Origin of the sequence: Iamia sp. (genome assembly GCF_035575815.1) — a bacterium.
In the GTDB taxonomy this organism is placed as follows: domain Bacteria; phylum Actinomycetota; class Acidimicrobiia; order Acidimicrobiales; family Iamiaceae; genus Iamia.
Genome location: NZ_DATLXO010000062.1, coordinates 1 through 44,054 on the forward strand (window position 1 = coordinate 1; position 44,054 = coordinate 44,054).

A 44,054-nucleotide genomic window follows, 5' to 3' on the forward strand; every position below is an offset into this window, starting at 1 on the left:
CAGATCTCCTCGACGGAGATCACCCACCGTCACGGCTCGGCGCCGGTGCGGCGCGACCCCCGAGGTGTGCCGCGGCCGGTCCACCCCTTCGCAGCGCATCGATGAACGCGGTCGAACCCTGGAGGCCCCGCGTTCGCTCGATCGTTCGAGATCAGGACGCCGGCGGGGCGCGTGATCCGTCGGGGGTCGCGGTTTCGGGCCGGCCGGTGGTGCGACAGTGGGCGCCTCGTCGTCGGCGGCCGGGTGGGCCGCCCTCGGAGGTGGGCCCGGGGTCGGCCGCGGCGTCGTCGGGGGCGGGGCTGGGTGTGCGGTTGAAGTGGACGGCGGAGCGGTCGAGGCGTTCGCCGGTGGGGCACCGGTAGGCGCCCACGGTCGGCATGTCGGTGGCCTTGGGGGGTCGGGCCCGGGTGGCGCCGTTGAGGTGGTTGCCGTACCGGTCGGTGAAGGTGACCCCGTTCGGGTGATCGGCGTGGCCGACGATGCCCAACAGGCCCTGGTGGTGCATCCGGTGATGGGCCGAGCAGAGGCAGATGAGGTTGGCGGTGATGGTCTCACCGTCGTCTTCCCAATGCACGATGTGGTGGATTTGCAACCAGTAGGTCTGGTCACAGCCCGGCACCCGGCACCCCCGGTCGCGATGCTCGATGAGCCGGCGGATCCGGCGGGGCACGATGCGATGAGCACGGCCCACGTTCACCGGGACCCCATCTTTGTGCCAGATGATCTGGGCGTCGCCGTCGCAGGACAGGTACCGGCGCAGCTCATCAGGCAGCACCCCACCCAGGTGCAGCGACCCCATCCACCGCCCGTGGCCCCTCTGGCCGTCGGGGGTCTCGAGGTGCAACAGGATCCGGGACCGGGCGGCCATCTCCGCGCCGCCGGCGCCGCCGGCGAGGATCGAGTGGGCCACCCCGACCGCGGCATCCGCCCACGACGGGGGCCGCACGTCGAGATCCTTCATCGACCGGCCCTCCGCCGTCGCCCGGGCCTTCGCCGCGGCGCGGGCCTCGGAGTGCAGCCGCTCCCGGGCGGCGGTCAGCGCTCCTTCGATGGCCATGCCCTCATCGGCAGGGAGGCGCATCCGGGCCCACCACAGCCCCGAGTCCTCGGTCCCGAAGGCGACCTCGCGGTCGACCTCTGGTTCGGGGTCCGGCAGGACCGGCTCGTCAGGGGTCGGCTCCGGGGCGTCGGCGGGTCGGGCTTCGGTGTCAAAACCGTAGGACCGGGTTGCGGTGGTGATCTGGGCCACCGTGGCGAACTGGGCCATCTCGGCCACCGACGCCTCGAACTCCGCCGGCGTGTAGCGGGCCACCGTCGCGGCCTGATCGAACGACAACCGCCCCCCGGTGAACATGGCCATCGTCACCGGCAACACCGGCGCCCGCCGGGCCAGAGCCACCACCCGCCGCGCCACCGAACGGGAGACCCCGGCCCGCCACATCAACCACTGCACCGGGGTGTGGACCCGGTGCCCCCGCCACAGACCCCCGGCCAGGGCCCGGACCACCAGATCCACCAGGCGGGCATCAGCCGCGTTGCGCACCCCGGCCACCCCGGCGAGCTCGTCGTCGAAGGCGCGCCGGACCGCGTCGGTCTCCTGGGCCGCTTCGAGTGACAGGTCCGTCGCCATGGGAACAACTGTACCCGGAGGGTACGACAGTCAGGATTGGCCGACGGCCGTCCCGCCGGAAGCGTCGGACCCGGGTCGACCCGACGGCCCCGGCCCGGGCCGGTACCTCTCCGCAGGGCAGCTCGTCGCCCGACTCGGAGTCGAACGCGCGGGTCGAGGCGGCGAGCATCCAACGGGGGCCAAGCGTGCCCCTCCAGCACCCTCGCGCCCTCGACACCAGCGAACGGCTGCCGATGAACGCGTCGTCGCCGGTGACGACCGGCGCCGCCAGGTCCGCGCCGGCGCGGCGCGCACCGAGGCCATGCGCAACATGGAGAAGCGGTGCAACGGGCCGAGCTGCGATCGTTCGTCGTGGCCATGTGGAGCGGCTCCAGCACCCCGCCCAGCCGACGCCGCCGGAGAGGTGGACGTTGCGTCCCACCTGGGCGCACGACCCGACCGTCGCCCAGGTGTCGACGAGCGTGCCCCGTCGGTGGCGTTGTCGCGCCGCGTCGATTCACCACGCCCCCAGCGGGACCGGGTCCGACCGTAGGGTGCGGGGGTGGACGCCCACCGCCTGCTCGTCGGGCTCGACGCCCAGCAGCGTCGGGCCGTCGTCGACCCCGGCGCGCCGCTGTGCATCCTCGCCGGCGCCGGATCGGGCAAGACCCGGGTGCTCACCCGCCGGATCGCCCACCGCTCGGTCGAGGGTCGCGCCGACCCGCGCCACGTCCTGGCCCTCACCTTCACCCGCAAGGCGGCGGCCGAGATGGGGGTGCGCCTCGCCGCCCTCGGGCTCCGCGACCGGCCGACGGTGGGCACCTTCCACGCCATGGCCTGGGCGCAGCTGCGGACCCTGTGGAGCGACCGGGGCCGGACCATGCCCGGCCTGCTCGACCGCAAGGGGCGGGTGCTGGCCGCCCTGCCGGGCCGGGGGTCGCTGGCGCCCGTCGCGCTGGCCACCGAGATCGAGTGGGCCCGGGCCCGGCGCATCGCCCCCGATCACTACGCCGCCGCCGCCCACCAGGAGGACAGGCGCATCGGGGCACCGTTCGACCAGGTGGCCCGGCTCTACGCCGCCTATGAGACCGAGAAGCGACGCCGAGGGGTGGTCGACTTCGACGACATCCTGGCGAGCTGCGCCGATGCCCTCGACCACGACCACGCCTTCGCCGCCGCCCAGCGGTGGCGGTTCCGGCACCTGTTCGTCGACGAGTTCCAGGACGTCAACCCGCTGCAGCACCGGTTGCTGATGGGGTGGCTGGGCGAGGGTGAGGACCTCTGCGTGGTGGGCGACCCGAACCAGGCCATCTACCGCTGGAACGGCGCCGATGCGACCTACCTGACCCGCTTCGCCGAGCACCACCCGGGGGCCCAGGTCGTTGCGCTCACCGGCAACTACCGCTCAACACCGCAGATCCTGCACCTCGCCAGCACCGCCCTCGGGGCTCGGGCGCGGGTGCGCCTCGTCGCCCACCGTCCCGCCGGTGAGGTCCCGTCGATCACCGCCTATGCCAGCGATGTCGAGGAAGCTCGCGGCATCGCTGGCGGGGCACGCCTCCTGCACGCCCCCGGCACCCGGTGGGACCGCCAGGCGGTGCTGGTGCGCACCAACGGCCAGATGCCGCTCATCGAAGAGGCGTTCGTCCACGCTCGGATCCCGTTCCGACTCCGAGGGGCCGACCCGCTCCTGGGGCGCCCGATGGTGCGCGACGCGCTCCGCGTGCTCACGAGCGATCGCGGCCGGCATCTGCGCATCGCCCTCGAGGACCTGGAGGCGATGGTCGACGAGGCCACCGCGGATCCCGGCGGCGTGGAACGGGCCGACGCCCTCGCCGCCGTGCTCCGCCTCGGCCGGGAGCTGAGCGCCCTCGAACCCACCGCCACCGCCGGTGACCTGCGTCCGTGGCTCGCCACCGCAGTCGGCGCCGATGGCCCGGGGCGCGACGGCGACGCCATCGACGTGGTGACCTTCCACGCCGCCAAGGGCCTCGAGTGGCCGGTGGTGCACATCGCCGGCCTCGAGGACGGCTTCGTGCCCGTCAGCCACGCCCGCACCCCCGAGGCCGAGTCCGAGGAGCGACGGCTGCTCCACGTCGCCCTCACGCGGGCGGAGGACGTCGTCCGGCTGTCCTGGGCCGAGCAGCGAACCCTGCGCGACCGGGAGGTCGTGCGCCGCCCGTCGCCCTACCTGGCCGCTCTCTCCGACGCCCTCGGCGGTCTCGCCCGCGCCGCGCGCCCCGCCGACCCCCGTCCCGGGCTCGAGGCGGCCCGACGGGCACTGGCTCCCGCCGAGGGCGAGGATCACCCCCTCGCGCTCCTCCGAGCCCTGCAGGACTGGCGCGCCGAGGCGGCTCGTCAGGTCGGCATGCCCCCCGCGGTGGTGCTGAGCGATCGCATCCTCGCCGACGTGGCGCGCCAGGAACCGACCGACGGCGCCGGCCTGGCCACGGTGCTCGGCGTGGGTCCGCTCACCCTCGACGCCCACGGCGACGCTCTGCTGCGCATCGTTCGCCAGCACCGCGATCCGGCGACGCACGCTTCGCGCCCATGAGGGGCTGCGAGTCGACGCCCCCGTCGGCCCGTCCGCAGGAGGAGCCGCTGTGCGCTTCGAGCTGACCCAGTCCATCGCCGCCCCCCTCGACGAGGTGGCGGCCGCCTACGCCAGCGCCGAGCTCTACGAGACCTTCGACGGCACGTCGAAGCTCGGCCCACCCGACGTCCTCGAGCGGGTCGAGCACGGCGGGGTGGTGACGCTGCGCATCCGGTACCGCTTCATCGCCGAGCTCTCCCCTGCCGTCACCGCCGTGGTCAGCCCCGACAAGCTTTCCTGGGTCGAGGAGTCGGTGCACGACGTCGGCGCCCGCTCGGTGGCGGTGCGCCTGCACCCGGACCACTACGCCGATCGCCTGCGCTGCACCGGCGCCTACCACTACGAGGCCGACGGCGACGCAACGATCCGGCGCATCGACGGTGAGCTGAAGGTGAAGGCGCTGCTCGTGGCGGGCGCGGTGGAGAAGGCGATCGTGTCGGGGCTGAGGGAGCACCTCGAGGCCGAGGTGGCCCACGTCGAGGCGTTCCTGAGCACGTAGCCCGGGCGCCGGTCACGACTCGTCCGCGACCCGGCGGTTGAAGCCAGCGGCCAGCTCGCGGAACTTGGTCACGTCGATCGAGACGAAGAGCCCCTCGGCCTCGGCGGTGACGTGGCCGTCGGCGAGGATGCGACCGCTGGTGAAGACCTTCCGGCCCTCCCTGCGGTCGAAGCGACCCTCGATGACGAGCGGCGCGTGCAACGGGGTGGGCTTGCGGTAGTTGACCGTCAGCCTGGCCGTCATGCCCGGCGCCCCGGAGAAGGTCTGCGCCGAGCCCAGCACCTCGTCGAAGGCGGCGGCCACGAAACCGCCGTGCACGCACCCCGGCGGCCCCTCGTACACCGAACCGAAGGTGACCCGGCCGGTGACCACGTCGGCGCCCAGCTCGATGGCGATCGGTGGGGCCAGCGGGTTGGCCAGGCCGATCAGCGGGCTGTGGTCGAAGAAGGGCTCGATGTCGCCGCCCGACATGGCCGCCTCGGCCATGCCTTCGTAGATCGAGCGGGGCCGGTCGTGGCGGAAGCGCGCCCCGATGGCCTCGAGCTCCGACGCCACGCGGTCGAGGTCCTCGGGCGGCACCTCGGTGCCGACCATGTCCTCGATGAGGGCCCGGTTGGCTGCCGCAATGCGCCGCAGCGCGGTGCGCCGGGGCGAAACCCCGTCGTCGGTCTGGGCCAGGACCCGGGCCGACGGCCCCGACATGTCGAGCGGGCGGGAGGTGGGGTCCACGGGAGGCTCCTCGGCTCGGGGGCTCATCGGCGCCCGTGCTGATTGGTTCGCTCGCGGCTCGCTCACAGGCGGGCGACCTCGACGTCGATCAGCACGGGGGCGTGATCACTCGGCTGACTGCCCTTGCGGGCCTGGCGGTCGATGAGCGCGAAGCACACCGCGTGGGCCAGCGGCTCGGTCGCGAGCAGCAGGTCGATGCGCATGCCCTGGCGCTTGTGGAACCGACCGGCGCGGTAGTCCCACCACGAGAACAGGCCGTCCTCGGCATGGCGGCGCCGGAAGGTGTCGACCAGTCCCCAATCGAGCAACGCCTGCAACGCCTGGCGTTCCGGAACGCTGGTGTGGGTCGCGGCGACGAACTGGGTGGCGTCCCACACATCCGCGTCGGAGGGGGCGATGTTGTAGTCGCCGGCGACGACGAGTGGCTCCGTCGGGTCGTACCGGTGCTCGAGCTCGAGCCTCAGGCGCTCGAGCCACGCCAGCTTGTAGCGGTAGTGGTCGTGGTCGACGGCGCGACCGTTGGGCACGTACGCGCTCGCCACGCGCACGCCGCCGCACGTCGCCCACATCAGCCGGGCCTCGGGGTCAGGGGCGCCGTCGTCGCCGAAGCCGGCCACGACGTCGGTGAGACCAACCCGGCTGAGGATGGCGACGCCGTTCCATCGCCCCTCGCCGTGGTGGGCCGACTCATAGCCGAGGGTCTGGAAGGCCAGCGCGGGGAACGCGCTGTCGGCCAACTTCGTCTCCTGCAGGCACACCACGTCGGGCTGGGCGTAGCCGAGCCACTCCTCGACCCGGGTCAGCCGGGCCTTGAGCGAGTTCACGTTCCAGGTGGCGATGCGCACTGAGACGACGATAGGGCTGCCGAGCCGTGCCGATCGACCGGTGGCGGCGGAGCCGCAGGTGGAGATCGACCCACTCCGATCCCCGGCACCCTCGGGGCGGGCGTCAGCCCCGCTTCTTGGCCGGGGCCTTCTTCGCCGCAGCCTTCTTCGCGGTGGCCTTCTTCGCGGTGGCCTTCTTCGCCGGAGACTTCTTCGCGGCGGACTTCTGGGCCGGAGTCTTCTTCGCGGCGGACTTCTTGGCTGCGGACTTCTTCGCGGCGGACTTCTGGGCCGGGGCCTTCGACGCCGCGGACTTCTTCGCCGGAGCCTTCTTCGCCGGAGCCTTCGACGCCGCGGACTTCTTCGCCGGAGCCTTCTTGGCCGGAGCCTTCTTCGCGGCGGACTTCTTCGCCGGAGCCTTCTTGGCCGGAGCCTTCTTCGCGGCGGACTTCTTGGTTGCGGACTTCTTGGCGGTTGCCATCTGGAGTGCCTCCTGGGTGGTGATCGGTTCACTGACGGAGTCACCCGTCACCTGGTGACCTGGCAGGGCCAGGTCGATGCTCCGTCGCGGTGCGTCGAACGACGCCACGACGAAGATCCGTGACTCCCCGACCGTCAGCACCTCTCGGGCGCTTCGGGGCGGGGGGTCGGCCATCGCGCGCAGCGGCACGTAGCACTGCGCGTCACCGACGACCACATAGGCACCGTGGGAGGAGAAGCGGTCGACCACTGCGGTGACCTCGCTCCCGACGGCGTGGGTCGAGATGAACTCGACGAAGGGACCTGACTCGTTGATGGCGTCGGCCGCTTTCGCCGGTGACCGACGTCGACGGCCGCGACCGCCGCCCTCCTCGCCACCATCGGACGGCGCGTCGGGCGCCGCTGCCCGTCGACCGCGACCCGTGGAGGCGGCGCGGTCGGTCGTGTCTGCCGTCTTGGCCTTGGCCGCCGGCACCTTGGTCGACGGGGGCTCGTTCGCCTTCGGGGTGCCGCCTCGGCGGCGTGAGCGCGCCGGCTTGTCGGCCCCGACCACGTTTCCTCGCCGGGCCGCGACCTCGGCCTCGACCGCGGCGGCCTCCTTGGCCTTGTCGGTCTTCGAGAGCTTCGCCTTGGGGTCGCGGGCGCCGCGCTGGGAGCGTCGGCTCGCGGGCCCACGCACCGGCACCCGGCCGACGAACACCCATCCGACACCATCGACCGGCTTGCCGCCGATCAGCCGACCCTCGTCGAAGAGCCAGTCGTACTCGCCGTGGAACTCCTGGAACGAGTCGTTGGACAGGATCGTGGCCTCCGCCTTGTGGGCGATGGCCAACACGAAGGCGTCACCCCGTCCGATGGCCCCGGCGGGCGGGGCGACGAGGTCGCCGTCGAGCACGGCCTGCTCGTACGCGTCCTTCTCCGAGGCGGCGATGCGGTGGCCGAAGGTCGCGTCGACGATGGCGGTGATGCGCGTGCGGGGGTACTCGTCGAGGAACGCTCGCACCGCCTCGTCGAGCTGGGCGAGGCTCGGCAGGGTGCGGCCCTCGGTGGCGAGGTTGGATCCGTCGACGATGACGTGATCTTTGATGGCGTTGGCGGCGGACATGTCGGGTCAGAGTCAACTACGCCCGTCAAGGGGTGGCGCGGATGCAGCCCTCGGAACCCGCGCCTCGATAGTTGGGTCAGGCGTTGGGGGACGAGCCGTTGGTAGGTTGCGGCGCCATGGCCACTGCCCTCGACGACCCCACCGCCGAGGTCACCGACCTCCTCCAGCACCTCATCCGCAACGAGTGCGTGAACGACGGGTCGGTGGCGTCGGGGAACGAGGCGCGGTCGGTCGCGACGCTGCGCGCCCACCTCGAGGGCACCGGCCTCGACCTCGAGGTCTACGAGCCCCAGCCCGGGCGCGAGAGCCTCGTCGGTCGCATCGAGGGTCGTGACCCACGCGCCCCGACGCTCACCCTGCTCGGACACCTCGACGTCGTGCCCGCCAACGGCAACCGTTGGCGGCGGGACCCCTTCGGCGGCGAGCTGGTCGACGGAGAGGTGTGGGGGCGAGGAGCGATCGACATGCTCAACCTCACGGCATCGATGGCCGTCGCGATGCGGCGCCTGGCCGCCCGCGGGTGGCGCCCCGACGGCACACTCGTCTTCGCCGCCGTCGCCGACGAGGAGGCATCGGGCACCTGGGGCGCGCATCACCTCGCCGACCACGAGCTCGATTCGGTGCGCACCGACTACGTGCTCACGGAATCCGGGGGCATCCCCATGAAGAGCCCGACCGGCACCAAGATCCCGGTCATGGTCGGCGAGAAGGGTTGCTACTGGTGCCGCATCACCGTGCGGGGCACCGCCGGGCACGGGTCCCAGCCCTACAAGTCCGACAACGCGCTGGTGAAGGCCGCCGAGGTCGTGCGGCGCATCGCCGAGCACCGGCCCGAGGCGCAGATCGGTGAGGTGTGGAAGCGCTACCTCGCCTCGATGGGGCTGCCCGACGAGGTCATCGCACCGCTGCTCGACGCCGATCGCATCGACGACCGCATCGCCGAGCTGCCCCTCGGGATGGCCCGTCTCTTCCACGCGTGCACCCACACCACGCTGAGCCCGAACATCGCCCACGGCGGTTCGAAGATCAACACCATCCCCGACGAGGTCCGTCTCGAGGTCGACGTCCGCACCCTGCCCGGCCAGGACGCGGCGGCCATCGAGGCGATCATCGCCGAGGCCGTCGGCGACCTGCGCGACGACGTGACCGTCGAGCCCGCGGTGTTCGACCCCGCGACCGAATCGCCCGTCGACACGCCGCTGTGGGACTCGTTGACCCGCGTCTCGTCGCGCTTCTATGAGGGCAGCCAGACGGTGCCGATGCTCATCGCCGGCGCCACCGACGCCCGGTTCTTCCGGCGCCTCGGCGCCACCGCCTACGGCTTCGGCCTATTCAGTCGGAACCTGCGCTACGAGGACTTCGGCCGCATGTTCCACGGTGACGACGAGCGGGTGGACACCGAATCGCTGCGGCTGTCGACCGAGATGTGGGAGGCCGTGGCCATCGACCTCCTCGGCGGATCGTGAGCGGGCTCGACGGGCCCGACGCCCCCCGACCGGTGGAAGGCATCACCGCCGCCCTGTTCGACTTCGGCGGCGTGATCCTCTCCAGCCCCTTCGAGGCCTTCGCCCACTACGAGGAGGCCCACGGCCTGCCGGACGGCTTCCTTCGTCGGGTGAACGCCACCGACCCCGACGACAACGCCTGGGCCCGCCTCGAGCGCAACGAGCTCGACCTCGACGAGTTCTGCGACCGGTTCGAGGCTGAGGCCCGGGCCCTCGGCGGCGAGGTCGACGCCCGGGAGGTGCTCGGGCTCCTGCGCGGTGAGCTGCGCCCGGCGATGGTCACCGCTCTCCGGCGCTGCGGTGAGCGACTGAAGACGGCCCTGCTGACCAACAACGTCGTCACCATGCGCGCCACCCCCATGGCCGGTGGCCCTCCTGACGGCTCGGACGGCTCGAACCTGATCGGCGGCGAAGATGGCGATGGCGATTCGCACCGCGCCGTGCTGGACCTCTTCGACGTGATCATCGAGTCGTCGGTCGTGGGCGTCCGCAAGCCCGACCCTGCGTTCTACGAACGGGCGTGCGCCGCGCTGTCGATCGAGGCGTCGGAGGCTGTCTTCCTCGACGACCTCGGGGTCAACCTCAAGCCGGCCCGCGCCATCGGCATGACCACGATCAAGGTCGGCGACCCCGCCGTCGCCATCGCCGAGCTCGAGGCCGTCGTCGGCTTCCCCCTGTCCTGACCCGCCGCGCCGCCCCCCACCCCGCCCCCATCGAACTGGTCGCGAGATCCGTCGCTCGAGGCACGGGAACCGCGACCAGTTCGAGGCCTCGTCGGTTCTGGCCGCGAGATCCGTCGCTCCCGCGACGGGAATCGCGACCGCTACGCCGCTCGGGTCAGACGCGCCTTCGACCGGGCGCGACGGACCGCGTCGACGACCTCTCGTGGGCGATGCCAGACGGCGAACTCCGACACGCGCTCGACCACGAACCCTGCGCTGTCCAAGCGAGCCTGGCGGGCGCAATCGTCAGCCTCGTCGCTCAGGGCCGAGTGGTAGCGATCGCTGTCGACCTCGATCACGAGCGGAAGGTCCGCGGCGACGAAGTCCACCCGTCCGCACCACCTCTCGTCGTCGCCCAGGTCGACCTGGCGACGCATGGGCGGGAAGCCGGCCTGCGTCACGATGGCATCGAAGCGAGCCTCGAGGTTGCTCGCCGGAGGGACGTAGTCATCCGGGAGGCGGTCGAGCAGCTCCCGCAGCGCCGCTGTCCCGGGCCGACCTCGGTGCATGAGGGGGTCGAGCTCGCGACGCACCGAAGGCGCCGACAGGAGACGACGGTTCCAGCACCAATCGAACAGGCGCTTGAGCTTCTCGGGATGGACGAGCGGCGCGAGCTGCAACAGCACCACTGCGGGTCGCACGACCGGCACCCCATCGAGGACCGTCGCGAAGGGGTCAGGTAGATGACGTGGGTGGTGCACGACGTAGGGGCGCGCCCAGCTGCTCCGCGAGCGCGTCACGATGAGCTCGAGGGGATCGAGCGTGAAGCCCGGCAGCCCCCAGAGGGCAGCGGCGGCGTGATGGGACACGAAGGCGGCGGGACCCGCGTCCAGGGCCGCCGCCAGTGCGCGCTGGGCATCGGTGGCCGGCGTCCCGGCGTGGCGCGCCACCCGGGGAGACCACGCCAGCCAGTCGCCTCGCCGCAGGCGGTGCCGACGCGCGTTCTCCGTGAGGCCGAAGCCGACCGCCTGGCGCCAGGCGATGAGACCGAGCTGGTCCTCGGCGAGCTTCGTGAGTCGATGATCGAGATCGTTCATCGACCCATTCCACTCACCCCCTGTGACAATGAGCGCCGGGCGCCCGAACCGGTCGCGGTTCCCGTCGCCCCCGCGACGGATTCCGCGACCAGAACCGACGAGACCTCGAACCGGTCGCGGTTCCCGTCGCCTCCGCGACGGACCTCGCGACCAGTTCGATGGGGGTGAGGGTCAGGTCGGGGGCTCGGGTGGGGGGACGGGAACGATGTCGAACACCCGGGCCGCGTTCTCGCGGAGGAACTGGGGCCAGACGTGGTCGCGGAAGGGCGCCCGGGGCAGCTCGCCGAAGATGCGATCGAGGGTGAGCCCGGCCGCGTAGTAGCCGGCGTAGATGATCTTCTCGGCGCCCCGGCTGTTGGCGAAGCGGATGATCTCCTCGGGGTAGTACTTCGGCGCGAAGGCGCTGGTCGAGTAGTGGAGGCCGGGGTACTTGAGCAGCAGCTTGACCATGAGCTCGGTCCACGGATCGGCGCCGTGGCGCACCACGATCTGCAGCTCGGGCCAGAACCAGCACACCTCGTCGAGCAGGATCGGCAGCTGCGGTGCCATCGGGATGCGCGCCCCGGCACCCCGGCGTAGACGATGATCGGCCGTCCGATCTCGATGCACTTGGCGTAGATCGGGTACATCCGCTTGTCGTCGAGCGGCACCTGCGGGTTGCATCCTGTGCCCCACACGTGGATCGCCTTGAGCGAAGCCCCCCACTCGTCCACCGCGGCGTCGATCGTGCGCAGGGCCCCGATGCCCTCGTTGGGGTCGACGTTGAGCATGCCGGCGAAGTGCTGCGGGAACTCGCGCACGGCGCGGCGCGAGTGCTCGTTCTCGTGCACCCCGGCGACGAAGGTGGAGATGCGGTGCTTGGCCATCTCCCCCAGCACGACCCGGACCGTATCGCCGACCTCGTCATCCCCGAGGTCGGGACGCCCTTGAACATGTACTCAGCCGGCATCTCCATCGCCTGAGTGCCCTCGTCGTTGGCCAGACGGCGGATGTTCTCGTACTTGGCCGCCTGCTTCTCGCGCGTGTCGGGCATGGCCAGGAACGTGTCGATGACGCCCCCGGACTGCGCCTCGTGGAAGGCGGGCGCAGCGGGGTCGGCGGAGGCGGCGGCGGAGGGGTCGGTCACGGCGGCGACCTTACCGGGAGCTGGAACGCGTTCTAGTTCCGGGTGCCGGGGTCCGGACCGCTGTCCCCGCGCACCGGGGCCCGAGGGTCGGTGACCCGCAGGCCGAGGCCGAGGGCGACGAGCAGCGCGTCGAGGTCCTCCACGCTGCGGTTGGCCCCGGCGTGGGCGAACCAGAGGAACGGCACCCACGGGGTCCACCGGAGCCGGCGATCGCCGGTCAGGACCATCAGGGCGCCCCGGCGGGCCCCGCCGGGGCCGGAGCGGTCGACCTCGATGGCGGTCACCTCGGCCCAGTCGACCCGCTCGGTGGCTCGCAGCCAGTGCACCTGCACGCCGTCGTGGTCGGCCCAGGCGTAGGCCGTCCACCCGATGAAGGTCAGCGTTGCGGCCCACAGCGCGCTGACCAGCGCGACCATCCCCAGCAGGCCGTCGCCCATCGCCACCGCCGCGACCGCGAGCGGGACGGTCAGCACGGCGACGGCGCCGATGAACCGCAGCGGGCCCTGCGGCGGACGGGTCCGGAGCTCAGCGTCGACGGCAGCCACGGGCGGCCCGGGAGCCACGGGCAATTCGGGAGCCACCACCGATTCGGCGGCCACGGGCGACTCGGGGACCAGAGGCGACTCAGGGTCCACGGGCCATCCGGAAGCCGCGGGAGATCTGGGAGCGAGGGAGGAGCCGGCATCGACCGAGGCACTGCCTCCGCGAGTCTCGGACGGCTCGGACGGCTCGGGCGAATCGGGCGAATCGGGGGGCTCGGCGTCGGCGACCATCGGGATGGGCGGAGCTCAGGACCGGCCGCGGTGGGCGGCGGCGCCCGCTACAGGCCCTCGAAGGCCCGGGTGAGGATCTCGTCGTGCTCCTGGACGTGGATGGCGTGGCTGCCACCCGCCGGCGAGCCGGACCCGACCCGGGACACGGCGCGGTACTTCATGCCCTCGGGCACCAGTGGCCACAGGCGCTCGTCGACGAAGGACCGGGGCCCCATGTTGTCGGGCTCCTCCTGCAGCCAGATCACCTCGGTGGCGTTGCCGTACTGCTGGAGGAGCTCGCGGATGCGGCGCCGGGGGAACGGGTACAGCTGCTCGAGGCGCACGATGGCCGCCGGCACCCCGAGCTCGTCGCGCCGGGCCAGCGCGTCGTGGCTGACCTTGCCGCTGCAGAAGACCACCCGCTGGACGGTCTCGGTGTCGGTGACGCCCGGGTCGTCGAGGACCTCCTCGAAGGACCCGGAGAGCAGGTCACCCACCGACGACCGGGCCGACTTGGCCCGCAGCAGCGACTTGGGCGTGAAGACGACGAGCGGCTTGAGGACGTCCTGGTGCATCTGGCGGCGCAGCAGGTGGAAGTACTGCGCCGACGTCGATGCGTTGGCGACCTGGATGTTGTCCTCGGCGCAGAGGGTCAGGAACCGTTCGATGCGGGCCGAGGAGTGCTCGGGGCCCTGGCCCTCGTAGCCGTGGGGCAGCAGGAGCACGAGGCCCGAGCGCTGGTCCCACTTGTCCTCGGCCGCCGCGAAGTACTGGTCGATGATGATCTGGGCGCCGTTGATGAAGTCGCCGAACTGCGCCTCCCAGACCACGAGGGTCTCGTCTGCGATGACCGAGTAGCCGTACTCGAAGCCGAGGGCGGCGTACTCCGAGAGCAGCGAGTCATAGATCCAGATCTTGGCCTGGTCGGGGCTGAGGTGGGCCAGGGGGGCGTGCTCGGCGGCGGTCTCGTAGTCGACGAGGACGCTGTGGCGCTGGGAGAACGTGCCCCGGCGCGAGTCTTGGCCCGAGAGCCGGATGGTGTTGCCCTCGAGCAGGAGCGAGCCGAAGGCGAGGGCCTCGGCCAGGGCCCAGTCGACCTCGCCGCCGTCGAACATCTTGTCGCGGGCGTCGAGCTGCTTGGCCAGCTTGGGGTGGACCGTGAAGCCCTCGGGCCGGTCCGACAGCCGCTGGTAGATCTGTTCGATCGTCTCGGACGGAACACCGGTGGTGACGTGCGGCAGCACGCCGCGCGCCGGGGCCGGCGGCCGGGCCACGACATCACCCTCCGGTGCGTGCGCCCGGGTCTCCTCGAGGGCCGAGGCGAGTTTTCTGGAGAAGTCGTCGAGGGCGGCTTCGGCTTCCTCGATGGTGATGTCGCCGCGGCGCACGAGGGCCTCGGTGTAGAGCTTGCGGACCGAGCGCCGGGCGTCGATGCGCTTGTACATGAGGGGCTGGGTGTAGCTCGGGTCGTCGCCCTCGTTGTGGCCGTGGCGCCGGTAGCAGACCATGTCGATGACGACGTCCTTGTGGAACCGCTGGCGGTAGGCGTAGGCCAGGCGGGCCACCCGCACGCAGGCTTCGGGGTCGTCGCCGTTCACGTGGAAGATCGGCGCCTGCACCATCTTGGCGATGTCGGTGCAGTACTCCGAGGACCGTGCCGCGTCCGGCGGGGTGGTGAAGCCGAGCTGGTTGTTGATGATGAGGTGGATGGTCCCGCCCACCCGGTAGCCCTTGATGCTCGAGAGGTTCAGCGTCTCGGCCACCACGCCCTGGCCGGCGAAGGCGGCGTCGCCGTGCACCAGAAGGGGCAGCACCGAGAAGGCCCCGGGATCGTTGATCACGTCCTGACGGGCCCGGGCCATGCCGACCACGACGGGGTCGACGGCCTCGAGGTGGCTGGGGTTGGCCGCCATCTCGATGGTGATCTCCTGGTTGCGGCGGGACGTGAAGGTGCCCCGCTGGCCGAGGTGGTACTTCACGTCGCCCGAGCCCTGGGTGGACTCGGGGTCGATGTAGCCCTCGAACTCGGTGAAGAGCTTGTCGAGGGACTTGCCCACGATGTTCGACAACACGTTGAGGCGGCCCCGGTGGGCCATGCCCAGCACCGCGCCATGGAGGTGGTCGGCGGCGGCTTCCTCGAGGATGGCGTCGAGGATCGGGATGGCCGACTCGGCCCCCTCGATGCCGAAGCGCTTCTGGCCGAGGAACTTCGTGCCGAGGAACTTCTCGAAGGCCTCGGCCGCGTTGAGCCGGCCCAGGATGTGACGCTGGTCCTCGGGGCCCAGGTTGGTGTCGGCCCCCTCGACCTGGGCCTGGACCCAGTCCTTCTCCTCGGGCTCCTGGATGTGCATGTACTCGATGCCGATGCGTCGGCAGTACGCGTTGCGGAGCACGCCGAGGATGTCGCCCAGGGCCATGCGGGGCTGGCCGGCGAGGCCGTCGGTGAGGAACGTCCGGTCGAGGTCCCAGATGGTGAGGCCGTAGCTCGCGGGGTCGAGCTCGGAGTGCATGTGCGGCTCCTTGGCCGCCAGCGGGTCGAGATCGGCGATGAGATGACCCCGCACCCGGTACATGTTGATCAGGGCCTGGACGTGGATCTGCTTCTGGAGGTTCGACTCCTCCCTGTCCACGGGGTTGGTGTCCTGTCGCCACCGCACGGCCTCGTAGGGCACGCCGATGGAGCGCAGCACACCGTCGTAGAAGTCGCCCTCGCCCATCAGCAGCTCGTGGATGCGCTTCAGGAACAGTCCCGACTCGGCGCCCTGGATGATGCGGTGGTCATAGGTCGAGCTCACCGTCATGACCTTCGACACGCCGAGGTCGGCGAGAGCCTCGGGATCGGCGCCCTGGAACGCCGTGGGGTAGCCGAGGCGACCGACGCCGATGATGGCGCCCTGGCCGGGCATGAGGCGGGGCACCGACTGCACCGTGCCGATGGTGCCGGGGTTGGTGAGGGTGACCGTCGCGCCGGCGAAGTCATCCGGCGTGAGCTTGTTGGTGCGGACCTTGCGGATGATCTCCTCGTAGGCGGCCCAGAAGCCGGCGAAGTCGAGGGTGTTCGCGTCGCGGATCACCGGCACCATCAGGGTGCGGCTGCCGTCGGACTTCTCGATGTCGACCGCGAGACCGAGGCTCACCTTCTCGTTGTGCACGACGCGGGGCTTGCCGTCGGGGCCCTCGACGTACGAGCGGTTGAGGGCGGGCACGGAATCGGCGATGGCCCGGACGAGGGCGTAGCCGATGATGTGGGTGAAGCTGACCTTGCCACCCCGCGTCCGCGACAGGTAGCCGTTGATGACCTTGCGGTTGACCTCGAGGAGCTTGGCCGGCACCTCGCGGAAGCTGGTGGCGGTGGGGACCGCGAGACTGGCCTCCATGTTGGTGACGATGCGGGCCGCCGCGCCGCGCAGCGCCTCACCGGGCGGCTCCTCGTCGGCCTCGGTCTTCCCGTCGCCCTTGGCGTCCTTGGACTTGCCCTTGCCGTCGGACTTGGCCTTCTCGCCGTCCTTGGCCCTGGCCGAGCCGCCCTTGACGTCGGCCTTGGCCGAGCTGCCATCGCCCTTGGCCGTCGCCTTCTCGTCGCTCGTGGATCTGGACTTGGCCTTGTCCCCGGCCGGCTTCAGCACGGTGGTCGAGGGGTCGGCCGACGTCGCCCCGGTCCCCCCCTGCTTCGACCTGCTCTCGCGCGTGTTCGCCCCGGAATCGCCCCGGGCCCCGCCATCGGTCGTGGCCACCGCGGGATCGGCGGCCTCGCTGGTCTGGCCCCGACCCTCGTCGCCCTGCGTGGGCGCGGCCGAGGTCCCCGCGTTGCGGGCGCCGCCGGGCTCCGACGCCCCCGGCGACTCTGAGCCCGCCGGCCCGCTCGGCTGGTAGCCGGAGAAGAACTCCTGCCAGCTCTCGCTCACCGACGAAGGGTCCTCCGCGTAGCTGTCGTACATCTCATCGACCAACCAGGCGTTCGGGCCGAGGTTGTCGGACGGGGGTGCGGAGTCCTCAGGCATCGGAGCCGAGCCTACCGACCGCCCCGCCCCCTCCCCGGCGGGCCGGTTCTCATCGGTCGGACGGAGAGGAGCTCGCCACTCGACCCGAGGCATGGCGCGATCTGGCGATTGAGCCACCACCTCGCGCCACCGCTCGGATCGGACTCGGCCGGGTAACGGTCATGACCGTTGGACGCCCCCCGCCTCACCGCACCAGTTCGCGCCACAGCCCGGACCGGGTTCGGCCGGGCCGCCACCGGCCGGTTTCGATTCCGTTCGTCGCTCCGACCATGCTGCGGTCGTGGAGACGAGCGGGCCCGACGACGCCTTCGCGGATGTGTGGGCGGCCAACGCCGCCTTCGCCGCCGACTTCCCGCTCGCCGCCCTCAGCGGCCGAGCGGCCAGGGGCCTCGCGGTGATCACCTGCATGGACACCCGCATCGACCCCCTCGCCGTGCTCGGCCAGGCTCCGGGTGACGCCAAGATCCTCCGCACCGCCGGCGCCCGGGTCACGGGCGACGTGCTGCGCTCCCTCGTCCTCGCCGTCCACCTCCTCGGCGCCAACCGCGTGCTGGTGGTGCCCCACACCGACTGCGGCCTGGTCGGTTCCGACGACCAGGTCCGGGCCCAGCTCGCCGACGCAACCGGCCGGGCGCGGAACGACCCAGCCATCGCCGGCTACCAGCCCGAGGCCATCGCCGATCCGTCCGCCGCGGTGGCGGACGACGTGGACCGCATCCGGGCCCACCCGCTCCTCGGTCCCGACCTGGTGGTCGGCGCCGCGGTCTACGACGTGGCGACCGGCCGCCTGCAGCCCGTCGACGTCTGATCGAACTCCGCTCGCGCCGGTCGTGGTCGCGCCGATCGATGGCCGCGTCGTTCAGGCGGGTCGCTCGAACACGGCCACCACCGAGACCCCGAGGTGGCGCGCCGGCGTCGCGGCCAGCGCGTCGATCGGGCGCCGGAGGTACCGACCCGGTCCCCACCGCTCCAGCGGGGGCATGAGGAAGGTCGTGTCGACCTCTGAGAAGCCGACCCCGCCGAGGAGGGCCTGCAAGTCGCGCGGGCGGTAGTTCCGAGCCGTCGAGATGCGCCGGTGCAGGGGCTTCACCCACGGCACGAACGGGTACCACTTCGACCGCCGTTCACGGCCCCGGATCATGAACGAGTGGGTCTCGAAGGGAAACCCGCGGTTGGGGACAGTGACGTGAAAGGCGCCCCCGGGACGCAGCACTCGGAAAACCTCAGCGGCGGCGGCCTCGGCGTCGACCACGTGCTCCAGCGTCTCGATGGCCACCACGGCATCGAAGTTCCCGTCCGGGTCGCTCAGCGCCTCGGCGCTCTCCACGCGCAGCTCGAAGCGCTGCCGGTCAGGCCGGCCCTCGATGCGCTCGGAGAACTCATCGATGCGGGCCCGCTCCACCTCGACGCCCACCACGCGGTCGAACCCCTCGGCCAGGCGCTCGGTGTAGGAGCCGTTGCCGCACCCGATGTCGAGCACGGCGGTGCCCTGCAGGGGACGGATCCCGTCGAGCAGGGCGAGGCGCCGGTCGATGCCGATGGAACCCAACGGCTCCGGCCACCCCAAGGCTGAGGCCGCGCCCCCTCGCCCCATGCGGGCTCGTCCACGTCGCCCTGGATCGTCACTGTCGCCCCCTGGTCGGTCATGCCCGTCGACCCTATCACCCACTCAAAGTGATTGTCCAGCAACTCTCAGCACTTTGGGTGCTCGTAGCGGCGTCGTCGGGACCGGAGTCCCGGGTGGCGGCGTTCATTGTCACCAGGGTCGGACCGATACCCTCCGAACGGTCCCATGGGTACGACGGGCTCGCAGGTCGGGCCCGAGCCCAGCTCGGTGCGCCGGCTGCCTCGCCCGCGCCGCCCCCGATCGGAGTCCTGTTGTGAGTGCCCAGTTCATCTTCACCATGTACAAGTGCAGCCGGTTCCACCCGCCGGACCGCGAGGTGCTCAAGGACATCACCCTGTCGTTCTACCCGGGGGCCAAGATCGGCGTCCTCGGGGCCAACGGCGCCGGCAAGTCGTCCTTGCTTCGGATCATGGCTGGCCTCGACCAGGACTACACCGGCGAGGCCCGCCTGACCCCGGGGTTCTCGGTCGGCATGCTCGAGCAAGAGCCGCACCTCGACGAGACCAAGGACGTGAAGGGCAACGTCATGGACGGCGTGGCCGAGGTGGCCGGGCTGCTCACCGCCTACGACGCGGTGCTGGCCACGTACGCGGACCCCGACGCCGACTACGAGAAGATCGGCGAGGAGCAGGCCCGCCTCGAGGCCGAGATCTCGGCCAAGGGGGCCAACGACCTCGACCGCAAGATCGAGGTGGCCATGGACGCCCTGCGCCTGCCACCGGGCGAGGCGTCGGTCGCCCCCCTCTCGGGCGGTGAGAAGCGCCGGGTGGCGCTGTGCCGCCTGCTGCTCTCCGCCCCGGACCTGCTCCTGCTCGACGAGCCCACTAACCACCTCGACGCCGAGTCGGTCGCCTGGTTGGAGCGCTACCTGCGCGACTACCCGGGCACCGTCGTGGCCATCACCCACGACCGGTACTTCCTCGACAACGTCGCCGGGTGGATCCTCGAGCTCGACCGGGGCCGGGGCATGCCCTTCCAGGGCAACTACAGCTCGTGGCTCGAGCAGAAGCAGGACCGCCTGGCCCGCGAGGAGAAGAGCGACAGCGCCCGGTCGCGCACCCTGGCCCGCGAGCTCGAGTGGGTCCGCATGGCGCCCAAGGCCCGCCAGGCCAAGGGGAGGGCCCGCCTCTCGGCGTACGAGAAGCTGTTGGCCGAGGCCAAGGCCGATGAGGGACGGGGCCGCGACCTGCAGATCGCCATCCCCCCCGGTGAGCGTCTGGGCGACCAGGTCATCGAGGTCGACCACCTCTCCAAGGGCTACGGCGAGAAGCTCCTCATCGACGACTTGTCGTTCTCGCTGCCCAAGGCGGGCATCGTCGGGGTCATCGGCGGCAACGGCGTGGGCAAGACCACCCTGTTCCGGATGCTCACGAACGGCGAGGCGCCCGACGCTGGCGCCGTCACCGTCGGCACGACCGTGCAGCTCGCCTACGTCGACCAGAGCCGCCAGAGCCTGGATCCGGACAAGACGGTCTACGAGGAGATCACCGGCGGGCGCGACGACATGGTCATCGGCGGGCGCTCGGTGAACAGCCGGGCCCACGTGGCCACGTTCAACTTCAAGGGCAGCGACCAGCAGAAGCCGGTCGGCACCCTCTCGGGCGGCGAGCGAAACCGGGTGCACCTGGCCAAGGTGCTCTCCGAGGGCGGCAACGTGCTGCTGCTCGACGAGCCCACCAACGACCTCGACGTCGACACCCTCCGAGCCCTGGAGGACAGCCTCGAGTCCTTCCCCGGCTGCGCGGTGGTGATCAGCCACGACCGTTGGTTCCTCGACCGCATCGCCACCCACATCCTCGCCTTCGAGGGCAACAGCCAGGTGCGGTGGTTCGAGGGCAACTTCAGCGAGTACGAGGCCCAGCGCAAGTCCGAGCTCGGCGCGGCGGCCGACCAGCCCCACCGCATCAAGTACAAGCCCCTCGCCCGGTAGCGCCCCAGCCTGGACGGGCGCGTGCCCTCACGCCGTCGGGGGCTCGGTCGGCATCTCGGGACGGGCAGGCGCGAGACGGGACTGCCGGAGCCGGATCGCCTCCAACCGGGGCGAGATGTCGGGGACGTCGGCGCGGTCGATACCTCGGACACTGGGTTCGCACCGCAACTCGCGGGGCGCCGTCGCCAAGATCTCGACCGACCGGATGGTGCGGCGCGCCTGGCGACCACGAAGGGCGTCACGCTCGCGCCCGCCAGCCCGTCAGTGAGCGACGCGAGACCTCGTGGGGCGCAGGGTGCGGCCGGTCAAGAGGACCGCGCCGGCTGCGATCAGCCAGGCGTCGCCGACGGTGAGGCCGATGCGCTGGAGCAGTCCTGAGGCACTGTCGGATCCCACGGTGGCGATCAGGCACGCGCCCACGGCCGCGGCCACGCCCACCGACGCCCTCGCCGCCGCGGTGTGCCCTGCGTCGGCCAGTGGCTGCGCGGCGAGCAGCGGCGTCAGGGCGAGCGAGACGTAGCCGGTCGTGGCGGTCACGGCGTGGGCGCCGTCAAGGCCCACCGAGTGGTCGAGTGGGGTCAGGGCCACGCCGACGGTGGCGGCGCTGTTCACCGCGCTGGCGATCCACGCCGGTCCTGGGACCGAGCGCCGCAGCGCGATCGAACCGGCCGCCGAGCCCGCCGCGTAGAGCAGGAACCCGCTCGTCATGAGCCACCGCGGGGGTGATCCGACCGCCGCGGTGCGGCTGATGGCATCGGACACCGGGCTGTAGGGATCGGGCATCCGCGCCCCCGCCATGGCCCAGGCGGCGATGAACGCCGCGGGTCCCAGCACCAGGCCGAGCGCCGCGGCCCGGCGCGCCGGACGACGGTCGGGCGAGGTCGGCACCGGGGAGACGCTACCGACGGCCGCCTCCCTGGGAGGACGTGACGGCGTCACCGCGGGAGGGGGCACGGACCACGTTCGACGTGCTCCGCCCACCGGACTGGTCAGCACCGACCCGGTCCGCGCTCCCTGGGATTCGTGACTGAGGTCACGTCGGCGGCTAGCATGCCGTCGACCCCGTCCCCGGAGGACACCGTGACCCGCTCTCCCCGTCGTACTCTCGTCGCCGCGTTCGTCGTCGTCGCCACCAGCCTGGGCGTGGCCCTGGGGCCGGCCTCCCCGGTCGCCGCCGCGCCGGCGAAGGACCCGGTCATCGTCGTGGCCGGCACCTTCTCTCCCGCCTTCGCCAACGAGGTGCTGGCCGACCGCCTGCGTGCCGATGGCCAGACCGTGCGCATCTTCGAGCTGCCGACCCTGGGCACCCAGGACCTCCGCCTCACCGCCCAGGCCCTCGACGCCTTCGCCGACGGGGTCCGGTCCCAGACCGGGGCGGCCAAGGTCGACCTGGTCGGACACTCCCAAGGCGGCCTCGTCGCCCGGGCCTACGTGAAGTGGTATGGCGGGGCTTCCGAGGTCGACAGCCTCGTCACCCTGGGCACGCCCAACCGGGGCACCTACGTGGCCAACCTGGCGAACGTCCTCGGGTTCGGCAACTGCCTCGCCATCGTCGCCTGCGAGCAGATGCGCATCGGGTCGTCGTTCCTCAACGCCCTCAACGCCGGCGATGACACCATCGGCACCGTCCGCTACACCACGATCCGCACCTGGCAGGACGAGCTGGTGCGCCCGGTCGACAACGCCACCCTCTACGACGGCGCCACCAACGTGCTGGTGCAGAACCCGTGCTGGGCCCGCGTGGTGGGCCACGTCGGGCTCATCTACGACGGCACCGTGTACTCCGGCATCCGCACCGCCCTCGCCGGCGGTCCCGTCCGCCTGAGCTGCTGGGCCCTCTGACCCGCGTCGCGCCCGACTCCCTCCTCGGTTCTGAGACCTCCAGCGGACACCCATGTCCGCCTCGCACCTCAGAATGAGGGCGCCTCGGTTCTGAGACCTCCGGCGGACACCCATGTCCGGTTGGCACCTCAGAATGGGGATGCGAGGACCCCCACGGACGCGCCTCAGGGGCTCGCTGTCGCACCCCCTCGGTAGAAGGGAGGCATGAACCCGTCCACCGAACGGGCCATCGCCGAGCGGGCCCGATCGCAGCTCGGCCTCCTCACCATCGCCCAGCTCGGCGAGGCTGGCCTCTCGCGTCGCACCATCACCCGACGCATCGGTTGCGGCCTCCTGGTGCCGGCCGGCTCCACGACCGTGCGCCTGTCCACCCACCCCGAGAGCCCTCAGGGCAACGTGCTGGCCGCATGCCTCGATCTCGGCGGGGTGGCTTCGCACCACACCGCCGCCTGGCTGCACGGACTCCTCCCACGGCCCGGGCCACTGATCGACGTCTCGGTCCCCAAGGGGCGGTCATCGGGCTCAGCGGGCTCGGTCGCGACCTGGCGCACCCACACCTCGACCAACCTGCCGCCCGACGACACCCTGGCGATCGGGCCGATCCCGACGACCAGCGTGGCCCGCACGCTGCTCGGCCTGGCCGCGCTCGACCGGTCCGAGGTCGACGACGAGGCCCTCACGTCGGCGATCGAGGAGGCGGTGCGCACCCGGCGCGCCACCGAACGGTGGCTCTGGTGGCTGCTGGAGCAGCGGCGCTGCCGCGGCCGCAACGGAGTCAGCCGGTTCGAGGAGGCACTTGCCACGCGAGCCCGGCTCGGCCCGACCGAGAGCTGGCTGGAGCGAGAGATGCTCTCGCTCATCGAACGGGCGCACCTCCCCCGACCCATCGTGCAACGGGTCGTGCGCCGCCGTGGTGCCTTCGTCGCCCGGGTCGACTTCGCCTACGAGCGCGAAGGCGTCGTCCTCGAAGCTCTCGGCTACGCCTCGCACTCCTCCCGCCCGGCACTGACGGCCGATGCCGCCCGCGCCAGCCGCCTCCAGCTGCTCGGCCTCGCTGTTCACCAGTTCACCTACGACCAGATCGTCCGAGATCCGAGGTGGGTCACGACGACGGTGGCCGCCGCCTTGGCCGCGGCCGGCACCGGCGAGCGTCTGATCCGCCCGGCCGCCGGGTTCTGAGACCTCCAGCGGACACCCATGTCCGCCTCGCACCTCAGAATGGCGGCGCCTCGGTTCTGAGACCTCCAACGGACACTGATGTCCGCCTCGCACCTCAGAATGGCTCGGGGTCGAAGCGGATCGGGGTCGACGGCGGGATCGGGGCCGGGTCCCACGACAGGGTGAAGCGGAAGCGGGCCGGGCCCTCGGACCACATGGGGAAGTTGGTCCCCCAGACGTTGTCGTGGAGGGCGATCCAGATGCCCTCGGCCAGGTCGGGGGGCCTGGCCGCGGGGTCGAGCAGACGGGGACGGCCGGGGGCGATCAAAGGAGCGTCGAGGGTCCGCAGAGCCAGGGTGCCCTCCGGGCTGGGCCAGCGCACCCCTTCCCCCACGGCGTGGAGGTGCTGTCCGCCGCCGGGCACCACGTCGAGGGGCGACACGTCCTGGCCCAGCTTGTCGAGGACCATGGTCCCGGGGCGCTCGACCAGGGGACGGACACCCAACCAGGTGGCCTCGGGCAGTCGGTTGGCCGGCTTGTCGCCCCAGCGCAGCTCGAGGCTGAGCGTGGACGGTCCCTCCGGCGGGCTGACGTCGCTCAGGTAGAGCGTGGCCTCGGCCGGGGCGCCCGAGCGCGTCGCCGCCTCGGCCGGGAGCCGCAGCCGCACCACTAGGGCCTCCACCGCGCGCTGCTCAGCGCGACCCTCGCCCGCGCCGCCCAGCCCGAAGTCACCGGCGGTACCGGGGTCCGCGCCCGAAGCTCCTTCGCCGGGCCCGACCACCGCACTCCCCGCACCACCGCCACCCGACCCGGCAACCGCGCTCTCAGCCCCACCACCGCCGAGCCCGACCGCCTCGTCCGAAGCTCCTTCGCCGGGCCCGACCACGGCGCCCGAAGCCCCACCGCCGCCGGCCGCCTCATCGCTTGCGGCGACCCGGCCGGCCCCACGGCGGGACGACCAGCGCTCGCCGAGGTGCACGCCGGCGGCCTCGGGCTCCCACCAGGCGGAGGTCGCGCCGGCGGCGTCGATGCCGGGCTTGGTGTTGTCCTGCACGGCCCACCACTCATCGTCGGGGAGGGCGTGCACGTAGGCACCGAGGTAGCGGTCGTAGTCCGCCCCCGAGAAGGCCTGGTGGGCTAGCAGGGCGACCGGGTGATCGGCGTCGGCGAGGGCCCGGCCCGACACCCGGTCGACGAGGTGGGTGATGGCCCCGGTCACCGGGTCGATCTCGATCTCCCAGCAGCCGACGGTGGTCGGCCGGTCGGCGGGAACCTCGTCGCCCGCTCCCCACGCCGGCACGGGCGAGCGCAGCGCCGAGAGCGCAGCCCCGGCCGCCCGGCGCAGGCCGTCGCTTTCGATGGCCGCGACGGCGGCATCGACATAGGCGCGCTGTTCGGCCCAGGATGCCTCGTAGGCTTGGGTGCGAGGTTCGGCGCGCAGAGCCGGCAGCGTGGCGCGCGACCATCGCTCCCGGTCGGGCAGGTGGGTCTTCTCGTCGAGCCCCCACGTGTGCTCGGCGACGAGCAAAAGGTTCTCGTGGAAGCCGCGAAGACGCGAGTCGTCGGGCGCCACCATCCCGGCCGCCAGCCACGACCGCCGGACCCGCAGCAGCTCGCGGTAGGCCGCGACCTTCTGCGGGTCCGATCCGACGCCGTGGACCCAGGTGTCGCCGATCTCGGCGGTGACCACCGGTAGCTCCGCGACGACGGGCCGGATCGTCTCAGCGAAGGCATCGAGTGTGGAGCCCCGCACCTGGGCCCCGGGCACCCGGTCACGCCACGACGCGAAGCCAGCGAGGACCTCGTCGACACCGGGCGGGCCCAGGTTGTCGCCGGCGTGGGCGAAGGCCAGGCGGTGCGGTGAGCCTGGCACCTCGGTGAGGTCGCCGTAGCCGCCAGCCTGGTAGACGACGGTGACCTCGGACCCGTCGGGGCTTCGCCACCGGAAGCACGGGGGCACGTCGGGGACGGTGGCCACCGGGTTCACGCCGACGTGGAGCAGCTCGACGCCAGCCGCAGCGAGGAGCGGCACCAGACCTCGGGTGTGGCCGGGGACGTCGGTGAGCTTGGCCGCGACCGTGCGGCGATCGAAGCGGTGGTCGAGGCGGGCGGAGAGGGCCAGGCCGGCCTCGATGAGCGGCGCATCGCACAGCTCGGTGTGGGTGGTGAACGGCAGCGCGTGCCAGGCCAGGTCGCCGGCCTCGATGGCCGCCTCCGCGGCGGCCCGGCCGACGGCGTGGGTGCGCTCGAGGAAGGTGTGGACCAGCCACGAGCCCGTGGTCCAGACGAAGCGCTCGGGTCCGCCTCGGGATCGCAGCTCGGCACCCAGGGCGAGTGCGGCGGGGATGTAGCGCTCGACGTAGGTGTCGACGACCTCGGAGGCCAGCGCGGTGAAGCCCACGTCGAGGTGGGTCTTGGCCACCAGGTGCACGGTCGGTCGGTCGCTCACCGCCCCAGCCTGGCAGCCCGCCGGATCGTCTCGGACCGCTGCGCTCCTCGGTTCTGTCGGGCTCGCGCGGCACCCTCCGTGATTCACCGCAACAGAATGATCCCGGCCGACCTCCTCTCCGTGCTGTCGGACCCCCGGGACCACCCGCCGGCGGCCCAGTCCGGCGACAGAACGACCTCCGCCCTCCGGTCCGTCGCCGGCGAAGCCCACCGCGACAGGACCGATCACACACCCGGGCGGGTCGACGGATCGCGGCGGGCCGGCCGGTAGGGTCCGCGCCGTGAGAGCCGAGGCCCGCCACGGAACCGTCGACCTGGTGGGCGAGGTGGCCGGGGTCCGCGCGTCCCTCCCCCGGGTGACGTACCGGGTGTCGGGGCGTCCGGTGGCCTTCGCCCCGCCTCGCCTCGACGGACCGCCCGACGGGCCGTGGACCGCCGAGGACGACCACCTCCGACTGACCCTCTCGGCCCGGCCCGCCGTCGGGCCGGGGGTCGATGGCCTCGTGCTGCGCCTGGCGGTCACCGTGGTCGGACCCACGTCGGTGCGCCTCGACGACGCCACGCTGCTCGCCACCGGCGGTCCGGCCGGGTTGCGGCTCGGCGCCGGCCCCGGCGACTGGTCTCTCTACCGCAACGGGTGGAGCTCGTGGTCGAACGCCCGTGCGTTCCGCATGGACGAGGGTGACCCCGACCCCTGGTTCTTCGCCGTCTCGAAGACCACGCTCGACCCCGACACGCCCCGCAGCGGTGAGCCGGGCCGCTTCCGCAGCGAGCTGGTGGCCGGCCTGGCCGACCGGGGCGGCTCGGGCGGGCTCGTGCTCGGCTTCATCGGCGGGGCCCGCTGCCTCTCGGTGATCGACCTCGCAGTCGACGTCCCCGGCGGACGGCTGGCGGCTGACGACCCCAGCGCCGGCCGCCTCGCCGAGCTGGCGGCCACCTGCCGCTTCGACGGCATCACGGTCGAGCCCGGTACGACGACCGCCACCGAGGACCTGCTCGTGGCGGACGGACCGGACCCCATCACCCTGCTCGAGGGGTGGGCCGCCGCCCTGGGCGCGGCCCAGTCGGCCCGGGTGCCGGCCCGGCCACCGCACGGCTGGTGCTCGTGGTACTACCACTACGCCAAGGTCACCGAGGCCGACGTCCAGCGCGCGCTGCGCTCGGCCGACGCCGTCGCCGGTGACGTGCCCCTCGGCTACGTGATGATCGACGACGGCCACCAAGCCGCCATCGGCGACTGGCTGGCCACCAACGCCAAGTTCGGGTCCGGAATGGCCTCGCTGGCCGCCGACATCCGGGCCACCGGGCGCGATGCGGGCATCTGGCTGGCGCCGTTCCTCGTCGACCACGGCAGCGACGTGGCCCGGGCCCACCCCGACTGGCTCCTGCGCGACGAGGCCGGCGCGCCCGTCACCGCCCTGTGGAACCCGCAGTGGAACCCCCTCCACGGCCAGTGGGTCCTCGATTGCACGAAGCCCGAGGTGATCGCCCACCTCACCGAGGTCGCCCGCACCCTCAGCGCGGACTGGGGCTACCGGGTGCTCAAGCTCGACTTCTGCTACGCCGCCGCCCTACCCGGACGACGCCACGACCCGACCCTGACCCGGGCCGAGGCCCTGCGCGTCGGCCTCGACGCGATCCGCCACGGGGCCGGAGAGGACGCCGTACTGATCGGTTGCGGCCTGCCCCTCGGTCCTGCGGTGGGGGTCGTTGACGCCATGCGCATCGGCACCGACGTTGCCCCCACCTGGGGCGGGAAGGTGACCCGCTGGGCCACCTCGGACCAGGGCGGCCTCTCCACTCGCGTGGCCATGCGCAACACGCTCACGCGAGCCTTCCTGCACGGCCACCTGTGGTCCAACGACCCCGACTGCGTCATGGTCCGCACCGACCGCACCCGTCTCACCGACGCCGAGGTGCGCTTCCTCGTCGCTGCTGTCGCCCTCACCGACGGCATGATCGTGTCGTCGGACCAGCTCGACCGGGTCCCGCCCGAGCGCCTCGACCTGCTGCGCCTGTGCCACGAGCTGGCCGGCGGGCGCTGCCGGGTGGTCGACCTCTTCGCCGGGCCCGAGCCCGAGACCGTCACCTCCACCAAGGCCGACGAGGTGCTCTGGGGACGGTTCCACTGGGGCGATGCCCCCGTCCGCGCCACCGTCGAGCTCGACGGACCGGAGTGGGAGCGTCTCGGCCTGGAGCGCCCCACCGAGGTCGTGGAGGCCTTCACCGGGGCCCGCCTGGCGGTGCGCGGCACGCGGGTCGACCTCGGCGTGCTCGAGCCCCACGACGCCCGCGTGCTGCGCCTCCCCCGCCGCTGAGCGGCCGAGAGGCGACACCGTTCTGACGCGGTGGGGCGCTCACCCGCGCACCTGGCCGCGTCAGAAGCGAGAACGACCTCGAGCCGTCCATCGTGGGTCCACCCCTGTCCCGGGCGGGGCGGGATCCGAACGCCGCGGCCATGGGACGGAGGTGCCACCCGCGGCCGGCGCACGATCCCGTCGCGACCGAGCCGGAGCGCGCCGGGTCCCTAACCTGCGGTCGTGATGGAGACCGAGGCGCAGCCGGCCGCTCCGGGCCCACCGGACGAGGGCGAGGCAACGCGCCCGTCGCGACCGCGACGGCGCCCGGCCGTGGGCGTCGCCGCCGCTCTCGCCGCCGTGGCATGCGTCGCCGTCGGCGCCCTGGTGTGGCGGTCCACCTCGTCCGACCCGCGACCCTCGGGCGAGGTCGCGTCGGAGCCCGGGTGGGCGCTCACCTTCTCCGACGAGTTCGACGGCGAGCAGGTCGACGAGGCCAAGTGGTACGTCGCCGACGAGCGGCGGGGCGACGAGGTGGAGTCGCCGAAGCAGTCGACGTGCCCCCGCGAGCAGAACGTCTCGGTCACCGACGGGCGCCTGGTGATGCGGACCCAGCGGGCCGACGGCGCGTGTGCCGGAGGCCAGGCCCACAGCGGTGCCGGCCTCAACACCGCCGACCGCTTCGAGCAGGCCGGCGGGCGCTTCGAGGTCCGCGCCCGGTGGACGCACCCGGGCAACTACCTGTGGGGCGGCTTCTGGACCCACGGCAACACCGGGCCGTCGTGGACCCGGGAGAACCCGAGCGAGATCGACGTGTTCGAGTACATCGGCAAGGACGCCGAGCCCAACCTCAGCCGTTTCAAGCCCGCCATCCACTACGACTACACGTGCGACGGCACCTGCGGCGTGCAGAGCATGGCGCACCAGCCCTACGACGTGACCGAGTGGCACACCTACGCCGTCGAGTGGCGCCCGACGGAGGTGGCCGACCCGACCACGATGCAGATCCGCTTCTCGTTGGACGACCGCCTGATCACGGTGTTCGACCGGGACGGCGCGTGGCGGGTGGAGCCCGATGGCCGCCGCGTTCAGGAGATCGAGGGCGGGTGGGAGAACGGGGCGGCACCGTTCCCCAACCCCTTCGGGCTCGATCGACCCCACCGCCTGGTGCTGTCGGCCTGGGTCGGCGCGCCGGGCGTCGACCCCGCCACCGTCGCCGCCGGCTTCGCCCCGTCCGGCGGCGAGGCCGCCCTCGAGGTCGACCACGTCCGCGTCTACGCCTGGCGCTGACGCCGTCGCCGTGGATCCGGGTCGGAGCGGGGCCTGAAACCGCCACCACGGTGGGTCGCACGACCCCAGGAGGGCGGCAGTTTGGTGATCCAGGTCCGGCCCTGGCGACCGGGCCCGAAACCGCCACCATCGTGCGCTCCACGGCCCCACCAGGACGGCAGTTCGCTGGTTCGTCGGTCAGAGCAGAAGCAGGAGGAGGGCGTGCACCGCAGCGGCCTGCGCGGCGGGGTCGCCGTCAGCGGGGGTGAGCACCACATCGGGGGCCTCGGGAGCCTCATAGGGGTCGTCGACGCCGGTGAACCCGGTGATCTCGCCGGCGCGTGCCTTGGCGTAGAGGCCCTTGACGTCACGCCGCTCGCACTCCTCGATGGGGGTGTCGACGAAGACCTCGACGAAGGGCACCCCGGCGGCGACGTGGGCGGCGCGGGCCGACTCGCGCCCGGCGCGGTAGGGCGAGATGAGCGGCACCAGGGCGACCACGCCGGCATCGGCGAGCAGCAGCGCCACCTCACCCGCCCGCCGGACGTTCTCATCCCTATCGACCGTCGAGAAGCCGAGGTCCGCGTTGAGGCCGTGGCGGAGGTTGTCGCCATCGAGGCGGTAGGCGGGACGGCCCTCATCGACGAGCAGCCGCTCGAGAGCCACGGCCACCGACGACTTCCCCGAGCCCGAGAGGCCGGTGAGCCACACCGTCGCCCCGCGATGGGGCCGCTCGGCGCGCCCCACCTCCCCCCCGTGCCAGGTGACGTTGGTCGACATGGCCTACAGGATCATCCCTGCGGCGCCAGCCGAGGACAGCATCTGCACCATCACAGGATCATCCCGCCCGCCACAGTCGCGTTGGTGTCCTCGTCGATGAGGATGAAGCTGCCGGTGGTCCGGTTGCGCCGGTAGTCGTCGGCGAAGAGCGGCAGCGTGGTCCGGAGGGTGACCCGGCCGATCTCGTTGAGGCCGAGGCTGGTGGCGTCCTCGTCGCGGTGCAGCGTGTTGACGTCGAGGCGGTACTGGAGGTCCTTCACCAGCGCCCGGGCGGTGCGGGTGGTGTGCTTGATGGCCAGCTTGGTGCGCGGGGTCAGCGCCGAGGTCTCGTCCATCCAGCAGACCATGGCCTCGATGTCCTGGGTGACCCGTGGCTGGTTGTGGGGCCGACAGATCATGTCGCCGCGGGAGATGTCGATCTCGTCGGTCAGGGTGATGGTCACCGACATCGGGGCGAAGGCCTCGTCGACCGGCCCGGCGGCGGTGTCGATGGCGCGCACCTTGGAGGTGAACCCCGACGGCAGCACCAGGACCTCGTCACCGGGCTTGAACCCGCCGCCGGCGACGGTGCCGGCGTAGCCCCGGTAGTCGGGCATCTCGTTCGAGTACGGCCGCAGGACGTACTGCACCGGGAAGCGGGCGTCGATGAGGTTGCGGTCACTGGCGAAGTGCACCTGCTCCATGTGGTGCAGCAGCGACGTGCCCTCGTACCAACCCATGTTGGCGCTGCGACCCACCACGTTGTCGCCCTGGAGGGCCGAGACGGGGATGCTGGTGAGGTCGCCGATGTCGAGCTTGGCTGCGAAGTCGCGGAACTCATCGGCGATCTCGAGGAAGCGCTCCTCGGACCAGTCGACGAGGTCCATCTTGTTGACGCAGAGCACGAGGTGTGGGATCTGCAGCAGCGACGAGAGGAAGGCGTGGCGCCGGGACTGCTCGACGAGGCCCTTGCGCGCGTCGACGAGGATCAGGGCCAGGTCCGCGGTGGACGCCCCGGTGACCATGTTGCGCGTGTACTGGGTGTGCCCGGGGGTGTCGGCGATGATGAACTTGCGACGAGGGGTGGCGAAGTAGCGGTAGGCGACGTCGATGGTGATGCCCTGCTCGCGCTCGGCCCGCAGCCCGTCGGTGAGCAGCGCCAGGTTCGTGTACTCCGCCCCCATGCGCACGCTCGTCGCCTCGATGGCATCGAGCTGGTCCTGGAAGATCGCCTTCGAGTCATAGAGCAAGCGCCCGATCAAGGTCGACTTGCCGTCATCGACAGACCCGGCGGTGGCCAGGCGAAGGAGCTCACTCACTAGAAGTACCCCTCCTTCTTGCGGTCCTCCATGCCGGCCTCACTGATGCGGTCATCGGCGCGGGTCGCACCCCGCTCGGTGAGGCGGGTGGCGGCGACCTCGGCGATGACCTCGGCGACCGTGGTGGCCGTCGATTCGACCGCCCCCGTGCCGGTCGCGTCGCCGATGGTGCGGAACCGCACCGTGCGGCGCAGAACAACCTCGTCGTCGCCCACGGTGATGTGGCGGGTCACGCCGATCCACATGCCGTCTCGCAAGACGACGTCGCGCTCATGGGCGTAGTAGAGCGGCAACAGGCGCACCTCGTCGGCCTCGACGTACTGCCAGATGTCGAGCTCGGTCCAGTTGCTCAGGGGGAACACTCGGATGTGCTCGCCCCGGTGGTGGCGGCCGTTGTAGAGGCTCCACAGCTCGGGGCGCTGGTTCTTCGGGTCCCACTGCCCGAACTCGTCGCGGAAGCTGTAGACGCGCTCCTTGGCCCGCGCCTTCTCCTCGTCGCGCCGGGCCCCGCCGAACACGGCGTCGAACTCGTTGGCCTCGATGGCCTCGAGCAGCACCGGGGTCTGGATCCGGTTGCGGGTGGCCCCCTGGCCGCTGCCCTCCTTCACCGTGCCGGCGGCGAGGGCGTCCGGCACCGAGGCAACCACCAGGCGGATGCCGCTGCGCTCGACCTCCTCGTCGCGGAAGGCGAGGACCTCGTCGTAGTTGTGCCCGGTGTCGATGTGCATCACCGGGAACGGCAGGGCGCAGGGCCAGAACGCCTTGCGGGCCACGTGCAACATCACCGCCGAGTCCTTGCCGCCGCTGAAGAGCAGGACGGGTCGTTCGAACTCGGCGGCGACCTCGCGGAAGATGTGGATCGCCTCGGCCTCGAGGGATCGCAGGTGGGAGAGCCGGTAGTGCGGTGCGTCGGTGCGGGTGGACACGACCGGCGAGCGTAGCGGTCCGGCCCACCAATCCTGACCACCCCGGTCGACATTGGCGGGTGCCGACGGCGGCCAGACTGGCGCCCATGGCCCCCTCTCCCCCCGTGCCGGATCGCGCCCCCCCCTCGGCCTCCGCGGACGACCACCGGCTCGCCGTGGCCCTCGCCGACGAGGCCGGGCGCCTGCTCGTCGCCCTGCGCGCCGAGCTGCGGGAGTCGGGGGCGGCGACCCTCAAGGACGAGGGCGACCGCCGGAGCCACGAGCTGTTGATGGACCGCCTCGGCGCCGAGCGCCCCGCCGACGCGGTGCTCTCCGAGGAGGGGATCGACGGCGCCGCCCGGCTGTCAGCGGCGCGGACGTGGATCATCGACCCGCTCGACGGAACCCGGGAGTTCAGCGAGCCGCCTCGTCCCGACTGGGCGGTCCACGTGGCCCTGGTGGCCGGCGGCCTGCCGATCGCCGGCGCCGTCGCCCTTCCGGCCCAGGGCATCACCCTCTCGACGGGCGCCCCCTCCGCACCGCCCGGCGCGGTGCCGGCCCGGCCCCGGGTGATCGTCAGTCGCAGTCGCCCCCCGAAGGTGGCCCTGGCGGTGGCCGAGGCGCTCGGGGCCGAGCTGGTCGAGATGGGTTCCGCCGGCGCCAAGGTCGCCGCCGTGGTCCTCGGCGCCGCAGATGTCTACGCCCACGCCGGCGGGCAGTACGAGTGGGACAGCGCCGCGCCGGTGGCGGTGGCCGCCGCCGCCGGCTTCCACACGTCGCGCATCGACGGCGTGGCCCTCGCCTACAACCGTCCCGACCCCTGGCTCCCCGACCTGCTGGTGTGCCACCCGAGCCTCACCGAGCAGGTGCTCGCCGTCACCCGTCGCTGACCTCGCACGCCGAGCCATCGGGACTTTGAGCGGTTGTGCGCCGCATCTGCACTCAAGCGCTCAAAGTCAGCCCGCCACGCTCCCCGCACCACCGGTGGGAAACTCGGGGTGCCGGTCAGCCGTCGTGGAAGCTGGGCACCCGGATGGCCACCACGGCCACGTCGTCGGAGGGCAGGTCCGGGTCCCGGAAGGTGTCGACGGCCAGGACGACCAGCTCGGCCACGTCGTCGGCCGAGGAGAGGACGGACGCGCCGCCGAGCGCCTCCATCAGCCGGGTCTCACCGAACTGCTCCGACCCGTTGCGGGCCTCGGTGACCCCGTCGGTGTAGAGCACCAGCGCGTCGCCGGGCCCCAGCTCGAGTGCGACCTCCTGCAACGGCGGGTCGGGCAGCACGCCGAGCAGGGTGCCCCTGGCATCGACCCGCTCGACGCGACCGTCGGCCCGCACCAGCACCGGTCGCGGGTGCCCGCCGCAGGCCACCTTCAGCGCCGCCCGCCCGCGACCTGGGCTCAGGGCCACCAAAGCGGCGGTGGCGAACCGGGCGTCGTCGATCTGGTCGAGGATGGCGTCGTTCGTCGCCGAGAGGATCGCCGCCGGCCCGTAGGCGTCGTCGGCGCCCGGCGTGGGGGCCACGGCGCGCAGGGTGTGACGGAAGAGGCCGGTGACCGCCGCCGCCGCCGGGCCCTTCCCGCACACATCGCCGAGCACGACGATCCACCCCTTCGGCGTCTCGAACACGTCATAGAAGTCGCCGCCGATCTCGATGCCGGCGTGGGCGACGCGGTACTTGGCGCCCAGGTCGATGCCGGGGATCTCGGGTAGCGCGGGCGGCAGCAGGGTCTGTTGCAGGGCGCGGGCCACCTCGGTCCGGGAGTCGAAGAGCATCGCGGTGTCGATGGCGGTCGCGGCCCGCCCGGCGATGTTCTCGAGGAGGGCCTGGTCGTCGGACTCATAGGAACCGGGACCGGTGGTGACCAGTGTGATGCCACCGAGCACCCGGCCGCGGGCGACGAGGGGGGCGACGAGAGCGGAGCGGGGCGCCAGGGACCGCAGCAGGGACAGGTGGTCGTCGTCGAGGGAGGCGGCGACCAGATCGGCGTCGGTGATGTCCTCGACGCGCTCGGACCGACCCGTGCGCATGGCCCGCCGCACGCTCCAGATGCCGTCACCGCCGGCCTGCTGCCGGCGCTCCCGCAGCGCCCGCACCGCCGGGACCCGGCTGGGATCGATGTGGACCACGGCGGTCTCGCGCAGGCCGCCGTCGTCGTCGAGGGCGTCGAGCACACACCACTCACCGACGCGCGGCACCAGCACCGACGCCAAGTTGCTGTACACCGCCTGAGGATCGAGCGTCGACGCCAGCGCGCCGCTGACCTCGGCCAGCAGGGCCAGGCGCTCGCGCGACGCCTCGGCGGCCAACCGGGCCTGGTGCTCGCGCTCGAGCAGCTTGAGCTTGACGTCCTCCATCACGTGGCGCTCGGTCACGTCCGACGCCACGCCGATCATGCGCAGCGGGGTGCCGTCGCGGGCGGCCACGACCCGGCCCCGGGTCTCGACCCAGCGCAGGTCGCCGTCGGGGCGCCGGAGGAGGAACTCGTCGTGGTAGTCGGCGCCGGCCTTGGCGGCGTCGACCAGACGCTGGCGCACGCCGTCGCGGGCGTCGTCGGGAACCGCCGAGAGGAAGTCGCGCCCGGTCTGCTCGAAGTGACCGGGCGCCAGCCCGACGATGGCCTCCATGCCGGCGGACCAGATCACCCGGCCCGTCACCAGGTCCCAGTCCCACGTCCCGAGCCCACCGGCCTCGAGCGACAGGTCGAGCCGGGCCAGGCTCTCCTTCTGGCGTCGGGCCGCGAGCGTCTCGTCGGTGACCTCGACGAAGAAGAGGCCGGTGCCGAACAACACGTCGTCGACCCGACGGATCGGGAACGCGTTGACCTGCCAGTAGCGCCGCCGACCGACGTCGCCGAGGCGGATCTCGAGAGGCTCGACCCGATCCCCCGTGGCCATGACCCGGTCGATCAGCGGCTGCACCTCGGCGGCCACCTCGGGCACGAGCTCGGCCAGGGGCAACAGGTCCGGCTGCTCGGCGGCTTCGGGGCCCACCGCGAGCGACCCGAGGAGCCCGGCGGTCATCTCCCGCAGGGCCTCGTTGTGGTGGAGCGACCGACCTCGGGCGTCGACCACGGCGGTGGCGACCGGGGCGTGGGCCAAAAGGGTGTCGAGCACAGCTCGGATCCGCAGGCGCTCGCCCCGGGCCGCCTCCGCCTCGCGGGCCAGCCGAGCGGTCTCCACGAGCAGGGCGCACTCGGCGGCCAAGCTCTCGAGCGCGATCACCTCGTCGGGGGTGAAGCGCTCCCGATCGCTGGCCATGAGGGCCAGCACCCCGACCGGGCGGTCGAGGGCGACGAGTGGCAGCAGCAGACCGCTGCCGAAGCCCAGCCGGGTCCAGAGACCGAGGACCTCGACCGACGGGGCGACCTCGGCCAGCTCGGCGGCCGTGCGTCGGCGCACCACGGCCCGGCGCGTCCGGAGGGGTTCGGTGAGATCCGCGGCTTGGCTCGGGTTCACGCTGGCGGCCCGGCGGAGCTCCTCGACCAGCGGTGCGAGGTCGGGATCCCGATGGTGGGCGGCGGCACGCACCAAGGTGCCGTCGGGCTGCACCAGGTGCACCGTCCCCCAGTCGGCGAAGGCCTCGACCACCAGCTCCAGCAGCCGCGGGGTCGACCCAGTCGCCCCCGGCTCGCCGGCGAACGCCGCCGCCACCCGGGCGCCGCGCCGCGCCGGGTCGCCGATCGCCCCGGTCACCGTCTCGTCCCGCACGTCGGATCGCAGCCCCACGGCTGGACTGTACGCCGTCGCAACGCTCCCCGTTCACGCCGGGACGCAGGATGACCGCGACCTGGGCGGCGTGCCGCGCCCCAAGGGGACACGATCTCCAAGGCCCGGCCAGACTGCCCCGGTGACCACGACGATCCCCTCACCCGACCTGGCGCTCGGAACCTTCACCGAGTCCGGGCCGTGGGTCGTCGATCTCGATCACCTGCCGTGGAGGGCCGACGTCCCCGCCGAGCGGGCCCGGATCAAGCGTCGGCTCCCCGATCTCGTCCACCCCCGTCGCATGCCGCCGCTCGGTCGCCTGGTGCGCGTCATCGCGCGCCTGGGACCCCCTCTGGCGGTGTGGGCCCTGGGCGCCCGGCGCGAGGGCGGGACCCGATCACGGGAGGACCTGGCCCGGAGGCTGCGCGAAGCGGCCGAGGCCCTCGGCCCCACCTACATCAAGCTGGGGCAGATCATCGCCTCGGGCGAGGGCCTCTTCCCCGCCGAGCTGGTGGCCGAGATGCGGCGGTGCCGCGACCAGGTGCCGCCCGAGCCCTTCGCGTCGGTGCGTGCCGCGGTCGAGGCCGACCTCGGGCGGCCCCTCGACGAGGTCTTCGCCCGCTTCGACCGCCGTCCCCTCGCCGCCGCCTCGATCGCCCAGGTCCACTCCGCCGCCCTGCACCCCACCGAGCCCGGCGGCGAACCCGTTCCGGTCGTGGTCAAGGTGCAGCGGCCCCGCATCGCCACCCTCGTCGAGGCCGACCTCCGCGTGATGGCGTGGATCGCGCCCCACCTGGTGGGCCGCATCCCCGTCGCCGCCCTGGCCAACCCACCGGCGTTGGTCGAGCTGTTCGGCGAGACGATCACCGAGGAGCTCGACTTCCGCCTCGAGGCCGACAACATGCTCGACCTGGCGGCCGTGTTCGCCCGCCTCGGCGCCAGCCCCTACGTCGTCCCCCGACCCCACCCCACCCTCGTCACCCGGCGGGTGCTGGTGATGGAACGCCTGTCGGGCTTCCGCTTCGAGGACGTCACGGGCATGCGGGCCGCGGACATCGACACCACCGAGCTGGTGCGATCAGGGATGATCGGGTTCCTGGAGGGGGCGATGCTCCACGGCATCTTCCACGGCGACCTGCACGCCGGGAACCTCTTCGTGCTGCCCGACGGGCGGACCGCGCTGCTCGACTTCGGCATCACCGGGCGCATGGGCGAGGAGCGCCGGCTGGCCTTCCTCCGCCTGCTGGTGAGCGCCAGCATGAACGACGTCCGGGGCCAGATGGCGGCCATCCGCGACCTCGGCGCCCTGCCTCCCGACATCGACCTCGACGCGGTGATCTCGGATCTGGGCCTCGACCGGCCCGTCATCGACCCCACCAGCCTCACCCCCGAGCAGCTCACAGCCGAGATCCAGGCGACGATGAAGGGCCTCCTCGGCTACGGCGCCAAGCTGCCCAAGGAGCTCATGTTGTTCATCAAGAACATGGTGTTCCTCGACGGGGCCATCGCCACCCTCGCCCCGGACCTCGACCTCTTCGGCGAGATCACCCACATCGCCACCTACTTCGCCACCCGCCACGGCGAGCGCATCGCCAGCGAGGTCGGCGTCGACGAGCGACACTGGAACCTCGACATGGGCGGGGTCCGGGCCCTCTACGGCGTCGAGGAGGGCACCGAGGCCATGACCCACCGCGAGCTCCAGGAGCGACGCGAGGTCATCGTCAGCCGCTTCGCCCAGCGCGAGCGCACGAGCCTGCCCGCCCGCCTGGCCACCGCCGCCCGCCGCCGCGTTCGTCGCGCCCGGGGCCGCTGATCCCGGGCGGGCGGGCCCGGCTCCCCCCGCCCTACCATCGCACTCCGATGCGCCTCGTGATCGCCCGGTGCCAGGTCGACTATGCCGGTCGCCTGGACGCCCACCTGCCGATGGCCACCCGGCTGATCATGGTGAAGGCCGACGGGTGCGTGGCCATCCACGCCGATGGCGGGGCCTACAAGCCGCTGAACTGGATGAACGCCCCGAACCGCGTGGTCGAGGCGGAGGGGCGCTGGACCGTCACCAACCCCAAGGGCGAGACCCTCACCATCACCTTCGAGGAGGTCGTGTCGGACTCGGCATGGGCGCTCGGCGTCGACCCCGGCCTCCAGAAGGACGGGGTCGAGGCCCACCTCCAGGTGCTGTTGGCCGAGCGGCCGCAGGCCATGGAGGTCGGCCTCCGCCTCATCCGCCGCGAGCACCTCACCGACATCGGCCCCGTCGACCTGCTCTGCCACGCCGCCGACGGCACCACCGTCGCCGTCGAGGTCAAGCGCCGGGGCGACATCGACGGCGTGGAGCAGCTGACCCGCTACGTGGAGTTCCTGCGCCGCGACGCCCGCCTGGGATCGGTGCGCGGCCTCTTCGTCGCCCAGCAGGTGAAGCCCCAGGCCAAGGTGCTGGCCGCCGATCGCGGCCTGGGATGGGTGGAGGTCGACTACGACGAGCTGCGCGGCATCGAGTCCGACGTGCTCCGCCTCTTCTGAGCGCGCGCCTCCCACTCGACATTGGGTCGCAGCTCCCTCAGTGGTCGGTGGCAGCCCGGCGGTAGAGGGCCACGACCTCCTCGACGGTGGCTCCCCAGCGGAAGCGGGCCCGCCGGAGGTGCCCGGCGGCGACGAGGGCGGCCCGGCGGTCGTCGTCGCCGAGCACGAGGGCCAGGGCGGCGGCGAGGCCGTCGGTGTCCGCCACCTCGACCAGCTCGGCCGCGTCGCCGACGACCTCGGGGATGGCCCCGGCCCGGGTCGCCACCACCGGCACGCCGGCGGCCATGGCCTCGAGCGGGACCAGGCCGAAGCCCTCGTAGACCGAGGGGTAGGCGACCACGCTCGCGCCCCGGAGCAGTGCGGCCCGGGCGTCGTCATCGACCCACCCGGTGCGCACGATGCGGTCGCGGTGCGTCGCCGCGGCCACCGCGTCGTCGAGCGCTGACGCGCCCCACCCGGCGGGGCCGGCGAGCACGAGGCGCACGTCCGGATCGTCGGCCGCCACCGCGTCGAACGCGGTGACCAGCCCGGGCAGATCCTTGCGGGGCTCGACGGTGCCCACCGCCAGCACGTAGCGCTCCCCGCCCCCCAGGGCCCGGCCCGTCGCGGCGTCGCGGCCCGGGCCGTCGCTCCCCAGGTCGGGCGCGCCGTTGGCGATGGCCACCACCCGGGCGGGATCGACACCGAGCTCACCGGCGACCTCACCGGCGACGAAGCGACTCGGGGTGTGGACCCAGGCGCCGCCGGCCACGGCACGCGCCACGAGCGCCGGGTAGGCGGCGGTGGCGGCATCGACGAGCTCGGGGAAGCGCCACGCCGTGAGGTCGTGGACGGTGACGACCCGCGCCGCCCGCCGACTCGGCGGGACCACGAAGTTCGGACCGTGGACCACGTCGACGGGACCGGTCCAGGTCTCGATGACGGGTCGGTCGCGCCGCCGCCACAGCGCGCGCAGCGGGCGGGCGGCCATGGGCCGGGTCGCCAGCGTCACGCCCGAGGGGAGCTGGGCGGCGAGCGACCCGCGCCCCCGCCAGGTCACCCCGAAGGCGCGCACGGCGACGTCGCTGCGGGCCGCCAGGCCCGCGACCAGGTTCTCGGTGAGGGCGCCCACGCCGGTGCGGGGCCCGATCAGGCTGGCGACGTCGACGGCGACGGCGATCAGCGGGGACGCGGGCACGGCCGCCGACCCTAGAGGCTCGTCGTCCGGCAGGGTCGGGCCCGCCGTGGTCGATCAGCCCCCAGATTGCGCCTGATCTCGACACTCGGGGCCGTCGAACGCGCGGCTTGTGTTCGGAAGGTCGCCCTCCGTGGCGAACTTCTATTAACATTCCGTGACCGAATGCCGACTCAGGGTGGGTGACCCCCACCTCGCTCTCTCCCCTCCCCGCCGCTCCGCGCGCCGGGCGCGCCCCGATCGGGCGCCTGCTCACCGCCACGCTGGCCGCTGCGACGCTGTCGTTCGCCGTCGTGACCGGCGCCGCCCCCGTCGGCGCCGTGACCGCGGAGGTCCCGGCCGCAGACCCCGTCGCCCCCGCCACGACGATGCCCGGCAAGGGACACACCGAGGCTGACGAGGTGGTCCTGTCGGGCGACGTGGGCGGACCGGCCTCTCGCTCCACCCCCCCGGGCACCGATGGATCGTCGCCCGACGCCACTGCCGACGCACCGGCCCGGCCCGGGCGGGGTGAGCCAGGCTGGAGCCAGGTCATCGACCTGCTCCCCGGCACCCAGATGGTGGCCCTGTCGTGGGACGGCGACACCAGCGGCCCCGACGGCCCTGCCAGCGGCAGGGTGTCGCTGCGCTCGCGCGCCGGCGACGGCGCGTGGACCGACTGGCTCGCAACGGCCCCCGACCCCGCCGACGCCGGCGGTGAGGGCGGGGGCCGGGTCGGCAGTGAGGTCGTGTGGCTGGGATCGGACGGCGCGGACCGGGTCGAGGTGCGCGTCGATGCCGGTCCGCTCGCCGACCTCGAGCTGCTCCGCATGCGCTACCAGGAGGGTGAGCCGGTCCCCGAGCCCGAGGGGCCGGCGCCGGCCACGCGCTCGGCCTCGGGCACGACCCCGGCTGCGCCGCCCACCATCCGGCCCCGCAGCGCGTGGGCCACGAGCGGCTGGGCCAGTGGCAACAGCGGGTGCGGGAGCGAGCCGTCGGTCGCGTCGCGGCTCGACCATGCCGTGATCCACCACACCGCCAGCACCAACTCCTACACCGCCGCCGAGGTCCCCGGCGTCATCGACGGGATCCGTCGCTACCACATGAGCTCGCTGGGCTGGTGCGACATCGCCTACAACTTCGTCGTCGACAAGTTCGGGGGCATCTGGCAGGGCCGCTCAGGCGACATCACCAAGCCGGTCGTCGGCGGCCACGCCAGGGGGTTCAACACCTACAGCGTGGGCGTGACCCTCCTCGGCCAGTTCGAGCCCGGCGCCAGCCCCGCCGCCGCGGCCCCGACAGCCGCCATGATCGACTCCACCGCCCGCCTCCTGGCCTGGAAGCTGGGCCTGCACAGCATCGACCCTCAGAGCACCGTCACGGTCACGAGCGCCGGCAGCAACCGGTACCCCTCGGGGACGAGCGTCACCCTGCCGGTGATCAACACCCACAACCAGACTGGGCTCACCGCCTGCCCGGGCGCCAACGTGCTCAGCCAGATGGAAGCCATGCGGATGAAGGCCACGGCCTACAGCGAACCGGACAGCCCGACCCCGCCGCCACCACCGCCCCCGCCGCCCGTCGCGTCGTGGACGCCCTTCGACTCGGTCGAGGCGCTCGTCTACCGCCAGTACGTCGACTTCCTGCGCCAGCCGGGCACCTACGACGAGCGGCGGTGGTGGGCGGAGCGCCTCTCGGCCGGCACCACTCACCGCAACGCGCTGATCGTCAGCATGTTGAACTCAGGCCGGGTGCAGGCCGACTCGGCGTCGAGCGTGCGCCTCTACCTCGCCTACTTCGGGCGGATCCCCGACCACACCGGCCTGCGCCACTGGTGGGCGGAGATGGACAGGGGCCAGGGCATCCGCACCGTCTCGGCTGCCTTCGCCCGCTCCCATGAGTTCACCAATCGCTACGGCAGCCTCTCCGACGCCGAGTACGTGACGCTCGTGTACCGCAACGTGCTCGGCCGCGAGCCCGACGTCAAGGGCTACGCCTTTTGGACCGAGCAGCTCCGCTCCCGGCGCGAGAGCCGGGGCGGGCTCATGGTGCTCTTCTCCGAGTCGGGCGAGCACCGGAGCCAGCGGGACGACGTGGTGGACGTCGTGCTCACCCACGAGATGATGCTCGACCGGGGGATCGGCACGATCTCGATGCTGGAGTGGGTCGCTCGGATCCAGTCGAATCAGACCGCCCTCATCGACCGGCTGTTCACCTCGAGCGAGTACGCCGCCCGCGTCGGCTGACCGACCGAACTGGTAGCGGGATCGGGGGCTCCGGCCCCCAGAACCGCTACCACTACGGTCGGCCCCGGTCGTCGCGGCGTGGCGGTCCGTCCGAAGCGTCGGGCGCGGCCTCAGCGTCCGTCGGAGCCGTCGGGACCGTCGGGACCGTCGGGACCGTCGGGGGTCGCGTCACGGGCTTCGAGCTCGGTGCGCAGCAGCTCGATCTCGGCCCGTAGCTCGGCCCGGGTGCGCTGCAGCTCGTCGCGCAGCTGCTCGACCTGACCGGCGGTGGCGACGGCGGCCCGGTCCCCCACGCGGTCGAGGACGGCACCTCCCGCCCGACGGACCGCGGCGCGGGCTCGCCCGGCGGCACCGGGGGACGACGACTGGGCGACAGGCGTCGATGGAGCACCGAGGCGGGTCGTGCTGCTGAGGCGGATGGCGGGATGCACGGTCATGGGGCTTCGACGGGGTCAAGGGGGCGGAGGAGGTCGAGCGCGGCCGCCACCCGCGCCCGGACGGGGGCACCAGCGGCGGTGCCGAGCTCGTCGAGGACGACCTCGATGCGCTCGAGCGGGAGGACGGCGGTCGTGAGGCCCCACGCCCGCAGCAGGGCCCGGGCCGCCACGTCGGGGTCGAGGTGCCTCACCGCGTGCTCGCGTCCGGCACGCGAAAGCCGGGCGGCACGGACGTCGTCGCGGGCCAGGGCTGTCGCCGCGGCCCGGTCACCCACGACGAGCTGCTCGTCGTCGATGGCACCGACGGCCCGTGCCGCGGCCCCGTCGGTCACCGTCGGACAGCCCAGGCACAAGGCCAAGGCCAGGTGGCGCGCCTCGACGACCGCCGCGGCGGCGACGGCCAGGGCGGTGGGCACGTCGTCAGGTCCCAGCGCCGCGGTGTCGACGACCAGGTCCGGGGCCAGCCCGAGGCGTTCGCGCCACCGCCGACGGACGTGCGGGGCGATCGGGGGCCAGCGGGCCGTGGCCACCGGGTGGGCCCCGGGCAGGGCGATGGCCTGACCGCCCTCGGGCCCCTCGGACGCAACGTACGCCACCCGCCCGTCGACCACGGCGGTCGGGACGCCGGCCGGGGCCCGCCGGAGCGCGACGCGGTCCGCGACCAGCACGGCGTCAGGGGCGACGGCTCGGCCCAGGCTGATCACCTCCACGTCCCGGGCCAGGGCGGCGACCAGCGTTCGCAGCGGTGCAGTCGACCCGGGTGAGCCCACGAGCGCGACCACCGGGCGGTCGGCGCCGACGGAGCCAGCGGACCCAACAGCGCCAGCGGAGCCAGCGGTGCCGTACGGGTCGGCGTCGGGAGGCGGGGTCATCGGGCCGCGCCGAGGAGCCGCTCGACGACCTGCGGCCAACCCAGGTCGGCGGCTCGTGCCCGCCCGGCATCTCCCATCCGGGTGGCCAGGTCGCGGTCGCCGGCGAGGCGGTCGATCGCCGCTCCGAGCGCCTCGGGGCTGCCGTCGGTGACGAGACCGGTCTCACCGTCGACCACCCACTCCAGGACGCCGCCCGCATCGGCGGTGGTGATCACCGGCTTGGCGGCCAGGAAGGCCTGGAGGGTGACGTAGCCGTAGTCCTCTTCATAGGGCGCGTACAGCACCGCCAGGGCGTCGCCCAAGACGGCGACCACGTCGTCGTCGGACAGGTAGCCCGGCTGCGCGACGCGCCCGTCGAGGCGGGAGGCCGCGGTGCGAGCGCGCAGCTCATCGGCGTGGGACCCGGCGCCGGCGAGCACGCCGTCCAGGCCGCTCGTCGACGCGCCGAGGGCGTCGATCAGCAGGCCGGGGCGCTTGTTGGCCTCGAGGCGACCGATGCTCACGATGCGCTCACCGAGCGGGGTCGGCTCGATGCGATCGGCCAACGGCGGGGGGTGGTAGAGGGGTTCGCTGTCCAGGCCG

General features: G+C 72.7%; 34 protein-coding genes. 15 read left to right on the forward strand and 19 right to left on the reverse strand.

What is annotated here, in order from left to right:
- Positions 1 to 151: 151 nt before the first annotated feature.
- On the reverse strand, positions 152 to 1,630 hold the full coding sequence (locus tag VNL12_RS06140; RefSeq protein ID WP_325592569.1) for an HNH endonuclease signature motif containing protein: 1,479 nt from the start codon (positions 1,628 to 1,630) through the stop codon (positions 152 to 154).
- 541 nt (positions 1,631 to 2,171) lie between these two features.
- Between VNL12_RS06140 and VNL12_RS06145 the strand changes: the two genes are divergently transcribed.
- Both VNL12_RS06145 and VNL12_RS06150 read left to right on the forward strand, forming a co-directional pair.
- Positions 2,172 to 4,163: an ATP-dependent DNA helicase UvrD2 gene (locus tag VNL12_RS06145; RefSeq protein ID WP_325592571.1), complete on the forward strand. Its 1,992-nt coding sequence runs from the start codon at positions 2,172 to 2,174 to the stop codon at positions 4,161 to 4,163.
- 49 nt (positions 4,164 to 4,212) lie between these two features.
- Positions 4,213 to 4,701 carry a DUF2505 family protein gene (locus VNL12_RS06150; protein WP_325592573.1) on the forward strand — a complete coding sequence of 163 codons (489 nt, stop codon included), beginning with the start codon at positions 4,213 to 4,215 and terminating at the stop codon, positions 4,699 to 4,701.
- 12 nt (positions 4,702 to 4,713) lie between these two features.
- Here the strand turns inward: VNL12_RS06150 and VNL12_RS06155 are convergent, their stop codons facing one another.
- From VNL12_RS06155 to VNL12_RS06165, 3 genes are all read right to left on the reverse strand, one after another.
- Complete coding sequence (locus tag VNL12_RS06155; protein ID WP_325592575.1) at positions 4,714 to 5,430, reverse strand: PaaI family thioesterase; 717 nt, start codon at positions 5,428 to 5,430, stop codon at positions 4,714 to 4,716.
- Positions 5,431 to 5,492: 62 nt separating this feature from the next.
- Positions 5,493 to 6,275 (reverse strand): exodeoxyribonuclease III, encoded by a 783-nt coding sequence (locus tag VNL12_RS06160; protein ID WP_325592578.1) that lies wholly within the window; start codon positions 6,273 to 6,275, stop codon positions 5,493 to 5,495.
- Between the two features lie 103 nt (positions 6,276 to 6,378).
- Positions 6,379 to 7,839, reverse strand: a complete 1,461-nt coding sequence (locus VNL12_RS06165; RefSeq protein ID WP_325592580.1) for a histone H1-like repetitive region-containing protein — start codon at positions 7,837 to 7,839, stop codon at positions 6,379 to 6,381.
- A 116-nt stretch (positions 7,840 to 7,955) separates the two neighbouring features.
- On the opposite strand from VNL12_RS06165, the gene VNL12_RS06170 reads away from it, so the two are divergent.
- Together VNL12_RS06170 and VNL12_RS06175 are read left to right on the forward strand one after the other, a co-directional pair.
- Complete coding sequence (locus VNL12_RS06170; RefSeq protein WP_325592582.1) at positions 7,956 to 9,305, forward strand: M20/M25/M40 family metallo-hydrolase; 1,350 nt, start codon at positions 7,956 to 7,958, stop codon at positions 9,303 to 9,305.
- Positions 9,302 to 10,027: an HAD-IA family hydrolase gene (locus tag VNL12_RS06175; RefSeq protein ID WP_325592584.1), complete on the forward strand. Its 726-nt coding sequence runs from the start codon at positions 9,302 to 9,304 to the stop codon at positions 10,025 to 10,027. The genes VNL12_RS06170 and VNL12_RS06175 overlap by 4 nt, the downstream gene beginning before the upstream one ends.
- Before the next feature lie 140 nt (positions 10,028 to 10,167).
- Here the strand turns inward: VNL12_RS06175 and VNL12_RS06180 are convergent, their stop codons facing one another.
- Together VNL12_RS06180 and VNL12_RS06185 are read right to left on the reverse strand one after the other, a co-directional pair.
- The gene (locus tag VNL12_RS06180) at positions 10,168 to 11,103 is read right to left on the reverse strand and encodes an endonuclease domain-containing protein (RefSeq protein WP_325592586.1); all 936 of its coding nucleotides are present in this window, start codon (positions 11,101 to 11,103) and stop codon (positions 10,168 to 10,170) included.
- Positions 11,104 to 11,274: 171 nt separating this feature from the next.
- Complete coding sequence (locus tag VNL12_RS06185) at positions 11,275 to 11,652, reverse strand: amidohydrolase family protein (protein WP_325592588.1); 378 nt, start codon at positions 11,650 to 11,652, stop codon at positions 11,275 to 11,277.
- Between the two features lie 128 nt (positions 11,653 to 11,780).
- Here VNL12_RS06185 and VNL12_RS06190 point away from each other — a divergent pair, with 128 nt between their 5' ends.
- Entirely contained in the window at positions 11,781 to 12,065 is a 285-nt protein-coding gene (locus VNL12_RS06190) for a hypothetical protein (protein WP_325592590.1), read from the forward strand.
- 196 nt (positions 12,066 to 12,261) lie between these two features.
- Here the strand turns inward: VNL12_RS06190 and VNL12_RS06195 are convergent, their stop codons facing one another.
- Both VNL12_RS06195 and VNL12_RS06200 read right to left on the reverse strand, forming a co-directional pair.
- Positions 12,262 to 12,774, reverse strand: coding sequence for a hypothetical protein (locus VNL12_RS06195; RefSeq protein WP_325592592.1), 513 nt, complete (start codon positions 12,772 to 12,774; stop codon positions 12,262 to 12,264).
- A gap of 275 nt (positions 12,775 to 13,049) precedes the next feature.
- Complete coding sequence (locus VNL12_RS06200) at positions 13,050 to 16,982, reverse strand: multifunctional oxoglutarate decarboxylase/oxoglutarate dehydrogenase thiamine pyrophosphate-binding subunit/dihydrolipoyllysine-residue succinyltransferase subunit (RefSeq protein WP_325592594.1); 3,933 nt, start codon at positions 16,980 to 16,982, stop codon at positions 13,050 to 13,052.
- A gap of 280 nt (positions 16,983 to 17,262) precedes the next feature.
- On the opposite strand from VNL12_RS06200, the gene VNL12_RS06205 reads away from it, so the two are divergent.
- Positions 17,263 to 17,790: a carbonic anhydrase gene (locus VNL12_RS06205; RefSeq protein ID WP_325592596.1), complete on the forward strand. Its 528-nt coding sequence runs from the start codon at positions 17,263 to 17,265 to the stop codon at positions 17,788 to 17,790.
- A gap of 51 nt (positions 17,791 to 17,841) precedes the next feature.
- On the opposite strand, the gene VNL12_RS06210 is transcribed toward VNL12_RS06205, so the two are convergent.
- A complete protein-coding gene (locus tag VNL12_RS06210; protein ID WP_325592598.1) occupies positions 17,842 to 18,549 on the reverse strand; it encodes a class I SAM-dependent methyltransferase in 708 nt (235 codons plus the stop codon).
- Positions 18,550 to 18,862: 313 nt separating this feature from the next.
- Between VNL12_RS06210 and ettA the strand changes: the two genes are divergently transcribed.
- Positions 18,863 to 20,539, forward strand: a complete 1,677-nt coding sequence (gene ettA, locus VNL12_RS06215; protein WP_325592600.1) for an energy-dependent translational throttle protein EttA — start codon at positions 18,863 to 18,865, stop codon at positions 20,537 to 20,539.
- A 261-nt stretch (positions 20,540 to 20,800) separates the two neighbouring features.
- Here ettA and VNL12_RS06220 read toward each other — a convergent pair whose 3' ends face one another.
- Positions 20,801 to 21,427 carry a DUF998 domain-containing protein gene (locus VNL12_RS06220; protein WP_325592602.1) on the reverse strand — a complete coding sequence of 209 codons (627 nt, stop codon included), beginning with the start codon at positions 21,425 to 21,427 and terminating at the stop codon, positions 20,801 to 20,803.
- A gap of 162 nt (positions 21,428 to 21,589) precedes the next feature.
- Between VNL12_RS06220 and VNL12_RS06225 the strand changes: the two genes are divergently transcribed.
- Together VNL12_RS06225 and VNL12_RS06230 are read left to right on the forward strand one after the other, a co-directional pair.
- A complete protein-coding gene (locus VNL12_RS06225; RefSeq protein ID WP_414654854.1) occupies positions 21,590 to 22,381 on the forward strand; it encodes an esterase/lipase family protein in 792 nt (263 codons plus the stop codon).
- A 204-nt stretch (positions 22,382 to 22,585) separates the two neighbouring features.
- The gene (locus VNL12_RS06230) at positions 22,586 to 23,560 is read left to right on the forward strand and encodes a type IV toxin-antitoxin system AbiEi family antitoxin domain-containing protein (protein WP_325592606.1); all 975 of its coding nucleotides are present in this window, start codon (positions 22,586 to 22,588) and stop codon (positions 23,558 to 23,560) included.
- 94 nt (positions 23,561 to 23,654) lie between these two features.
- Here the strand turns inward: VNL12_RS06230 and VNL12_RS06235 are convergent, their stop codons facing one another.
- Positions 23,655 to 25,988 (reverse strand): DUF5054 domain-containing protein, encoded by a 2,334-nt coding sequence (locus tag VNL12_RS06235; protein WP_325592609.1) that lies wholly within the window; start codon positions 25,986 to 25,988, stop codon positions 23,655 to 23,657.
- A 280-nt stretch (positions 25,989 to 26,268) separates the two neighbouring features.
- On the opposite strand from VNL12_RS06235, the gene VNL12_RS06240 reads away from it, so the two are divergent.
- A complete protein-coding gene (locus tag VNL12_RS06240) occupies positions 26,269 to 28,305 on the forward strand; it encodes a glycoside hydrolase family 36 protein (protein ID WP_325592612.1) in 2,037 nt (678 codons plus the stop codon).
- A gap of 225 nt (positions 28,306 to 28,530) precedes the next feature.
- Positions 28,531 to 29,574: a glycoside hydrolase family 16 protein gene (locus VNL12_RS06245; protein ID WP_325592638.1), complete on the forward strand. Its 1,044-nt coding sequence runs from the start codon at positions 28,531 to 28,533 to the stop codon at positions 29,572 to 29,574.
- 177 nt (positions 29,575 to 29,751) lie between these two features.
- On the opposite strand, the gene cysC is transcribed toward VNL12_RS06245, so the two are convergent.
- From cysC to cysD, 3 genes are read right to left on the reverse strand one after another with little or no spacing between them, the layout of a single operon-like run.
- Complete coding sequence (gene cysC / locus VNL12_RS06250) at positions 29,752 to 30,333, reverse strand: adenylyl-sulfate kinase (protein WP_325592614.1); 582 nt, start codon at positions 30,331 to 30,333, stop codon at positions 29,752 to 29,754.
- 50 nt (positions 30,334 to 30,383) lie between these two features.
- Positions 30,384 to 31,631: a sulfate adenylyltransferase subunit 1 gene (locus VNL12_RS06255; protein ID WP_325592616.1), complete on the reverse strand. Its 1,248-nt coding sequence runs from the start codon at positions 31,629 to 31,631 to the stop codon at positions 30,384 to 30,386.
- Complete coding sequence (gene cysD / locus VNL12_RS06260) at positions 31,631 to 32,557, reverse strand: sulfate adenylyltransferase subunit CysD (RefSeq protein WP_325592618.1); 927 nt, start codon at positions 32,555 to 32,557, stop codon at positions 31,631 to 31,633. The genes VNL12_RS06255 and cysD overlap by 1 nt, the downstream gene beginning before the upstream one ends.
- Positions 32,558 to 32,643: 86 nt before the next feature.
- Here cysD and VNL12_RS06265 point away from each other — a divergent pair, with 86 nt between their 5' ends.
- Complete coding sequence (locus tag VNL12_RS06265; protein ID WP_325592620.1) at positions 32,644 to 33,426, forward strand: 3'(2'),5'-bisphosphate nucleotidase CysQ; 783 nt, start codon at positions 32,644 to 32,646, stop codon at positions 33,424 to 33,426.
- A 115-nt stretch (positions 33,427 to 33,541) separates the two neighbouring features.
- Here the strand turns inward: VNL12_RS06265 and VNL12_RS06270 are convergent, their stop codons facing one another.
- Positions 33,542 to 36,265 carry a SpoIIE family protein phosphatase gene (locus VNL12_RS06270; RefSeq protein ID WP_325592623.1) on the reverse strand — a complete coding sequence of 908 codons (2,724 nt, stop codon included), beginning with the start codon at positions 36,263 to 36,265 and terminating at the stop codon, positions 33,542 to 33,544.
- A gap of 121 nt (positions 36,266 to 36,386) precedes the next feature.
- On the opposite strand from VNL12_RS06270, the gene VNL12_RS06275 reads away from it, so the two are divergent.
- Positions 36,387 to 38,057 carry an ABC1 kinase family protein gene (locus VNL12_RS06275; RefSeq protein ID WP_325592625.1) on the forward strand — a complete coding sequence of 557 codons (1,671 nt, stop codon included), beginning with the start codon at positions 36,387 to 36,389 and terminating at the stop codon, positions 38,055 to 38,057.
- 47 nt (positions 38,058 to 38,104) lie between these two features.
- Positions 38,105 to 38,764, forward strand: a complete 660-nt coding sequence (gene nucS / locus VNL12_RS06280) for an endonuclease NucS (protein WP_325592627.1) — start codon at positions 38,105 to 38,107, stop codon at positions 38,762 to 38,764.
- Between the two features lie 37 nt (positions 38,765 to 38,801).
- Here nucS and VNL12_RS06285 read toward each other — a convergent pair whose 3' ends face one another.
- Positions 38,802 to 39,941: a glycosyltransferase family 1 protein gene (locus tag VNL12_RS06285; protein WP_325592628.1), complete on the reverse strand. Its 1,140-nt coding sequence runs from the start codon at positions 39,939 to 39,941 to the stop codon at positions 38,802 to 38,804.
- Positions 39,942 to 40,120: 179 nt separating this feature from the next.
- On the opposite strand from VNL12_RS06285, the gene VNL12_RS06290 reads away from it, so the two are divergent.
- Positions 40,121 to 42,163, forward strand: a complete 2,043-nt coding sequence (locus tag VNL12_RS06290) for a DUF4214 domain-containing protein (protein WP_325592630.1) — start codon at positions 40,121 to 40,123, stop codon at positions 42,161 to 42,163.
- A gap of 110 nt (positions 42,164 to 42,273) precedes the next feature.
- On the opposite strand, the gene VNL12_RS06295 is transcribed toward VNL12_RS06290, so the two are convergent.
- The 3 genes from VNL12_RS06295 to VNL12_RS06305 form a co-directional block, all read right to left on the reverse strand.
- Positions 42,274 to 42,600 (reverse strand): hypothetical protein, encoded by a 327-nt coding sequence (locus VNL12_RS06295; protein WP_325592632.1) that lies wholly within the window; start codon positions 42,598 to 42,600, stop codon positions 42,274 to 42,276.
- On the reverse strand, positions 42,597 to 43,382 hold the full coding sequence (locus VNL12_RS06300) for a hypothetical protein (RefSeq protein WP_325592634.1): 786 nt from the start codon (positions 43,380 to 43,382) through the stop codon (positions 42,597 to 42,599). The genes VNL12_RS06295 and VNL12_RS06300 overlap by 4 nt, the downstream gene beginning before the upstream one ends.
- 86 nt (positions 43,383 to 43,468) lie before the next feature.
- Positions 43,469 to 44,054: glycosyltransferase (locus tag VNL12_RS06305; RefSeq protein WP_325592636.1), on the reverse strand; the 586-nt coding region annotated here is incomplete at its 5' end.

Excerpts from the sequence above, each read along its gene's own strand:
- VNL12_RS06140 (WP_325592569.1), bottom strand. The coding sequence starts at position 1,630 with ATGGCGACGGACCTGTCACTCGAAGCGGCCCAGGAGACCGACGCGGTC.
- VNL12_RS06165 (WP_325592580.1), bottom strand. The coding sequence starts at position 7,839 with ATGTCCGCCGCCAACGCCATCAAAGATCACGTCATCGTCGACGGATCC.
- VNL12_RS06170 (WP_325592582.1), top strand. The coding sequence starts at position 7,956 with ATGGCCACTGCCCTCGACGACCCCACCGCCGAGGTCACCGACCTCCTC.
- VNL12_RS06180 (WP_325592586.1), bottom strand. The coding sequence starts at position 11,103 with ATGAACGATCTCGATCATCGACTCACGAAGCTCGCCGAGGACCAGCTC.
- VNL12_RS06185 (WP_325592588.1), bottom strand. The coding sequence starts at position 11,652 with ATGGCACCGCAGCTGCCGATCCTGCTCGACGAGGTGTGCTGGTTCTGG.
- VNL12_RS06200 (WP_325592594.1), bottom strand. The coding sequence starts at position 16,982 with ATGCCTGAGGACTCCGCACCCCCGTCCGACAACCTCGGCCCGAACGCC.
- VNL12_RS06225 (WP_414654854.1), top strand. The coding sequence starts at position 21,590 with ATGCCGTCGACCCCGTCCCCGGAGGACACCGTGACCCGCTCTCCCCGT.
- VNL12_RS06230 (WP_325592606.1), top strand. The coding sequence starts at position 22,586 with ATGAACCCGTCCACCGAACGGGCCATCGCCGAGCGGGCCCGATCGCAG.
- VNL12_RS06245 (WP_325592638.1), top strand. The coding sequence starts at position 28,531 with ATGGAGACCGAGGCGCAGCCGGCCGCTCCGGGCCCACCGGACGAGGGC.
- cysC (WP_325592614.1), bottom strand. The coding sequence starts at position 30,333 with ATGTCGACCAACGTCACCTGGCACGGGGGGGAGGTGGGGCGCGCCGAG.
- VNL12_RS06265 (WP_325592620.1), top strand. The coding sequence starts at position 32,644 with ATGGCCCCCTCTCCCCCCGTGCCGGATCGCGCCCCCCCCTCGGCCTCC.
- nucS (WP_325592627.1), top strand. The coding sequence starts at position 38,105 with ATGCGCCTCGTGATCGCCCGGTGCCAGGTCGACTATGCCGGTCGCCTG.
- VNL12_RS06295 (WP_325592632.1), bottom strand. The coding sequence starts at position 42,600 with ATGACCGTGCATCCCGCCATCCGCCTCAGCAGCACGACCCGCCTCGGT.